Here is a 56205-nt window from a genome sequence, read left to right as displayed (position 1 = left end):
GTTGGTCGAAATACGGTTCTTGACGGCACCGAGATTGGCGGCGGACGCGGCCACCGAGTTGATGGCGGTCGTGACCTGCGCGATGTAGCCATCGAGCGTGGTCTGGTCGGCTGCCGAGTCCGTCAGCGCGGAGATGTTGATCGTGTCGACCGAGGCGCTGCCGGCCACGGTGTCCAGAATGCCGGTCTGGGTGGTCGAGTAGAGCGTGTAGTTGGCGGTCGTCACGGTGATCGAGCCGATGGTGGGCGTGCCGCCGACGCGAGAATACGACGACACCAGGCTGAAGCTCGTCGGCGTGGTGCCGGTCGTCGTGCTCAGCCAGTTGATGCCGTTGAAGGTCGCGGCATTGGCCGTGCTCTTCATCTGCTGCTGGATCTGGGTGACGTCCGCCTGGATCTTGGTGCGGTCGATACCCGCGGTCTTGGCTTGCACCAGCAGCGACTGGAGCTTGGTCAGACCGGAGTCCTTGTCACCGATGACCGTGGTCAGAGCGGTATATTCGGTGTCGACGGTCGCAGCCGACAGACCGAGCGAGTCGGAGACGGCGGAGAGCGCGGCGTTGTCGGCGCGCATCGAGGTGGCGATCGACCAATAGGCGGCGTTGTCCGAAGCGGTGGCCACGCGCTGACCGGTGGAGATCCGGTTCTGCGTGGTGGAGAGTTGCGAACCCACAGACCGCAGCGTCTGGAGTGCGGTCATGGCGGTCGAGTTCGTAAGCAGGCTTGACATTGCGAATGTCCCTTTATGTACGCGTTACATTTTCACGAGGGGACATACCGGGCTTTCACCGGTACGGAAGGGCGGCATCATGCCTTTGGACCGATCAGTATGGGTCCAACCCGCCGTGCCGCATTGCTAGCACGCCGAATCTTGCTTCCGGATTAAGATGGGCTTGAATTCAACAGTGAAATCATATGGTTAACATTACGCCCCGCTAACCATAACCAGTGCGTTTCGCTTAACCATAACGGCCGGCCGGCGATCGCGGCGCTCACGAGAACGAGCGGACCAGGCCGGAGGCCAGCAGATTCCAGCCGTCGATCAGCACGAAGAACAGCATCTTGAACGGCAGCGCGAGGATCGTCGGCGGCATCATCATCATGCCCATCGACATGGTCAGCGTCGCCACGATCATGTCGATCACCAGGAACGGCAGGATGATGAGGAATCCGATCTCGAACGAGCGCCGGAGCTCGGAGATCATGAAGGCCGGAATGATGACGCGCAGATCGATCCGCTTGTCGTCGAACTTCCTGCGGAAGCTTTCCGCGGCGAGCGCCTCGAAGGTCTGGAGATCCTTGTCGCGGACATGGGCCAGCATGAACTCGCGGAACGGATCCGTGATCTTCAGATAGGCCTCCTCCTCCGATATCTCGTTCTTCATCAGCGGCTGGACGCCGCTCTCCCAGGCCCGGTCGAAGGTCGGCGCCATCACGTAGAAGGTCATGAACAGCGCGAGACTGATCAGCACCAGGTTGGCAGGTGTGGTCTGGAGGCCGAGACCGGCGCGCAGGAACGACAACGCCACCGCAAATCGCGTGAAGCTCGTCACCATGATGAGCAGCCCTGGCGCCACCGACAGCACCGTGATCAGCGCCATCAGCTGGATGATCCGGCCGCTGGTCGAGCCGTTTCCGGGCGGCAGCAGGGAATTCAGGTCCGGAATCTGGGCCAGCGCCGCCTCGGGCAGCACGACCAGAACCAGCGCGAGCAGCAGGACTTTCACCCTCACTGGATCACCAGCGTCTCGATGATCAATTCACGGACCTTGCCCGACGAGCGGATATTGGCGCGCTCGGTCAGGTCGTCGCGCAGATGCTGGAGCCCGCGCGATCCCTCGAACTGGGTAACGGTCGCCGACCGAAGATAGGTCACGATGTCCTCGCTGATATGGGCGGCCAGAATGCCGGCATCCTCGTCGCTCATGCTGTCGGTCACCATCGAGGCTTCGATGCGCGCCCAATTGTTGGCCGGCGCGGCGAGATTGGTCACGATCGGGGACAATTTCCTGAGCCGCGCGCTGCCGGCGTAGCTCGACGCGATCGGCGGCGGGGTGGCGCTCTTCTTCGCGTCGGCAACGCGCTCGGCGGTTGCGATCAGATGCAGGCCGGCAACCGCGCCCGCGCCGATCGCGATCAGGGTCAGCACGACGATGGCGGCGATCAGGCGCATGGCGTCCCCTGCCATCGCGACGCGGTGCCGGTCTCAGAACGGTGCCACGGCATCATAGATCCGGTGTCCCCATCCAGGCTGCTGCACGTCCGACAGATTTCCGCGCCCGCCATAGGACACGCGCGCCTCGGCGATCTTGTCGTAGGAGATCGTGTTGGCCCGCGAGATATCGCGCGGACGTACGATGCCGCCGACGTTGAGCACGCGCATCTCCGTGTTGACGCGAAATTCCTGCGAACCGCTGATCATCATGTTGCCGTTCGGCAGCACGTCGGTGACGATGGCCGCGATGGACAGCTTGATGTCTTCGGTGCGGTCGATCTGGCCGTTGCCCTTGATCTGGGTGTTGGTGCTGAGATTGGCGTTGGCCGAACCCGTGTCTTTCCATCCGGCGACGTCCATCAGCCAGTCGAGCCCGAACTTCACCTGCGAATCGCGCGAACGGCCGGTCTTGTTGTCCAGCTTGGCCTTGTCCTGCATCGAGATGATCACCGTCACGACGTCGCCGGTGCGGCGGGCGCGGGGATCGCGGTAGAGATCGGTGCCGTCGTCCCAGGTGGAGCGGTAGCTGACGGGCGTGCGCATGCGCGGCGTCACCGGGATCGGATCGGCCTGCATCCGCAGGCCGCTGCCGACGGGCGACATCTGCGGACCGATCAGGACTTCGGCCGGATCATGATAGCACCCGGCCAGGAGCACGGACGCCGCGAGGAGGGAGAGGATCGGCTTGTTCATCTATTTGCTCTTTCCGTCGTCCACGCGACGCATGCCGCCGAGCAGGTCGGCGAGGTGCGCCGCGCGTGCCGTGTCCATCTCGTTGAAGATCGCGCTCGAGCTGCGCGGGCTGAGCTTGGCGAGCACGGCGGCGGCGGTCTCGTCGGCCATGCCGGCGATCTGGGTCGCCGCAGCTTCGGGCTTCATGCGCGAATAGATCTCGACGACGCTGGCTTCGGCCTTTTTCAGGAAGTCGTCGCGCAGCGCCATCCACTTCTCGTATTCGACGCGCTTGGCCTCGACTTCCGCGATGCGCTCGCGCAGCAGGCTCTCGGCCTTCTCGAGCTCCTTGAGCTGCCAAGCCAGCCTTGCGTCGACGGCGGGATCGGCGACGTTGCTGCAGAACAGGGCGATTTCGTTGTCGGGAGCCGGCGCGGCCTGCGGCAGCGCAGGCTTCGGCGGCGCCGTGACGCTGCCGGGCTTGGCCGGACGGACCGGCGCGGGCGCAGGTGTCGGCGTTTCCGGAGCCGGCACCGCGCCGGTGACGACGGGGCCAGAATCTTCAGCCGCCCATGCCGTGGCCCGGACCGACGCATTCTCGCCAGGTGTCGCGGTGGCCGGCGGCTGCGGCTTCTGCGGTCCGCCCGCACGAGCACGGGCGAAGGAGAGCAGGTTGAGCGGTTTCGAGGGCTTGGCCTCGTCCAGGGCGAGCACCGGCGAGACGCTCGCGAGCATTGTTGCCGCGGCCAGCAGGAGTAGTTTGGCTTTGTGATACAGCTTCAGCATCGGGCCGCGTGCGATTCTCGCTTCAGACCTGAGCATTGAGCGACCAAGCTTGCACGACGCTTGCGCATCATTGCACGATGACGTCGGCCTGCAGCGCGCCTGCCGTCTTGATCGCCTGGAGGATCGCGATGATCCCTGATGGCTTGAGGCCGATCTGGTTCAGCCCGCGCACCAGGCGCTGGAGATCGACCCCGCTCAGGATTGCCACCTGCGATCCGGCCTCGTTGGCTTCGACCACGGTCTGCGGGACGACCACCGTCTGTCCTCGCGAGAACGGCGCCGGCTGCGACACAACCGGCATCTCCGTGACGCGAACCGTCAGATTGCCGTGGGTCACGGCAACGGTCGATATCCGCACGTCGCGCCCGATCACGACCGTGCCGGTGCGCTCGTTGATCACGACCCGCGCCGGCGTGTCCGGCTCGACCACCAATTCGCCGATCTCGGCAAGGAAGCGGACAGGGCCGACATGACGCGGCTTCGACAGCACGATGGTGCGGTAGTCGCGCTCGAACGCGATCTGCGCGCGGTAGCGACCGCCGGCGTAGCGGTTGACGGCGTCGAGGATGCGCGTTGCGGTGACGAAGTCGGGATTCTTCAGCTGGAGCACCAGGAACTCCATCTCGTGGAGGCTTCCCTGCACCTCGCGTTCGACCAGCGCACCGTTCGGGATGCGTCCGGCCGTCGGCGTGCCCTGGCTGACGTTCTGCGCCTGGCCTCCGACGCTGTAACCGGCAACCGTGATCGCGCCCTGTGCCACTGCATAGACCGCGCCGTCCGCCGCGCGCAGCGACGTCATCACCAGCGTGCCGCCGAGCAGCGACGTCGCATCGCCGAGCGACGAGACGGTGACGTCCATGCGCTCGCCGGGCCCGATCGAAGGCGGAAGGTCCGCCGTTACCATCACCGCTGCGACGTTGCGGGTGCGCAGCGTGGTCGGCCGCGGGGGATTGTTCGTGCTCGTGGTCTCGTTCCTGACGTTGATGCCCATGTTCTCGAGCATCGACTGCAGGGACTGTTCGGTGAACGGCGCGTTACGCAGCGTGTCGCCGGTGCCATTGAGGCCGATGACGAGGCCGTAGCCGACGATCTGGTTTTCGCGCAGACCCTTGATGTCCGCGATGTCCTTGATGCGGACGGCGGCCTGGGCGCTGGCGGCAGACACCAGCAGGATGAGCGCAAGCAGGAGTCTGGTCATGACCCGTCCACGACCTTGACGGTGCCGTCCGGCTGGACGACGCCCCTGATGATCACGCCGGTGTCCGTGTTGCGCACCGGGATCAGCGCACCGGCCGCACCCGACTGCATCGCCGAGCCGTAAGTGACGATGGACAGGCCGCTGTCCTCGACCACGACCTTGACCATGGCGCCGCGCGCGACGGTCCAGGGATCCTCCACCGCATTGGTTGGAATGGGCTGGCCCGGCAACAGCGCGCGCCGCGCCATGCGGCCGACCAGGACCTGACGTCCCTCGATGAACATGGCAACGCCGAGCAGGCTCGGCGCGAAGGCGCGCTCGGTGATCATCTCTTCGCGGATCAGCTCGCCGGCGCGGATCGAGACGGCCGGCACGGGAAGCCGCTTCTCCTCGGCCGCGGCGCCCCGCGCCGCGACGAGTACCAGCAGTACGGCGGCCAACCCGCGCACGATCAGGCCCACCCTGTTCAACATCGAGACACCGGAACTAGCGCATGCCCTTCGAGACCGTCTGGGCCATTTCATCCGAGGCCTGGATGACCTTGGCATTCATTTCGTAGGCACGCTGCGCCGAGATCAGCTCGGTGATTTCCTTGACCGGGTCGACGTTCGAGGCCTCGAGATATTTCTGGTTGATCTTGCCGTAGCCGGCATCGCCCGGCAGCCCGACGACCGGCGTGCCGGACGCCGTGGTCTCCTTGTAGAGATTGCCGCCCAGCGGCTCGAGGCCTGCTTCGTTGGCGAAATTGGCGAGGTTGAGCTGGCCGATCTGCCGCGGATTCACTTCCGTATCGAGCTTGGCAAACACCTGGCCGGTGGCATTGACGGTGACCTCCACCGTTCCCTGCGGCACCGTGATCGCGGGGTCCAGCAGGTAACCGTCAATGGTGACGAGCTGGCCGTTGGCATTGGTGTTGAACGAGCCCGCACGGGTGTATTGCACCTCGTTGTTGGGGCCGAGCACCTGAAACCAGCCGCGGCCGTTGATCGCGAGATCGTAGGGGTTTCCGGTCTGCGTCAGCGCGCCCTGGATGTGCAGCTTGCGGATCGCCGCGGACTTGACGCCGAGGCCGAGATTGGCGCCTTCCGGAATCGGCGAGGAGCCGTTGGTGTTCGCGACGCCCTGCATGCGGTCCATCTGGTAGAACAGATCGGTGAACTCGGCGCGCGCCCGCTTGTACGACGTCGAGTTGATGTTGGCGATGTTGTTCGCGATGACTTCGATGTTGGTCTGCTGGGCGTTCATGCCCGTGGCCGCAATGGCGAGCGATTTCACTTGTCTCACTCCTTCAGATCAAATCGACATCCGAACGACTTCCTGGTAGGCCTGCACGACCTTGTCGCGAACCGCGACCGCCGTCTGCAGGGCCTGCTCGGCCGACATCAGCGCCTCCACGACGCGGCGCGTCGATTCCTTGCCCTGCATTGCCGAGATCGATGCGGCTTCGCCCGCCTTCAGCGTCCCGATCGCGTCGGACGTCACCTGCTTCATCACCGATTCGAAGCCGACATCGTCACCGGCCTGGACAGACGTTCTCGCGGCAGGCGAGACGGCCTGCGTCTCCGTCGCGCGGCTCGCCGCTTGCCCTGCGGAAATCGCGGTGGATGAAATCGCTTCAAGCATGGTCAGCTCCTCAGGAGGTCGATGCTCATGCCGAGCATGGACCTCACCTGCTTTACGACCTGGAGATTGGCTTCATAGGAGCGGTTGACTTCCCGCATGTCGGCCATCTCGATCATCATGTTCACGTTCGGCAGCTTGACGTAGCCGGCCTTGTCGGCGGCGGGATGCCCCGGATCGTACTCGACGCGATAGGGCGTGGTGTCGACTCCGATCTCCTTGACCTTCGCGAGCTGCGCGCCCGAGGCGCGGTCCATCGCGGCGTCGAAGGTGATGGTCTTGCGCTGATACGGATCGGCGCCGGCGGCGCGTCCCGTCGAGGTGGCGTTCGCGAGATTTTCCGAGACGATGCGCATGCGCGTCGACTGCGCTTCGAGCCCGGAGCTTGCGACCGTCAGAGAGGCGCTCAGTGAGTCCAGCATCTCAGTTCACCTCAGGCTTTTGCACTCGACAGGACCATGCGATGAAACGACCGCACGATCGCCGCGTTCATCGAATAGTCGCGATTGACGTCGTTGCCCTTGATCATTTCCTGCTCGAGGCTGACGGAGTTGCCGGAGTGAACCACTTCCCAACTGTCCTTCTTCGCGGTCGCCCGCGTATCGGTCTCGGCTGCGGACAATTGCATGTGCGAGGGCGACGTCGTCGCAAGCCTGACCGGCATGCCGTCGAGCACCTTGTTGAACGGCTCGACGTCGCGGGCCCGAAAGCCCGGCGTGTTGGCGTTGGCGACGTTGGTGGCGATGGTCGACTGACGCAGCTCGAGATAGCGCGCCTGCGACGATGCGAGTTCGAAGAGATAAAGCGGTCCCACGACGGCCCCATTCTGATCCATTCGGGACGAGCCTAGGGCGTTAAGCTTTCGTCAAGCTGTTGCGCGAAGCACCATCCGCGGAAATCTATCGGACGTTCTCGGGCCGCGGCGCCTGCTTGGATTGGAGGAAGTAGATGATCTCCGCGACGGGCCGGAAGAATTCCGCCGGAATCACCTGATCGACCTGAACCGCCTCGTAGAGCGCGCGTGCCAGCGCCCTGTTTTCGATGACGGGGATTCGGTTCTGCTCGGCGACCTCGCGGATCTTCAGCGCGATCACGTCCATGCCCTTGGCCACGACGAGCGGCGCGGCGCTTTCCTCGCGCTTGTAGCGCAGCGCGATCGCGAAGTGCGTCGGGTTGGCAATCACCAGCGTCGCGCGCGAGGCCGAGGCGATCATGCGTTGGCGCGAACGGTCGCGCGCCAGCGAGCGCAGGCGCGCCTTGATCAACGGATCGCCTTCCGCCTGCTTGTGCTCGTCCTTGATCTCCTGCTTGGTCATGCGCAGCTCGCGCCGCCAATGGAAGCGCGCCCAGGCGAGATCGATCGCCACCAGGACGATGGTGGCGATGCAGATCGCCGAGACTATGCGCATCGCGATGTTGAGGATCATCTCCGGCAGCGCGACCGGATCGGTGTACATCGCCTCGAATGCCTTCGCTTCGGACGCGCGCAGCACGAAGGCGACGACGGCGGTCACCGCACCAAGCTTGAACAGCGACTTGGCGAACTCGATCAGGCCCTGCGTTCCGAACAAACGGCTCCAGCCGCTGACGGGAGAGATTCGCGACAGGTCAGGCTTGATGCGCTCGAGCACGAAGCGCGGCGCGCTCTGCAGCAGCGAGGCGGCGAGCCCGAACACAACGAGGATGACGACCAGCGGCACCAGGAACCGCAGGGCCTGCAGGCCGACCACGGTGAGCAGGTTCTGCGCGTCCGCGCCGCTGGAGAGCGGGAAGCCCTCGGGATCGTCGAGGAGGCTCTTCAGGGTCGGCGTCAATTGCTGCACGCCCTGGCCGATCAGGAACGCCTGGATCACCATCAGCGCGGCCATCGAGGCGAAAATGGAGGCCTCCCGAGAGACCGGAATCTTGCCCTGTTCGAGCGCATCGCGGACTTTCTTCTCGGTCGGCTCTTCTGTCTTGCTCTCCTGATCGGATGTTTCTGCCATGCCCGTTCAGCGGTCAGCGGAAGACCAGCTCATCCTCCTGGTCGGGGTTGAGCTCGATTTCGCCCTTCTCCGCGAGGTCAAGTGCGAGGTCGGTGATCACACGGCGCGCCTCGAGCACGTCGCGCTGGTTCGACGGTTCGCCGATCGCGAGCTCGGCCTCGACGACGCGGCGGACGCGCGAGGCGACCGCGGACAGGATCACCTCGCGGAAATGCTTGTCGGTGCCCTTCAGCGCGACCACGATGCGGTCGGTCGGAACCTGGTCGAAGATCATGGTGCGCGCCTTCGGCGCCAGGTTGATGACGTCGTCGAAGGTGAACAGCAACTCCTTCAGCACCTCGGCCGACTTCGGACGCTTCTCCGACAGGCTCTTCAGGATGTCCTCGATGTGGCCGCGCTCCATCTTGTTGATGATGTCGGCGACGCGAGCGTAGGTGTCGGCGCCGAGGTTGCGGGCGAAATTCAACGTCAGATCTTCGTGCAGGGTCTTCTCGAGGACCTTCATCGCGTCATCAACGATCGGCTTGAGGCTGAGCACGCGCCGCATCAACTCGTTGCGCAGGCTCGACGGCAGCTGGCTCATCACTTTGGCGGCGCAGGACGGCTTGACTTTGGACAGGATGAGCGCCGCGGTCTGCGGATGCTCCTTGGACAGATAGGTGGCCAGCGAATTTTCCGACACCGACGAGACGCGGTCCCACACAGAGCGGCTCGAATTGCCGAGCAGGTCCGTCATGATCGCCGAAACCTGATCAGCCGGAAGCACGTCGCCGAGCACGGCCTCCAGACCGCCGAGGGTGCCGAGAATGTTCGCGCCCATCGAGAATTGCTGGGCGAACTCCTCGACGATTCCCTCGAGCTCCTGCGCGGTGATCGGCCGCAGCTCCGCCGCCGCCTTGGTGACGATGCGGATCTCCTGCGGCTCGAACTGCTGCAGCACGCTCGCGGCCGCCTGCCGGCCCATGGCCAGCAGGAGCGCGGCGACCTTTTCCGTGCCGCCCAGCGTGGTAACGCCTCGCTGCTTGACGGGAGCGATGCCGACCGGTGCCGCCATGGTCAGGTATCACCCTGCCCCAGCGGCCCGACGATCTCCGTGAGCGAGACGCCGAAGCGGGAATTGTCCTCTTCGACGACGACCACCTCGCCGCGGGCGACGATGCGGCCGTTGACGACGACATCGACGGGCTCCCCGACCCGGTGATCGAGCGGAACCACCGCGCCGCGTCCGAGCTTCATCAGGTTCGCCACCGGAATGGTCGCCGATCCCAGCACCACCTGCATGGTGACGGGAATGCGCAGGATAGCGTCGACATTGGCGAACTTGCCGGTCTCCTCGGCCGTGCGCTGGGCGATCTCGGCCAGGCGTTCGAGCGGTGACGTCTCGGCCTCAGTCGATGCAGATGCAGACTCATAGTCGAAGGATTGCGCCATTTGGTATCGCCTCTTGGTATTTCCGCTGCCGGAGCGCCGCGGCGTTCCGGTCGTATTCTTCTGCCGGTTCGCGCTTCAATGCTTGTTCAGATCGGCGGTCGCCGCCGTCGCGATTGGTGCGAGCCCGCTCCGCGCGTCGAGCGCCGCGATCGCCTCGTGGGCCTGATCGATCTTCGTGCTCAGCACGTTGGCAAGGCGTCCGAGATTTGCGGTGGAATCGTGCGCCGCGGTAATCACGGTGTCGAAGGCGCCCGCGGTCTCGTGCACGATGGTCGAGAATTCGCCCTGATAGCTGCGCAACCGCGCCAGCTCGCGGTGCATCCGGGTCACCCGCATGCTGGTGAAGGCGAGCGCGATCAGCAGCACGGCATCAACGAGATAGGATATCATCGACGAACTCCCGCTTCTGATCGACGGGATCGGACACCTGCATGGCGTAATAGCCATCAAGCTGGCCGATCTGACACCAGAACAGCACCTGATTGTTGCTCTCGAGGCGAGCCAGCGTGCGCGGCGTGGCCTCCAGCTCCAGCACCTGCCCCACCTTGAACTTCACGACGTCCTCGAGCGAGATCATCTTCTCGTCGAGCACCGCGCTCAGCGTCACCTCGGTACGCTGGACCTCGCTCTCCATCTGCTCGCGCCAACGCGGATCGGTCGTGCGGCCGTCGCTGGCGGTGACGGTTGCAAGCTTCTGCCTGAGCGGGTTGAGCGCGGAGTGCGGAATGATCAGGAACATCTGACCGCCGCGGTAGAGCGCCTGCACCATCATGTTCGCGCAGATCGACATGTTGCTGGCGCGTCCGATCGCCAGCGACGCCATCGCGGTCTCGACACGCTCGACGCGGAAGGTGACGTTGGACGTTCCGGCGAAGGCGCCCTGCAGCGCCTTGGCGAACCGCTCGAACAGCGCCTGGACCAGCCGGATCTCAATGTTCGAGAACGTGCGTTCGACGTCAAGCGGCGGTTCCGCTCCGTCGGAGCCGAACATCGCCTCGACCATCGTGAACACGAAGTCGCGGTCGAGCATGATGATGACGCGAGAGTCCCACTGCTCGGCATAGAGGACGGCCGCGACCGCGTTGCCCTCGTAGTCCTTGATGATGTCGCCGAGCGGATCGTTGGTGATGCCGTTGACCGAGAAATAGCAGGGCGTTCCGGCCATCGGCTGTAGGCTGTCGGTGCACGATGCCGCCATGCGATCGAAGATCACATTGAGCATCGGCATACGGTCGATCGATATGCCGGCAGCGTCCAGCAGGTAGTTCGGCAGCTGCTTGCGCTGATCGACTTCGGCGTCTTCCATCATCATGCGCGCGCCGCCTTGGGTTCAGCGTCGGCAACGACGGCCTTGGGACCTGCGATCGTCTCGTTCTCGACGACGTCGATCGAGGGACGTTCGCTGCTCGAGATCATCTTGCGGCCGTGCTCGACCGCGATCTGGGGCATGGCGCCGTTCATGAACGCCAACAGCGTCTGCTTGACGATGATGTAGGGCCGGCACTTCTTCTCGCGCATCATCTTGATCTTGATCGCGAAGGGCGAAATGATGCCGTAGGACAGGAAGATGCCGGCGAAGGTGCCGACGAGAGCGGCGCCGATGAAGCCGCCCAGCAGCTTCGGCGACTGATCGAGCGCGCCCATCGCCTTGATGACGCCGAGCACCGCAGCGACGATGCCGAGGGCCGGCATCGCCTCCGACACCGTCACCAGTGCATGGTAAGGAGCCAGCTTGCCCTTGACGATGGTGTGGATCTCCTCGTCCATCAGCGCCTCGATCTCGTGCGTGCGCGCATTGCCCATGATGATGAGACGGACGTAATCGCAGATGAACTGGAGCAGCGAGGGGTCGCCGAGCACGCTGGGGAATGCCTTGAAGATCTCGGAGTTCGAGGGGTCGTCGATATGCGCCTCCACCTCGTTGCGGCCCTTGCCCCGCAGCTCGCGCATCAAGGCGTGCAGCGCGCCGAGCAGGTCGAGGTAATAGCGCTGTCCCGGCACCGCGTTGGTGATGGCCTGCATGCAGGCGACGCCGCTGTCGACGACCGTCTTCCACGGATTGGCCACGATGAAGGTGCCGACCGCGGTGCCGATGATGATGACGAATTCCCACGGCTGCATGAGCACGGCCAAATGCCCGCCCATGGCGGCAAAACCGCCGAGCAGCGCCGCTACCGTGATGAAAATCCCCACGAAACTGCCCAACGCGCCGCTCCATCGCCGATCCCACCGGGAATACCTAGTCGGCGACGCTTGCGCGAAGCTGGCTTCGAGGTCGCCAGCCCCGCGCAAGCAATTGGCGGCAGCTTGAAGCGGCGTCGCAAACGGCGCCAGAGGGGCGCGTGTCATGCTATCCACCATCGCAGACTACACCAGGTTGACCAAGGACATGGGCAAGTCGCTGACGCAGGTCGCGCAGCAGCCGGATGTCAGCCGCGAGACCGACTACTTCCTCAGCCATATCGGCAAGGTTAAGACCATCGACGACTTCCTGAAGGACTATCGTCTCTACTCCTATGCGATGAAGGCCTATGGCCTCAGCGACATGACCTACGCCAAGGCGTTCATGCGCAAGGTGCTGACCGAGGGGGTCGCGAGCAAGGACGCCTTCGCCAACAAGCTGACCGACGTCCGCTACCGGCAATTCGCAACCGCCTTCAATTTCGCCGCGCTCGGCGACAAGGCGACTCAGACCGCCGCGGCCACGACCGGGACGGCGACCCAGTTCGTCACGCAGACGATGGAGGAGAAGGCCGGGGACCAGAACGAGGGCCTGCGGCTGGCGCTGTATTTCAACCGCAAGGCTTCCACCATCACGACGGCCTACCAGGTCCTGGCCGACAAGGCGCTGACGCAGGTGGTGCAGACCGCGCTCGGCCTGCCGGCGACGATCAGTTCGGCCGACATCGACGCCCAGGCCAAGATGATCGCGGACAAGATCAATCTCGCCGACTTCCAGGACCCGGCCAAGGTGACCAAGTTCGTGCAGCGCTTTGCGGCGATGTGGGATGCGACCCAGGCCCAGAACGACAGCTCGACCAATCCCGCGCTGGTCCTGATCGCCGGCGCCGCGACGTCGGTCAGCATGGATACCAACGTGCTGGCGACGCTTCAGAACATCAAGTTCAACAGGTAAGTCATGCAATCGGCTCTCTATGTGGGATTGTCGGCGCAGGTCGCCCTCGAAAAGCGCCTGCAGACGATCGCCAACAACGTCGCCAACGTCAACACGGCGGCGTTCCGCACCGACGTGGTGAAGTTCGAGACCGTGCTGTCCAAGGCGGGCCCGACGCCGGTGGCGTTCTCCTCGCCCGGCGACAACATCATCTCGCGTGAGATGGGCAACATCACCGAGAGCGGCAACCCGCTCGACGTCGCCGTGGTCGGCCAGGGCTGGATCGCCTTCGCCGGTCCGAACGGCACGGTCTACACGCGCGACGGAAGGCTCCAGATCGCCCCCAACGGCGATCTTCAGACCGTGAGCGGCTTTCCGGTCGTCGATTCCGGCGGCGCGCAGATCACGCTCGACCCGAACGGCGGACCGATCTCGATCGCGCGCAGCGGCGCGATCATCCAGGACAACAACGAGATCGGCACCATCGGCCTGTTCAGCATCCCGGCCGACGCCAATCTCGAACGCTACGGCAATTCCGGCGTGACGCCGGACCGGCCCGCGACCGCCATCGCGGACTTCTCCCGCGACGGCTTCAAGCAGGGCTATGTCGAGGGCTCCGGCGCCAATCCGATGATGGAATTGACCAAGCTGATCGCGGCCTCGCGCGCCTTCGACGGCACCAACTCGATGATCGAGGGCACCGAGAGCTCGCTGCAGAACGCGATCCGGACGCTCGGCGAACCCGGCAAGTAGAGTGTGCCGCGTGCGCAATAAGGTTGGACGGTTTCCTTGAACGCTCTTCGGCAACTCGAGGGGGCGCTGCTGGAGCTTCAGCAGAGCACTCCCCTGGCAAGCGTCAGCGGCGCGATCTCCGAGATCGCGCCGACGCATTTCCGCGTCTCCGGCCTGTCGCGCTTCGTCAGGCTCGGCGAGCTCATCGGCGTCGATTGCGGCGGCAAGCGCCAGATCGGCGAGGTGGTGCGGATCGACAGCGACGGCATCATTGCCAAGCCGTTCGACCGGCAGTTCGCAGGCGGGCTCGGCTCGGTCGCCTCCCGCATGCCGCCTCTGTCCTTTGCGCCCGATCCGAGCTGGAAGGGCCGCGTCATCAACGCCCTCGGCGCGCCGCTGGACGGACTGGGGCCTCTCACGCAAGGGTCGCAGGCGGTCTCGGCCGAGACCGAAGCGCCGTCGGCCATGAAGCGCGCACGCGTGCACAAGCCGCTGCGCACCGGCGTGCGCGTCATCGACCTGTTCGCGCCGATCTGCGCCGGCCAGCGCGTCGGCATCTTTGCCGGCTCGGGTGTCGGCAAATCGACGCTGCTCGCGATGCTCGCCCGCAGCCAGGGCTTCGACACCGTCGTGCTGGCCCTGGTCGGCGAGCGCGGCCGCGAAGTGCGCGAGTTCATCGAGGACGTGCTGGGCAACGACCGTCACCGCGCCGTCACAATCGTGTCGACGGGCGACGAAAGCCCGATGATGCGGCGGCTGGCGCCGAAGACGGCGATGGCGGTCGCCGAATATTTCCGCGACCGCGGCGAATCGGTCCTGCTGATGGTGGATTCGATCACCCGCTTCGCCCACGCCGCTCGCGAGGTCGCGCTCGCCGCCGGCGAGCCCGCGGTGGCGCGCGGCTACGCGCCGACGGTCTTCACCGATCTGCCGCGCCTGCTCGAGCGCGCCGGCCCGGGCGAGGAGGGATCCGGCACCATCACCGGGATCTTCTCCGTGCTGGTCGACGGCGACGATCACAACGAACCCATCGCCGACACCATCCGCAGCACGCTCGATGGGCACATCGTGCTCTCCAGGCACATCGCAGACCAGGCGCGCTATCCGGCAGTCGACGTTCTGGCCTCGGTCTCCCGCCTCGCCCACAACGTCTGGGACCCGGAGGAGCGCGAATTGGTGAGCAAGCTGCGCGCCATGATCGCGAAATACGAGGATACGCGCGACCTTCGCCTGATGGGCGGCTATCAGCCGGGACGTGATTCGAGTCTCGACCAGGCGGTCGAGATGGTCCCGCGAATCTACAGCGCGATGCGGCAAGGCGCGTCGGCCCCGCCGAGCGCCGATCCGTTCCGCGAGCTTCGGGACATGCTCAAGGGCGACTGACGGATTGAGAGGGCGAGGCGCCTGCCGCGCGCCGTGGCCGTGGTTTTCGACAGGAGATTGCGCATGTCGCTACGCTTCCAGCGCATGCGCATGCACACCGGTCGCCGATTTTTCTCTTGAGCGAATTCACCCGTTCAGGTGAGCACAAGCCCGCAAACGCGATGCAAGCAATCGAAGGGTCGATCTGCAAGCAGTGCGGGAACAACCGTCACGTGTAATTCCAACGAGTTCCCTCGACGATTCCTCGGCAGAACGCACAAGTTGTGGATGACGTGCCGCCAAACACGGTCGTGATGCACAAGCTTCGATCAATTTGCATCAACGCCAGACAACAACGTGCCGTGCAATCAAACCGTCGTATAGTTGCGTGCATGTTGCGCGCGGGGCAGCGTATTGCGTTCACTATCATGTGTCCCTGGAAGTGAAATTGTCTTGAACGTTACATTCGCCTGCAACGACATCCAGTCTGCGAGAGGGTCTCTACTTGATTTTGTTGAGAAGCTCATCCATCGTTTTGGTTGAGTAGAAGAAACGTCTGCTTGTGACTTGAACTTTTGGGGGCTTCGGTTGAGCTATTCCGGTCCACCGTTCGCCGGCGACGGCAACCCGAGCTCCCGCGCGACGACGACGCTGTCGGCATGCCATCAGCGATACGGCTTCTCGCTCCGGACGATGCGACGCTCATCCGCCCAGGTCGAGCGCGTTGCGATCCGTGCCTTTGTGCAAGAGTTCGATCCGACATGCTCGTCTGACACTCAGGGCGCAAAGCGGCTTCGGGACGCCGCAGACGAAGTTCCGGGGACGAGGTAGATTCATGCCATTGGCGCGGGAAGCCGTCGAGCTGCTGGTTCAGGCGGCGAGGGCTTGGTATTTCGAGGGCAATCAGCATGGATTGCGCGATCGGGAGTGGATGGCGCTGCGCTTTCTCGGGCGCGCCAACAGGTTTTCGCGCACGCCGTCCGCACTGGCCGGCTTCATCGGCGCCACACGAGCGACTGCATCGCAGATCGTGAAGACTCTGGAGAGCAAGTCGTTCCTGGTGCGAAAGCCGTCGCACGAGGACAAGCGTTCCGTCGTCCTGAATGTCACGTCCCAGGGCGAGAAATGCCTGAGCCAGCACGATCCGATCAATCACGTGGTGAACGCGGTGACAGCGCTCGGGACCGACGAGTGCATCAAGCTGCGCGACTCTCTCCGCGAGATCCTCAATCACCTCGATGCGGCCCATCAGCGGCTCGAAGCGAGCATCTGCCGGGACTGCATGTTTCTCGCAGAGCGCGGCCCGGGCACCGGCAAGGGACGTGGAAACGCCGAGTTCATGTGCCGGCTCTATCGTGCTCCGATCTCGCTCGAGGAGACCGAGCTGCTCTGCACCAGCTTCGAGCGCACGCGTGACCGTCCCAAGATCGAGCAGCATCTCGACCGCGACCGCGTGGCGAGCCAGGGCTGAGGCGCAGCGGATCGGCCGCCAAGGAGCGGCATGCGCTCCATCAACATCGTCATTGCGAGCGAAGCGAAGCAATCCAGAGTCTTTCGGCGGAGAGATTCTGGATTGCTTCGTCGCAAGGGCTCCTCGCAATGACGGAGTATGTGGGTGCAGCTTCGCTCTTCCACCTGGCATTTTGAACGCAGACACGCCTTCACAGCCTCGCGGCGCATTTCGCCCGAGCTTTGCTTGGTCTCGCCGCCCTCATAGGCAAGAGGGCGCAGGGAAGACCGGGTGCCGACTGGCACCCGCGGTCCGCTGCGCGAAAAGCACACGCAGAAAGAACCGCACAGCAGCATACAGGTGTAGCCAAGCACTCGGCCTTCCCTGCGCGATGGCCGGACGGCTTATGCCGCGCTCTCCCGGGAGCCGAATTCCTTCTGGCCTCCCTCACCTTCGCGAAAGTCGCTAACACGACGCCGGTTGACACCAATGTCACATTCGCCAAGGCTTGACCGTAGCAACGACGGCCAGGACCACACGGTTTTGCCGTACGCGCGGCCCGCCATTTCGCCGCAGTTTTCCCGAGCTCCGTCGACAGAGCCGGAAACTTACAGACGAGACGAAACCTAGCAGCGCCGTTCGTCCGCGCGCGGCCGCGGGCTCACCGGGGACTACCCTCCCTGCCCGCACCTCTCGCGCCCGACGCTGCCGCGTCCACCGCAAGCCCGGCTCGCGAACAAGACGACGACGCGATCGCCCCTCAAGGTGAGCCGGGATGGGTGAGACATACGATATTTCCGAATTTCGGTAAAGAGGAATATTTTTGCCTTACCAGCTTGACGGCGGGCGAAACAGGAGCGATCGCGCAGGCGCGTTGGCGCGCAGTCCGGGACAAGGGCGGGACGGCGAGCGCGGCGGGAGCCCGGCCTCGCCTTGTATGCATTATCCCAGTTGCCATCCTTCCGCAGTTCGCTTTACATGCCCCCCAAGGCGCCCCGCGGATGACGGCCGGGGCCGAAAAATCACACACATTGCCAAAGGGACGGAGCATGGCGCGCAACATATTGATTCTCGGGGCTTCTTACGGCTCCCTGCTGGGCACGAAGCTGCTGATGGCCGGGCACAACGTGACCCTGGTCTGCCGCGCCAAGACGGCGGAGCTGATCAACCGCGACGGTACCGAGGTCCGCATCAAGTTGCGTGACGAGGCGGTGCACCGGGCGATCTTCTCCCGCAACCTCCCCGGCAAGCTCGATGCGGTGACGCCGGCCAATGTCGACCTCTCCCGCTACGATCTGGTCGGCCTCGCGATGCAGGAGCCGCAATACACCAACCACACGGTGCGCGTCCTCATGATCAAGATCGCCGCGGCGAAGCTGCCGTGCCTGTCGATCATGAACATGCCGCCCTTGCCCTATCTGAAGCGGATTCCGGCACTCGCCGACATGGATCTCGAGGAGGCCTACACCAATGCGCAGGTGTGGGAGCGGTTCGAGCCGGGGCTGGTGACGCTGTGCTCGCCCGACCCGCAGGCCTTCCGTCCGCCGGAAGAAGCCGCCAACGTGCTGCATGTCGGCCTGCCCACCAATTTCAAGGCGTCGGTCTTCGCCGACGAGAAGCACAACAAGCTGCTGCGCGAGCTGGAGGCCGACATCGACGCGGTGACGCTCGACGGCCACGACGTGCCGGTGAAACTGAAAGTGTTCGATTCCCTGTTCGTGCCGCTGGCGAAATGGTCGATGCTGCTCACCGGCAATTACCGCTGCATCACGCCGAACGAGCCGCAGTCGATCCGCGATGCGGTGCACGGCGATCTCAAGCGCTCGCAGACGATCTACGACCATGTCGACGCGATCGCCCGCCGCCTCGGCGCCGATCCGCAGGACCAGGTGCCGTTCGCGAAATATGCCAAGGCCGCGGAGAGCTTGCTCAAGCCGTCATCGGCCGCGCGCGCGGTCGCGAGCGGCGCGCCCTTCATCGAGCGCGTCGACCTCCTGGTGAAGCTGATCTCGCACCAGCTCGGCGTGCCCAACGCCGAGATCGACCGCACCGTCGACACCGTGGACCAGAAGCTGAACGAGAAGATCGTGCAGGGCGGCTCCGGCGCGCAGTAGCGCCGCTTCAAGCGACGTCGGCGCTCAGGCGATCAGGAACGATTGCAGCCAGATCAGGCCGGTCACCGCGACCAGCGTGACCGCGCCGGTGCGCGTGACGAGGTCAGGGCGCCCGAGGCGACGCGCGCCGCGTCCGAGCGTTGCGCCCAGAATGATCCATGCGGCGCCGGCGGTGAGAATCTGAAGCGCGATCACGCCGAGCCACGGCACCAGTTCGAGCGGGCCGGCCCCAAGCGGCAGGAGCAGGAACGCGAAGACCAATGCTTTCGGGTTCAACAGGGTCGTCAGCAGCACCTGACCGAACGTCACCGCAGCACCGTCGCGCAGCTCGCGCGTGTTGACGCGCCAGAGCATGGCCGCGAGGCACAGGATGTAGATCGTCACGGCGACGCGGAGCACCAGCGCTGCAATCGGGATGTCGCTGATGACCGGACCGAGCGCCAGCCGCAGCACCGCGATCGCCAGCAGATAACCGCACAGCTCCGCCGCGAGCAGATGAAGGGATCGCGAGATGCCGGCTCCGGCCCCCGATGTCGCGAGCAGGGTGTTGGTCGGCCCCGGCACCGCCAGCAGGAAATAGGTCGCCGTGAAGAAGGTCAGAAACGTCATACGGCCAGATAGCAGGTCTCGGCCCCGCTGATCTTGATCTGCGTCATTTCGGGCCGAGCGATCGCCGATGCGGCCCCATCGTCGGCGAACCGACGCCGTTCGGCACCGGGTTCCTGCCGCTCACAGTGAATGCTTTCCGGTTTTGACGTGGGCAACACCGCCTGATTCGCGCTGGAGCGCTCGACGCGCCACCGCTGGATTGATAAGCCGCTGTCCGCGAATGACGGGGACTTGAGTCGGGGACATGACGGTTGCGATCGAGATGGGGCAGACCACGGCGGGCGCCGCGGCCGCCATGGACCTCGAGGAACTGCTGGCGACCCGTCTCCTGGTGCAGGGCAATTCGGGCTCCGGCAAGTCGCATCTGCTGCGGCGGCTGCTGGAACAGAGCGCGCCGTGGGTGCAGCAGGCCATCATCGATCCCGAGGGCGATTTCGTCACGCTGGCCGAGCGCTTCGGCCATCTGGTGATCGAGGCCGAGGACCACACCGAGCGCGGCCTTCAGGTCGCGGGCGAACGCGCACGGCTACATCGTGTCTCCACCGTGCTCAATCTCGAAGGCCTCGATGCCGAGAACCAGATGCGACGCGCAGCTGCCTTCCTCGGCGGAATGTTCGACGTCGACCGCGATCATTGGTACCCGATGCTGGTCGTTGTCGACGAGGCCCAGCTGTTTGCGCCGGCGGTGGCGAGCGAAGTCTCGGACGAAGCCCGAAAACTCTCGCTCGGCGCCATGACCAATCTGATGTGCCGCGGCCGCAAGCGCGGGCTTGCCGGCATCATCGCGACCCAGCGCCTCGCCAAGCTCGCCAAGAACGTCGCGGCGGAAGCCTCGAACTTCCTGATGGGCCGCACCTTCCTCGACATCGACATGGCGCGCGCCGCCGACCTGCTCGGCATGGAGCGGCGGCAGGCCGAAGCCTTCCGCGATCTCGAGCGCGGCCAGTTCATGGCGCTCGGACCTGCGCTGTCGCGCCGGCCGCTGCGTCTCAACATCGGCCCGACCGAGACGAGCCCGCGCAATTCGACGCCACGGCTGATGCCGCTGCCGGAGGCCACGCTTGAAGACGCCCGCGCGGTGATCCTCGCCGCACCACCGCCCGATGCCAGCCGGCCGCAGCGACGGCCGGCGCCGGATCTGCTCGAGCAGCTTCGCGCGGCGAAGGCCGCCGCCGTGCCGGAGATTCGGCCAGAGGCGGTCGAGGCTCCCATCAGCGCCGAAGAGCTCGCCGAGCGGCGCGAGCGCGTGGATCGTACGCTGCGTGCCGTGCTGGCCGAGCCCGATGCCGGCTTCCGCGCGATCGGCGTGCTCTATCAGGAGTTCGTGGTCCGCTGCCGCATCGAGGGCTTAGGGGCGGCAGTCCCTGATCTCAACGAATTCCGGCGCATGCTGACGCATGCGCGCGCCGGGCTGGGGGCGGATCTCACCGAAGACGACGCCTGGCAGGAGGTGTCGCTGCGCGCCTCGATCCTGCCTGACGACATGCAGGGTGTGTTCATGATGATCGCGCGCGCGGCGAAGGAAGGCTGGCCCTGCCCCGGCGATGCCGCGATCGCCCGCGCCTACGGCTCGCACTCGCTGCGCCGCGCGCAACGCCTGCTCGGTTACATGGAGGAGCAGGGCCTGATCGTCGTCCAGCTCGACGGCGGCGGACGCCGGATCGTGACGCTGGTGGAGCTCGCCTGGGCAACCGCGCCGGGCGATCCCAACGGAGATGATCAGCCGGTGGAGCAGGTCGCGAGCGCGGCGTCGGCTTGATGTTACCACGACTGAGATGCGCTCCCGCCTTGCGCAGGGCTATAGCATTTTAGAATTCTTCCCTGCGGCCATCCTTCGAGACGCCCGCTTGAGGCGGGCTCCTCAGGATGAGGGCGGAGTGCGCGGCAACACACGCACTGATGCTGATGAGCCTCATCCTGAGGAGGCGCGTAAGCGCCGTCTCGAAGGACGAGGCGTGCGCGCGGGCCGCTGCGTCATTTGCGATGGCCGTGCCTGCGTAGGGGAGAGGTTGAGACGCCTACGCCGCCTCGGAGCCGCCGAGATAGGCGTCGCGGATGCGGGGATCGTCCTTCAGCGCGCGCGCGGGGCCTGACAGCACGATCTTGCCGGTCTGCAGCACATAGGCCTCGTGCGCGATCTCGAGCGCGAGGCTGGCGTTCTGCTCGACCATGAAGACAGAGACGCCCTCCTGGTTGATGGTGCGGATCAGCTCCAGCACGCGGTCGACGTAGAGCGGCGACAGGCCCATGGTCGGCTCGTCCATCACGATCATGCGGGGACGGCTCATCAGCGCGCGCGCCATCGCCACCATCTGCTGCTCGCCGCCGGAGAGCGAGCCGGCGCGCTGCGACAGCCGCTGGCCGAGCTTCGGGAACAGCGTCAGCATCCTGTCGAGATCCTGCGCAATGGCGTCGCGATCGTTGCGCACGAAGGCGCCCATCAGGATGTTCTCGCGCACGCTCATGTCGGCGAACAGCCGCCGCGCCTCCGGCACCGAGGCAATGCCGCGGCGGACGATCTGCGGCGTGGAAAGCCCGATCAGCGAGGCGCCATCGAACGTCACCTCGCCCGAGCGCGGCTTTACCAGGCCCAGGATGATCTTCATCGTGGTCGACTTGCCGCTCGCGTTGCCGCCGAGCAGGCAGACGATGTGGCCGCGCGCGACCGTGATCGACAGGTCGAAATGCACCTGGGCCTGGCCGTAGAAGGTGTTGACGTTCGACAAAGCCAGCAGTGCTTCGGGAGCAGAGTTCGTCATGCCGCGCTCTCCTGCTCGGTCGTCCCAGATAGCCCGTGGCCGAGATAGGCCTCGATCACCTTGGGATCGGTTCGCACCTGTTCGCCCGGTCCTTCCGCGATCTTCTTGCCCTCGTCCATGACGATGACGCGGTCGGACAGGCGCATCACCATCTCCAGCTTGTGCTCGATCAGGAGGATGGTCAGCCCTTCGGCTTTCAATTCGGCGACGAGCGACTGCATCTCCGCGGTCTCGGTCGGGTTCATGCCGGCAGTGGGCTCGTCGAGCAGAAGGAGCCGCGGCTTCAGCGCGAGTGCGCGGGCGATCTCGATCCGGCGGCGGTTGGCGTAGGAGAGGCTATAGGCGGGCTGGTCGATGCGCGGCAGCAGCCGCTCGCCGAAACGGGCGAGAATGGCTTTCACCTCTTCGCGCAGCCGCTCTTCCTCCGCCTTGACGCTGGAAGGACGCAGCAAGGCCAGACCCAACTCCAGCAGCGGACCGATCACCGGCACGGCAGGCTTGACCGCGCGCAGCCGCGTGTGTGCGCCGATCAGGACGTTGTCCATGACGCTGAGATTGCCGAACACGCGGCCGAGCTGGAAGGTGCGCGCGATGCCCTCGGCCGCGAGCCGCTCCGGCGACAGGCCGGTGATGTCCTGGCCTTCGAAGCTCACGGTGCCGTCGTCGGGCCGGTCCAGCCCGGTCACGAGATTGAACAGCGTCGTCTTCCCGGCGCCGTTCGGGCCGATGATGCTGATCAGCTCGCCCTTGGCGAGATCGAGGTCGATGGCGTCGACCGCTGTGAGGCCGCCGAAACGGCGCGTCAGGCCGCGCAGGGACAGCATGGGGTGAAGCTGCTGCGCCATCAGATCGTCCCCAGCAGGCCCTGCGGCCTGAACCGCACGAGCAGCAGCAGCACGATGCCGTAGATCAGGATGCGATACTCCGCCGCGATCCGGAACACCTCGGGCAAGCCGACCAGCGCGACCGACCCGACGATGGCGCCGACGACGTTGCCGAGGCCGCCGAGGATGACGACCGTCAGCGCCAGGATCGATTGCTGCGTGTTGAAGGTCTCGTGGTTGATGTAGGAATAAAGATGCGCGGCGATGCCGCCGCTGACGCCGGCGGCGAAGCCGCCGAAGATGAAGGCGAGCGACTTGTAGCGGTTCAGGCTGAGGCCGTAGGCGCGCGCGGCGATATCGTCGTCGCGGATGGCGCGAAAGCTGCGGCCGAGATGCGAGGTGAGCAGGCGTCCTTGCAGCAGCGCCAGCACGACCATCACGGCAAAACTGAACCAGTAGATGGACGATGGGCTGATCAGGTCATAGCCGAACAGCGTCAGCGGCGGGATGCCGGAGATGCCGATCGGGCCGCGCGTGACGCTCTCCCAGTTCAGGATCACCAGCGACACGATCTCGCCGATCGCGAGCGTCGCGATCGACACATAATGCCCGCGCAGGCGAAAGGACGGCGAGATCAAGAGCGTGCCGAGCGCAGCGCTCATCAGGCCGCCGCCGATGATGGCGAGGCCGGCCGGGACGTTGAGGGTCAGCGACAGCAACGCCGACGTGTAGGCGCCGATCGCGAGCAGCGCGGCATGCCCGAGCGAGACCTGGCCCATGGTGCCCGCAACCAGCGTGAGGCTGAGCGCGAGCATGCCGAGCAGCCAGGCATTGATCAGGGTCTGGAGCACGTAGAAGGACACCGGGAACAGCGGCAGCACCGCGAAGATCGCCGCTGCAACGGCCAACGCCCAGCGCGGAATACGCAACGGGCGGCTCGGCGCGATGAAGGTGCCGGTGAGCGGCTCGGGCGGTGCCTGCCGGGGGCTGACGAACAGGCCGTTCGGCCGCAGCACCAGGACGACGACCAGCAGCAGGAAGGCGAACAGGTTGCGATAGCTGGTGCCGAACACGGCAACGCCGTAGCTCTCGACGAGGCCCAGCAGCAAGCTGCCGATCACCGCGCCGGGCACGTTACCGGCGCCGCCGACCACTTCGGCAACGACGCCCTTCAGCGTCGCCTGCAGGCTCATCGCGGTGTCGATCTGGTTATAGTACATCCCGACCAGCATGCCGGAGACGCCGCCCAGCGCCGCCGCGATGCCGAAGACGGCCTGATTGACGCGGTTGACGTCGACGCCCATCTGCATCGCGGCGTCGCGGTCCTGCGACGCCGCGCGCACGGCCCAGCCGAGCTTGCTGTAGCGCAGGAACACGAACAGCAAGAGCGCGCTGGTGATGCCGACGCCGGCGATGAGCAGATCGAGCGGCCCGATCGTGCCGCCGCCGAGCTGGAAGCGCACGTCGGGCAGCTGGCTCGGCAGCGCGCGCGGATTGGGCGAGAAGGTCAGCATCACCAATTGATCGAGCACGAAGCTGATGCCGATGGTCGCGAGCAGCGGCGCGATGCGCACCGAGTTCTGCAGCGGCCGCAGGCCGAACCGCTCGATGATCAGCCCGACCAGCGCGGCGGCCGCCGCCACCACGATGATGGTGAGCGGCAGCGGCGTATGCAGCTGCACCACCGCGACCCAGCCGATATAGGCGCCGACCAGATAGATCGAGCCTTGCGCGAAGTTGATGAGACGGCTGACGCCGAAGATGAGCGCCAGCCCGACCGCGACCAGGGCGTAGACATTGCCGATGATCAGCCCGTTGATCGTGTAGTCAAACCAGGAGGACACGCAGCGTTCCTAATGAGGGATGAAGCGGCCGGAGCGGTGCGCTCCGGCCATCAGGTCAGGTCGGCTTGCCGTCCCACAGCAAGAACTGGCCCTTGCGCACGACGAGCTCGGCGTTCATGGCGCCTTTGACGCGGCGGCTCTCGACGTCGAACGTCGCCTTTCCGAAGATGACGCTGGAGACGTCCTTCACCTTGGCGAAGGCATCGCGGATGGCGCGGCGGTCGGTGCCGCCGATCTTCACCACGGCAGCGGCCATGTTCATCGCGTCGTAGGAATAGGCGTTGAAGGCGTCGGGCTCCTGCCCGTTGTACTTGGCCTTGAAGCCGTCGATGAACTTCCTCACCTCGGGCCGCGGATCTTGCGGGAAATAGCGCGTGCCGAGATGGACGTCCTCGACGGCCTCGCCGCCGAGCTCCAGGAATTTCGGCGAGTACACCGAGCTTGCGGCGCAGATCGTCTGCTTCAGGCCGACCTGGCGGGCCTGGCGCGCGATCAGCGCACCGTCGGAATAATAGGAGATCAGGATCAGCCCGTCCGGGCTGGCGTCGCGCACGCGCACCAGGGTGGAGCGGAAGTCGCGCTCCTCGGCGATGTAGCCCTCGGTGACCGCGATCTCGGCGCCGTATTCCTTGGCCGCCTTGACGAAATGGTCGCGGCTGGTACGGCCCCAATCGGTGTTGAGGTGCAGCACCGCAAGCTTCTTCAGGCCGAGCCGCCTGACGGCGTAGGACGCCAGCAGCGGCTGCTCGTCGGCCTGGCTCACCGACGTGCTCCACATGAAGTCGCCGCCCTTGGTGAAGTCGGGGTGCGAATTGGTGAAGCCGAACTGCACGAGGCCGCCGCGCTGATAGATCGGCGAGGCCGCCATCGAGGCGGGGCTGGAGAAATCGCCGAGCTCCATGACGATGCGGGGATCGGAGACGAACTTCTGGGCGATCGCCACCGACTGGCGCGGATCGCTCTGGCTGTCCTCGAACTGGTAGGCGAGCTTGCGGCCGTTGATGCCGCCGGCGGCGTGAATCTCGTCGAGCGCGAGATCAAAACCCTGCTTCCACTGCGCACCATATTGCGCGTTCGGTCCCGTGAGGGGGCCGCTGACGCCGAGCAGGATCGGCTCGGCGGATTGCGCAAAGGTGCTGCGCGAGAAGGCCGCGCCCGCCATCATGGCGGCGAGCGAGCCTTTGACCAGGGTACGACGATCGATGTTGCTCATGCACGGCTCCATCCATTTCAGTTGATAGTTTTTAGTTGATACGGCAGCAATTCTCGTGCCGGTGAGATTGCCTATTTCGAGGGCCCGCCGAGCGACAGCATCAGCCGGTTTGCCCAGTTGAAGAACGAGGCGCCGTTGATGACATCGACGATCTCGGCGTCGTCGAGACCGGCGCGGCGCAGCTCCGCGATATTATCGGGCCCGAAGGCGATCGGCGTGGCCGCCAGCGCCACCGAGGCCTTGACCACCGCATTCCAGCGCTCGCCGAGATCGGCGTTGACGCCTTCGTCGAGCAGGCTCTGCACGTCGTCGCGGCGCTTGGAATAGGTGCTGGCGAAGCGCGCATGCACCGAGGCGCAATAGATGCAGCCGTTGTAGCGCGAGGTGGCGGCCGCCGCGAGCTCGCGCTCGGCGCGCGGCAGGCCGTCGGCGACGTTGTAGAAGATGTCCTTGTCGGTCTTGGTGCGGGCCTCCAGCACTTCGGGATCGCGCACCAAGAGACGAAAGTATTCCGACTTGGCGCGGGCGCGGTCGACGAGGCCGGCATAGTGCCGCTCGGTCAGCTCGGCCTCGGGCAGCGGGTCGATCCACGAGACCCAGCCGAGCTCGTCCTGGGTGAAGACGACGGGCGGATTGACTGTGCTCATGATTGGGCCTCCTAGGCGCTTGCCGCGGCGAGCGTGCGCAAGCCGCTGACGACGCGCACCTGGAACGACAGGAACGCAACGAGCTGCGAGAACGTGACGATGCCGGTGTTCGACCAGCCGGCGGCCAGCAGCGCCTTCATGTCGGCGGATGCGGAATCGCGCGGGTGGAACACCAGGAGATGCGCGTGCTCAAGCGCCGCGATCAGCCGGGCGCCGAGAACAGGCTTGCGCTCCGCGCCGACGCGATAGACCAAGCCGGCCTTGTTCTCGATCGACAGCGGGCCGGCCGGATAGGCGCCGTATGGGCCCGAGGTCTTGCCGCGCTCGATCTCGGCCTTGATCGCGTCAGACAGCGGCGCGCCATCCGCAGTCGCGGCAAGCTTGTCGCGATAGAAGGCGGCGACGGGGGATTCGCCATGCAGCCCGGTCACGAAGGCTGCGACCGCGGCGCGTTCGGCCAGCGAGAAATCGCCGGCGTCGATCGGCTCGAACAGCGAGAGATAGCTCTTCTGCGCATTCTCGCGCGCCTGCAGGCGGCGCGCGCGGATGGCATCCAGGGTGGAGCCGGGCTCGATCCCGGCGAGCGTGTCGATGATATCCTTCGGTGCCATCATTCAGCCTCGTGCAACGCGATTCCATTCATTCCGGCTAGCCTGCGAGGGCAACGTCCTTGGCGGCCGTCCGGGTCCAGCCCAGCGCCGGCGCGACCTTGTCGGCGACGAGCTCGATCGAGCGCAGGACGTAAGGATGCGGCGCATCGACCGAATGCACCTGGAAGACGAGATCGGTCACCCGCTCCAGCGTGGCGTCGGTACGGAGCGAGGCGATGACGTGATCGGCGTCTCCGACATGGGTGTCGAACGCGGTGATCATCTCCTCCAGCGTCTCGCCCGGGGGAAGGTGTCCGCCTTTCATGAATTGCGGCAGTGCGCGGCGCAGCCCGATGTCGGCGAGGCGCAGCGCCTCGCGATGGTCGTCGGCGACGAAGACGCTGCGCGAGGCCATGATGCGCGGCTCGCAGCCCGGCGGCAGCGCGGCGAGATAGGCGTCGATGATCGGGTTCTGGATCTCGGCGAGCGTCGCGTTCGGCGCGTCCTTGGCGCGTGGCTGGGTGCGCGACAGCAGGAGGCCGTCACCCGCCTTGCCGGCCCGGGCGCCGCCGGCGACGGAGAACGTCGCCTGCCAGATGCGCTTGTCCAGTTGCGGCCGTTGCGGATAGAGCGTGTCGCCGCCGTCGAGCGGCTTGCCGGTCAGGGCCTTGCGGACGATCTCCAGATTGCGGGCAAAGATCTCGTTGCGCTGGGCGCTGTCGAGGCCGAAGGCGGCGAAGGCCGACGGGTTGCCGCCGGTGCCGACGCCGAGCTCGAAGCGGCCGTTGCAGAGGAGATCGAGCACCGCGGCATCCTCCGCCACCCGCACCGCGTTCTCCAGCGGCAGGGTGACGATGCCGGTGCCGAGGCGGATCCGCGAGGTCTGGGCGGCGACGTAACCGAGGAACGTGAACGGCGACGGCAGGCCACCCTCGCGCTCATGGAAATGATGCTGCGCGATCCATGCGGAATCGAGCCCGGCCTGCTCGGCGCGGACGATCTGCTCGGCGGCGAAGCGATAGCGGTCCGCCGCCGGCGCCTCGTCGAGCAGCCGCGTGAAGAAGCCCAGGCGTTTCAGGTTGGCAAAGCGTTTCATACGATCCCTGTCGGGCGAGGATGGGCCCCGATGATGTCGGTTGCCGCAGCTCCAGACAAGCGGGCATTGCGCAGGGCACATACGCAAGATTTCTGCGCAAGGCTCATACGCAAGGCTCCTGCGCAAGGCTGCCCGCCGGATCGCCCTTGCCTGGACTCTGGGCGGGCAGTCTGCCTACCAGCTCGGCAGCACCGCGCCCTTGAACTTGGTCAGGACGAACTCCTTGACCTCAGGCGTGTGGTAGCTGTCCACGAGGATCTTGACCCAGGGCTTGTCCTTGTCGGCGCTGCGCACCGCGATCAGGTTGACATAGGGTCCCTTCGGGTCCTCGCGCAGGATCGGATCCTTGACCGGATCGAGGCCCGCCTGGGTTGCATAATTGGTGTTGATCGCGGCGGCGTCGACGTCGTCGAGCGCGCGCGGGGCCTGCGCCGCATCGACCTCGATGAACTTCAGCTTCTTGGGATTCTCGGTGATGTCGAGCACCGTCGGCTTGAAGCCCGTGCCGTCCTTCAGCTTGATCACGCCCTTGTCGCGCAGCAGCAGCAGCACGCGGCCGCCATTGGTCGGATCGTTCGGGATCGAGACCTTGCCGCCCTCGGGGATATCGGCGAAAGCCTTGTGCTTCTTCGAATAGACGCCGATCGGGAAGTTCACGGTCAGGCCGACGGCTTCGATCTTGTAGCCGCGATCGGCCTTCTGGTTGTCCAGGTAAGGCTGGTTCTGAAACGAATTGGCCTGGATCTCGCCGGCATCGAGCGCGGCGTTCGGCACCACGTAATCGGAGAACTCGAGCAGCTGGATGTCGAGGCCCTGCTTGGCGGCGATCGGCTTCACGGCTTCGAGGATCTGCGCATGCGGCCCCGGCGTCACGCCGATCTTGACGGTCTCGGCCGCGGCTGCGGCGGACCATGCGGCCAGCACGGCGGAGAGAATCAGGGGAAGGCGAAACGACATCGTGGTCTCCATGGGTCTTGCGGCAACGGAACCGTATTCCCTTTTCTGCGGTGCGAAATCAATGAAATGGAAATCCATATTGGCCGCGGGTCGAGGCCAGCCTTTCTCCATTCGGCCGCAAACGGGAAACGAATGCAGAGTGCGACAAAGTGCGCGCACGTCGTCCAGCGCGATCCGGGGCCACTGCCGCTTGTGGCAGATTCCCGGATTACACTTTCGTTCCATGCGCACCTGGGCCTGCGCCCTTCTCTTTGACTCCACCACGCCCGACGTGCTGAGTTAGCGCGCACTGAGCCGGTGGCGACGAGGTGGGGATCCCGATGAACGAGAACGAAATTCGCAATCTGGTCGCGGAGGTGAAACAAGGCACGCTGTCGCGGCGCTCGTTCATCAGGACAATGGCCGCGGTCGGAATGGCAGCGCCAATCGCGAGCCAGATCCTGGTCTGGCACGACGTGGCGATGGCCGACGCCACGCTGCCGTACAAGCCAGCCAAGGCCGGCGGCGGCGGCACGCTCAAGATGCTGCTGTGGCAGGCGCCCACTTTGCTCAATCCGCATTTCGCGCTCGGCACCAAGGACCAGATCGCCTCGCGCATCTTCTTCGAGCCGCTCGCCGGCTGGGACAAGGAGGGCAACCTCATCCCCTGCCTCGCCGCCGAGGCTCCGACCAAGGCGAACGGCGGCCTTGCAGCCGACGGCATGAGCGTGATCTGGAAGCTGAAGCGGGGCGTGACCTGGCATGACGGCAAGCCCTTCACCGCCGACGACGTCGTCTTCACCTGGCAATACGCCGCGGATCTCGCCACCGCGGCCTACACCACGGGCTCCTACAAGGACATCAAGGTCGAGAAGATCGACGACCACTCCGTCAAGGTGATCTTCCGGGCGCCGACGCCGTTCTGGGCCGATCCGTTCGTCGGCTCGGTCGGGATGATCCTGCCAAAGCATCATTTCGGCGACTATGTCGGCGCCAAGTCGCGCGAAGCGCCGGGCAATCTGAAGCCGGTCGGCACCGGCCCGTACAAATTCGTCGAGTTCAAGCCGGGCGACATGATCCGCGCCGAACGCAATCCCGACTACCACATCAAGAACCAGCCGCATTTCGACACGGTCGAGATCAAGGGCGGCGGCGACGCGGTGTCTGCGGCGCGCGCCGTGCTGCAGACCGGCGAATACGACTTTGCCTGGAACATGCAGGTGGAGGAGGAGGTCCTCAAGCGCATGGAGGCGGGCGGCAAGGGCAAGCTCGACATCGTGCCGTCCGGCAATGTCGAGTTCATCATCCTCAACACGACGGACCCCTGGACCGAGCTCGACGGCGAGCGTTCGAACGTCAAGACCAAGCACCCGACGCTGTCCGATCCCGCCGTTCGCCGCGCGATCAATCTTCTGATCGACCGCGATTCGATCCAGAAGTTCATCTATGGACGCGCCGCGATCGCGACCGCGAGCTTCGTCAACGCGCCCAAGCAGTTCAAGTCGGCGAAGCTGAAATATGAGTTCGACATCGACAAGGCCAACAAGATCCTCGACGAGGCCGGCTGGACCAGGGGCGCGGACGGCATCCGCGAGAAGGAGGGCAAGAAGCTCAAATACGTGTTCCAGACCTCGACCAATGCCCCGCGCCAGAAGACGCAGGCCATCATCAAGCAGGCGTGCCAGAAGGCCGGCATCGACATCGAGATCAAGGCGGTCACCGCCTCCGTGTTCTTCTCCTCCGATGTCGGCAATCCCGACACGTACTCGAAATTCTATGCCGACATGGAGATGTACAACACGACGCAGCCGCAGCCCGATCCGGAGCGCTTGCTGAACCAGTGCGTGTCCTGGGAGATCGCCACCAAGGACAACAAATGGCTCGGCCGCAACAATTCGCGCTATTCCGATCCCGAAGCCGACAAGGCCTACAAGGCCGCGCAGAACGAGCTCGATCCGGTCAAGCGCGCCGCGCTGCTGATGAAGGTCGACGAGATCTTCTGCGAGGCCCACGTGTTCCTGCCCCTGCTCTCGCGCCACGTCGTCAACGCCGGCGCCAACAATTTGATGATCGATATCTCCGGCTGGGACACCATTACGTGGAACCTGGCGGCGTGGTATCGGACCTGACGGGGCACCACGCATTTAAGGCTCTTTTGTCCCGGACAAGCTGCAACGCGCCAGCGTTGCAGCGCAGAGCCGGGACCCAGGAGCGACGTGGCCCGCTACGACATGGCCTCGGCTCCACAGCGCACCGTACACATCCGAGCAGCGGTGCCGTAGGGTGGGCAAAGGCGCACTTGCGCCGTGCCCACCACCTGTCCGAAACAGCCACAGGAGCGTGGGCACGCTGCGCTTTGCCCACCCTGTACCCTTGTGGGGTTCGTGGCGGCCTTCGGATGTAGACTGGCCGTCCGGGCCGATCCGCCGGGAGCAGCCTTGTCCACCTGTGCCTCGAGCACCGACGTAGGAACCGCGCCCCGGCGGAGGCGGGGCCTGCGCGATCGCGCTGCCGGAGGCGGCGATCAGGAGGCCCGCAAGGATGAGGTTTGTCGTGCGCATGGGACGGAAACGCGCAGGCAGGGCGGGCTGTTCCCGGCGCGGAGTGCGATGTGATCGGGCCCCCTCTCCGGTTTCCTGCCCTGTCATTGCGAGCGCAGCGAAGCAATCCAGAATCCCTCCGCAGAGACAGTCTGGATTGCTTCGCTGCGCTCGCAATGACGGGATGACTGGCGAGATATCGCGCTCGGAGAGAGCCCTCTCCCCAACCCTCCCCCGCTCGCGGGGGAGGGAGCGCACTGCCGTCTTGGCGGCGTGCCGGGCTCTCGCAGTTAGGTCTTGCGGTAGCGGATCAGCGAGAAATGGCCCATCGGCGGCATGGGCCGGCGCTCGGTGAGCGCGACGCCGCCGTGCCTTGTGGCCCAGCCCTCGAGGCGGGCCCACGGGAATTCCGGGCGCCAGCCGAGGCGGCGGGCGATGGGCGCGAAGGCGAGCTCGAACAGCTTGCGAGGGCCGCTCTCCGCACCGATGTGGTTGACCAGGATCAGCTCGCCGCCCGACTTGAGCACGCGCACGAACTCGTCGAGCGTGCCTTCGGGATCGGGCACGGCGGTGATGACATATTGCGCCACCACCGCGTCGAAGAAATTGTCGGGGAAGGCGAGGTTCTTCGCATCCATCACCGAGAGCACCTCGACGTTGGACAGACGAAGCGCGCGGACGCGCGCCTGCGCCTTGCGCAGCATCGGCTCGGAGATGTCGACGCCGCAGACCTTCGTGGTGCGCGCGTAGTCGGACAGCGAAAGACCCGTGCCGACGCCGACGTCGAGGACGCGGCCGCCGATGCGATCGGCTTCCGCGATGGTCGATTGCCGGCCGGCGTCGAACACCTTGCCGAACACGAGATCATAGACCGGCGCCCAGCGGCCATAGGCCTTCTCGACCCCGGCCCGCGAGATGTCTGCTGCCATGCCCCCTGCCCTTGCTTACTTCACCTCTCCCATAGGGAGAGGTCGGATCGCATCGCAAGATGCGATCCGGGTGAGGGGTTGCAGTCTCAACGGGAGTTGCGGCCCCTCACCCGGATTGCTTCGCAATCCGACCTCTCCCCGCTGGGGAGAGGTGAACCCGGCCCTACCAATTGCGCTTAAAATCGTCATTCCGTCAGCCGCGCACGGCTTCCGCGAGCGGGCGCGATGTGCCCGCACCGAGCTTGGCCGCGGCGCTCTGGATGAAGCCGCCGCCGAGCACGCGGGCCTGGCCTGAAGGTGCGTCGTAGAACACGCAGGCCTGTCCCGGCGAGACGCCCTCTTCGCCGGCGACGAGCTCGACCTCGTAGCGGCCATTGCTGCCGCGCAGCCAGGCTGCTTGCGGACTGCGGGTCGAGCGTACGCGCACGAACATCTCGAGGCCGGCACCGATGGCGCAATCGATGTCGCCATCGCCGATCCAGTTGACGTCGCGCAGGGAGATGCGATGCATCTTCAGCGCATCGCGCGGGCCGACCACGACGCGGCGGGTCGCCGCGTCCAGCCGCACCACGAACAGCGGCGAGCCGGAGGCGATGCCGAGGCCGCGGCGCTGGCCGACGGTGAAATTGGCGATGCCGTGGTGCCGGCCGAGCACGCGGCCCTCGAGATCGACGATGTCGCCGGGGTCCATCGCATTGGGGCGCAGGCGCGTGATGATGTCGGTGTAGCGGCCGGTCGGCACGAAGCAGATGTCCTGGCTGTCGTGCTTGTCCGCGACCGCAAGCCCGAAGCGGCGCGCGAGCTCGCGCGTCTCGGGCTTGGTCATGTCGCCGAGCGGAAAGCGCAGGAAGTCGAGCTGCTCCTGCGTCGTCGCGAACAGGAAATAGCTCTGGTCGCGGTCGGCATCTGCCGCGCAGACCAGCGCGCGCGAGCCGTCGGCCCGACGGCGCGAGGCGACGTAATGACCGGTGGCGAGCGCCTGGGCGCCGAGCTCGCGGGCGGTTTTCAGCAGGTCACGGAATTTGACGCTGCGGTTGCACTCGATGCAGGGCACCGGCGTCTCGCCGAGCGCGTAGGAATCGGCGAAGTTGTCGATGACGGACTCGCGAAAGCGATCCTCGTAATCGAGCACGTAATGGGGAATGCCGAGCTTGGCCGCGACGTCGCGGGCGTCGTGGATGTCCTGACCGGCGCAGCAGGCGCCCTTGCGATGGGTGGCCGCGCCATGGTCGTAGAGCTGCAGCGTGATGCCGACGACGTCGTAGCCCTCAGCCTTCAGCAGCGCAGCCGTCGTCGAGGAATCGACGCCGCCCGACATGGCAACGACGACCCTGGTGTCCTCGGGACGGCCTTCGAGATCCAGACTGTTGAGCATCGGCCCTGAAGCGTTGTGACGGCGGCGAAGCGCGATCCGCGATTGCTGTGCTTTCTCGGGGGACAGCGGCGATCCCCCGGAACCTTGGTTCCCGAAGAGCACGACTGCCCAAGTCGAAAGCGGCTGAGAGTAACCTCTTTAATATAGGCGGCATTCCGGTGAAGCAATCACGCGGGCCCCCCCGCTTAGGGCAATTCTTGCCGGGGCGGCAGAAATGGCGGGGTCGCGGCCAGCCGCCCGGCATTGCCCCTGCATCATCAAAACCTTGATTATATTGATGAAATACCCGATTTCGGAGGCTGGCCCACTCCTTGCTCCCTCTGGTCCGAAGTTGCTTGCAAGGGGTTGCCTGTGGTCGGTCGGATGTCAGATGTCGTGGCAAGCGTGCAAATCCAGAGCGCGCAGCAGAAGCCTGCCCGGTCGCAAGCCCCGAAGGACGCGCCGGCAAGCGATGATTTCGGCTCGCTGGTCGACAGCAACACGCAGGCCATCAGCAACAACGCGCCGGCGCAGGACACCCCACGCCGGAGCGAGCAGACCTCGTCCGCCCCGGCGCCCGAGCGGCCTTCGCGCGACAGCTCGTCCACGGACCAGTCGTCGCAGAGCAAGGCGAGCGACGACACCGACCCGTCTGCACCGGTCGAGAATGACAGGGCCGAGGCGTCCAGCGATCCGGCCAAGGACGCCGGCAAGGTCAAGGAAAAATCCGAGACGGCAGACGCCAAATCGGCGGACAAATCCGACGAGACCGAGGGCGAAACGTCCGACGGCACCGAGGTCGTCATAGCCGCGGTCGACGCGGCTGCCGCCGCGCCGCCCGATGTGACGCAGACCGCCCTGCCCGATCCCGGAATCATCGTTGCCGCGCCGGTCGTCCCGCTCGATCCGAACACAGCTGCGAACCAGGCTGTCGATGCCGCCGCCGCGCCGCTGGCGATCGCCGCGGCTGCTCTTGCCGCCAGCGCCTCCACGGCGGCGCAAATCGCCGGCACCAAGACCGACACCGCCACGACGAGCGACAAGAGCGCCAAGGCCGCGGGCGCCGAGGTCGATGCCGACACCACGACGACGCTCGGCGAGGCCGCAGCCGGCACGACCGAGACCACCTCGACCGATGCAAAAGCTGGTGGCGGACTGATCGCCGCCGTCAGCCAGGGCACGCCCAAGACCGCGTTCAAGGACGCCGCCACGGCGCAGGCCCAGACCGACGTCTCGAATATCGGCCAGGATACCGGCAAGGCGAACCTCGCCACGGCGCAGGCACCGGCCGCCAATGCCGCACATGCGCAAGGCCTGAAGCCGCAGGCCGATAACGTCGCGACCGAGGCGAAGGCGGGCCCCGCCGATCGCGCTGCCGATCCGGCCCAGGGCACGCCGCCCGCGCATGCGGGCCCGCAAGCCACGATCGCTCCGATGGATACCAGCGCGCAGGCCGCCTCCGCCGTGCAGGCGCCGCTGACCAATACGACCTCGGCCGCGACAGCATCGACCGCGACGCTCACCGCGACTGCGGCGACCCACAATGCGGCGGTGCCGGTCAGCGGCATCCCGATCGAGATCGCGGCCGCCATTCGCGCCGGCAAGTCGCGGTTCGACATCAGCCTCGACCCGGCCGAGCTCGGCCGCATCGACGTGCGCATCAACGTCGACCGCGCCGGCAACGTCACCTCGCATCTCACCGTGGAGAAGCCGGAGACGCTGCAGATGCTGCGCCAGGACGCGCCGCAATTGCAGCGCGCGCTCGACGATGCCGGCTTCAAGACCGGCAGCAACGGACTGTCCTTCAGCCTGCGCGACCAGAATTCATCGGGCCAGAACTCCGGCCAGAACAACGACAATGGCGGCAATGCCCGCCGCCTGATCGTCAGCGAGGACGACAGCGTTCCCGCAGCGCCCATCGGGCGCGGCTATGGCCGCATGCTCGGATCGAGCAGCGGCGTCGATATCAGAGTGTGAGGAGTATCAGGCAATGACCACCACGAATGCCGCCACTGCGCCCGCGGTCGTCTCCGGAACGACCGACATTCCGAAATCCTCGTCGAATTCGTCGATGAGCTCGACCACGGGGTCGACGCTCGCCGGCAATTTCCAGACCTTCCTGACCCTGCTGACGACGCAGCTGCAGAACCAGAACCCGCTCGATCCGCTCGACACCAACCAGTTCACCCAGCAGCTGGTGCAGTTCGCCGGCGTCGAGCAGCAGCTCAAGACCAACGATGCGCTGGCCCAGCTCGTCACCCTGCAGCAGACCACGCAGGCGACCCAGGCGCTGGGCTTCGTCGGCAAGACCGCGCTGGTCGACGGTTCGACGGCGACCATGAAGAACTCGTCGGCGACCTGGCATCTCAACGTGCCGACCGATTCCACCGTCGACATCACCATCGCCAATTCCAGCGGCCAGACCGTGTTCACCGGCAAATATAGCGCCGCCGCCGGCACCGACATCCCCTTCACCTGGAACGGCATGGGCAATGACGGCACGCAATGGCCGGACGGCAAGTACACGATCTCGGCCACGGGCAAGGACGTCGCGAACAACAATGTCGGCATCGCCGCGCAGGTGCAGGGCGTGGTGTCGTCGGTCGACCTGACGCAGTCGCCGCCGCTGCTCACCATCGACGGCGCCAGCTACACGCTGAGCCAGGTGAAGAGCATTATTGCGACGAGCAGCAATTGAGGCGAACGGGCGAGCCACATCCGAGAAGTCATCCCCGCCTAGTGCGCAATTGCGCACGGGGGCGGGGATCCATAACCCCAGGACGTTGTTTTCGCATGAGGTCGTAACCCCGAGTCTTCGTCAAACTACTCCCTGGGGTTATGGGTCCTCAGATGCGCAATTGCGCATCATAGCTCGCGCTTCGCGCGCCCCGGGATGACAGTTGAGGGCTTTGCAGCGTCCCGCGCAGGCCCCGTTCGTTAGTAAAGTATTTACTTTTTGCCCCGCTCAGCCGGCCGAGATTGCGTCTGCCGGCCGCCGCGCCGGCCGCGTTCCCGCAAGTTTCAACGAGAATTGTATTGAACCCTTAGGCTTAGCGGATTTTTAAGCCGCGGGGGTTACGGTTACGGCGTGAGTTCAGTGGTTGAGAGTTTGTGAGTACGCCATGACAGAACCCCATCGCCCGAGGGTGAAATACGTCATCGGGCCGGACGGCAGTCCGTTGACGATCGCGGACCTGCCTGCACCCGGCACCAAACGCTGGGTCATCCGCCGCAAGGCCGAAGTCGTCGCCGCCGTCCGTGGCGGACTTCTCTCCCTCGAGGAGGCCTGCAGCCGTTATACCCTGACGGTCGACGAATTCCTCTCCTGGCAGTTTTCCATCGACCAGCACGGTCTGGCGGGTCTTCGCACCACCCGCATCCAGCAATATCGCCAGTAGGCGATCCGGAAATCTGCGGCTTTTGACGAAAATCGGCCTCGCCCTGCGAGGCCGATTTTTTTCATGATGCACTTTTGTCCGACCTCTTAACCTTCGTTAACCATATCGAAACCATCACCTAGGCAATAATTGCCCAGTCGGCCGCTCGGTTGCGGGTCGGATTGGTCGGGGCGGTTGCTTGCAAGGTCTTGGGGACTTCTTAAAAAGTATCGGTGCCGCCCGGTTCGGGGCGATGATCGCGGTCACCGCTGCGCTCATCGGCTTCTTCGCCTTCGTCATCATGCGCGTCACCACGCCGCAGATGACGACGCTGTTCACGGACCTGTCCGTCGAAGATTCCTCCAGCATCATCAAGGACCTGGAACGCCAGGGGATCCAGTTCGAGATCCGCAATGAGGGCTCCATCATCATGGTGCCCAAGGACAAGGTCACGCGGCTGCGGATGAAGCTCGCCGAGGGCGGCCTGCCCAAGGGCGGCGGGGTCGGCTACGAGGTGTTCGACAAGTCGGACGCGCTCGGCACCACCTCCTTCGTCCAGAACATCAATCACCTGCGCGCGCTCGAGGGCGAGCTCGCTCGCACCATCCGCGCCATCGACCGCATCCAGGCCGCCCGCGTCCACCTCGTGCTGCCCGAGCGGCCGCTGTTCGCCCGCGAGGCGCCGGAGCCGTCGGCCTCGATCGTGGTGCGCGTCCGCGGCGCGCTGGAAGCCCAGCAGATTCGCGCCATCCGCCACCTCGTCGCCTCCGCCGTCAACGGCCTGAAGCCGCAGCGGGTCTCGATCGTGGACGAGGCCGGCCAGCTGCTCGCCGACGGCGCCCAGACCGATCCGGAGCAGGCGCTCGGCGACGAACGCCGCATCTCCTTCGAGAAGCGGATGCGCAAGCAGGTCGAGGACATCGTCTCCTCGGTGGTCGGTTCGGGCCGCGCCCGCGTGCAGCTCTCCGCCGATTTCGACTTCAACAAGGTCACCCAGACCTCGGACAAGTTCGACCCCGAAGGCCGCGTGTTGCGCTCGAGCCAAACCCGCGAAGAGCAGAGCATGACCGCCGACAACAACGGCCAGGTCACCGTCAACAACGAGCTGCCCGGCAACCAGCAGAACAACGGCGTCGCGGCCAAGGACCAGAGCAAGAAGACCGAAGAGACCAACAATTACGAGATCTCCCGCACCACCAAGACCGAGGTGACCGAGGCCGGCCGCGTCAACCGCATCTCGGTCGCGGTGCTGGTCGACGGCATCTACACCAAGAACGACAAGGGCGAGCTCGTCTACCAGGACCGCACCAAGGAGCAGCTCGACCGCATCGCCACCCTGGTACGCTCGGCGATCGGCTTCGACCAGAAGCGCGGCGACCAGGTCGAGGTCGTCAACCTGCGCTTCGCCGACGCGCCCTCCACCGCCCCGATCGGCGAGCCCTCAGGCTTCCTCGGCATGCTGCAGTTCACCAAGGACGACGTCATGTACTTCGTCGAGCTCGGCGTGATGATGCTGCTCGGCCTCGTCGTGCTGTTCCTGGTGATCCGCCCGCTGGTCAAGCGCATTCTCGCCTCGGACGAAGTCGCCGCCGCCATCTCCGGCGTGCTGAGTGGCCCCGCCGCTTCGGAAGAGGCTGCGCCGGCCAGCCAGCCGCTGCTGCCGAGCGGCGCCGCCAGCGCCATCGACGTCGCCACCATCCAGGGCCAGGTCCACGCCCAGTCAGTTCACCGCGTCGGCGAGCTCGCCGAACGCAATCCCAACGAAACCGTCGCCATCATTCGCCAATGGCTCACCGAGCCAACCAAGTAACCGCCAAGTAAATCAAGAAGTGATCTGACATGGCCGCCTCCTTGCAAAACGCCAACTCCAACGACATCACCAGCGTGATCTCCACGCTCGGTCAGCGCGCCGGCAGCCGTGCCGCCGACGGCAAGGGCGCCGCGCAGCTGTCCGGTCCGCGCCGCGCCGCGATCCTGATGCTGGCGCTGGGCGAGCAATATGGCGGCAAGATCTGGGGCCTGCTCGACGACGACGAGGTGCGCCAGCTCTCGCTGGAGATGTCGACGCTCGGCACCGTCGAGGTCGACACGGTCGAGGACATGCTGCTCGAATTCGTCTCGCGCATGTCGGCCTCGGGCGCACTGATGGGCAATTTCGACGCCACCGAGCGGCTGCTGCAGCAATACCTGCCGCCGGAACGCGTCAACGGCATCATGGACGAGATCCGCGGCCCCGCCGGCCGCAACATGTGGGAGAAACTCTCCAACGTGCAGGAAGAGGTTCTCGCCAACTACCTCAAGAACGAATATCCGCAGACCATCGCGGTGGTGCTGTCGAAGCTGAAACCGGAGCATGCCGCGCGCGTGCTCGGCATCTTCCCCGAGGATCTCGCGCTCGACGTCGTCAACCGCATGCTGAAGATGGAGGCGGTGCAGAAGGAGGTGATCGAGAGCGTGGAGAAGACGCTGCGCACCGAATTCATGTCCAACCTATCGCAGACCCGCCGCCGCGACGCCCACGAGGTGATGGCGGAAATCTTCAACAATTTCGACCGCCAGACCGAAACCCGGTTCATCACCTCGCTGGAAGAGGACAACCGGGAATCGGCCGAACGCATCAAGGCGCTGATGTTCACCTTCGACGACCTGGTGAAGCTGGATTCCGGCTCGGCCCAGACCTTGATGCGCAACGTCGACAAGGACAAGCTCGGCGTCGCGCTCAAGAGCGCCAACGAGGACGTCCGCAACTTCTTCTTCGGCAACATGTCTTCGCGCGCGGCCAAGATGCTCCAAGACGACATGGCCGCGATGGGGCCCGTGCGCCTACGCGATGTCGACGAGGCCCAGGCGCTGCTGGTCAATCTCGCCAAGGACCTCGCCGCCAAGGGTGAGATCATGCTGACCAAGAACCGCGCCGACGACGAGCTGGTGTACTGATGGCCGCTCCGGCAAAATTCCTGTTCGATACCGACTTCGCGGCGCCCGAGCGCTCGCCGCGCGAGAAGGCCGCGACCGCGGCCGAAATCGCGCAGAAGGTCGCGGAAGCCGAGGCGCGCGCCTATCAGGACGGCTTTGCCGCCGGCCAGCGCGAGGCCAAGGCCGAGAGCGACCGCCGCGTCGCGCTCGCGATGGAAGAGATCAACATCGCCATCCGCGGCGTCGCCGCCGGAATCGGCAACATCGAGACCAGGATGGAGACGGAGGCCGTCGAGGTCGCGGTCGCGGTGGCGCGCAAGCTGTGCGCCGACCTCGTCGCCGCCGAGCCGCTCGGCGAGATCATCGCGCTGGTCAAGGACTGCTTCTCGCATCTGGTCGCGACGCCGCATCTCGTCGTCCGCATCAACGATGCGCTCTACGACAGCGCGCGCGAGAGGATCGAGCGGCTCGCCAAGCAGAGCGGCTTCGAGGGCCGGCTGGTGATCCTGGCCGAGCCGGACATTGCCACCGGCGACTGCCGGATCGAATGGGCCGATGGCGGCGTCGTGCTGGAGCGCGGCGCCATCGCGGCCAAGATCGACGAAATGGTTGGACGCTACATCGCGTCCCGCAGGGGGAGCTAAGCCATGAGCGACACTGACGGACAGGTCCCGCTGCCCGATCTCAACGGCCCGATGCCGCCTGCCGGCACCGACGTCGGCTACAACGAGGACGAATATGCGGCGCGCGCCGCCGCCGACCTCGAAGCGGTGTTCGACGTGCCGGTGCAGGTCTCGGCCGTGCTCGGCCGCTCCAAAATGGACGTCGGCGAGCTCCTGAAGCTCGGACCCGGCACCGTGCTCGAGCTCGACCGGCGCGTCGGCGAGGCCATCGACATCTACGTCAACAACAAGCTGGTCGCCCGCGGCGAGGTCGTCCTGGTCGAGGACAAGCTCGGCGTGACCATGACGGAAATCATCAAGGCCGACCGCGGCTGACACGCAAGGACATGACGCGCGCCGGCGCGAACAGACGGACAGGAGACTGACATGCGGCTTCTCATCGTTGGCACATTGAAGGGCCAGCTCACCACCGCCACCAAGATCGCGATGGAGAACGGCGCCACCGTGACCCATGCCGAGGATCACGAGCAGGCGATGCGCGTGCTGCGCGGGGGCAAGGGCGCCGACCTCCTGTTGGTCGACGTCGCGCTCGACATCCGCGACCTCGTGCTGCGGCTGGAAGCCGAGCACATCCACGCCCCGATCGTCGCCTGCGGCATCACCAACGACGCCCGCGCCGCCGTCGCCGCGATCCATGCGGGGGCCAAGGAATACATCCCGCTGCCGCCGGATCCGGAGCTGATCGCCGCGGTGCTGGCCGCCGTCGCCAATGATTCCCGCGAACTGGTCTATCGTGACGATGCGATGGCGAAGGTGATCAAGCTCGCCCAGCAGATCGCCGGCTCGGACGCCTCGGTGATGATCACCGGCGAATCCGGCACGGGCAAGGAAGTGCTGGCCCGCTACGTCCACACCCGCTCGGCCCGCGCCAAGCGTCCGTTCATCTCGATCAACTGCGCCGCGATCCCCGAGCATCTCTTGGAATCCGAGCTGTTCGGCCACGAGAAGGGCGCCTTCACCGGCGCGGTCGCCCGCCGCATCGGCAAGTTCGAGGAGGCGACCGGCGGCACGCTGCTGCTCGACGAAATCTCCGAGATGGACGTCCGACTGCAATCCAAGCTGCTGCGCGCCATTCAGGAGCGCGTGATCGATCGCGTCGGCGGCACCAAGCCGGTACCGGTGGACATCCGCATCATCGCGACCTCGAACCGCAACCTGGCGGAAGCCGTGCGCGAAGGCACGTTCCGCGAGGACCTGTTGTTCCGCCTCAACGTCGTGAACTTGAAGATTCCGCCGCTGCGCGAGCGTCCCGCCGACATCCTCGAGCTCGCTCAGCATTTCGTGAAGAAATACGCCGAGGCCAACGGCGTGCCGATGCGCCCGCTCTCGGCCCAGGCGCGCCGCGTGCTCTCCGCCAACCGCTGGCAGGGCAACGTCCGCGAGCTCGAAAACACCATGCACCGCGCGGTGCTGATGGCGCAGGGCGACGAGATCGGACCCGACGCCATCATCACGCCGGACGGCGACCGCCTCGACCTCGCCAAGACCGCTCCGGCGGTAGCGCATGCCACCATGGCCGCCGAGCAGGTGACGCGCGCGCTGGTGGGGCGCACCGTCGCCGACGTCGAGCGCGACCTGATTCTGGAGACGCTGAAGCACTGCCTCGGCAACCGCACCCATGCCGCCAACATCCTCGGCATCTCGATCCGCACGCTGCGCAACAAGCTCAACGAATATGCCGACGGCGGCATCCCGATCCCGCCCGCGGGCACGCCCGGTGAATATCCGCGGATGCCGATGATAGGGGCGTGATCCCTCGAAGCACACGAGCTGACGACGAATGCCCGGGCTAGACCCGGGCATTTTTGCTTGATGCAGGCCGCGAGCACGTCATTGCGAGCGCAGCGAAGCAATCCAGAATCCCTCCGCGGAAAGACTCTGGATTGCTTCGCTGCGCTCGCAATGACGCGTTGAGAGCGCTCGTCGCATAACGGGAGCGCGCCACGCGACTAGGTCACGCCTGCGTCAGGCCCTATAACCCCGCCCGAAAACCACGCGAGGGACCACATGTCTGAAGCTCAAATCACGGATTGGCTGGCGTCGCAGAAACAGGCGATGATCGACCTGCTCCGCGACGTCGTGAACATCGATTCCGGCTCCTACGACAAGGAAGGCGTCGATACGGTCGGTGCGCGGTTCGAGCGGCATTTTGCCGAGCACGGCATTCCGTTCCGACGCGAGGCCAACGCCACCTTCGGCGACGCGATCCATGCCGAGGTGGCAAAGCCCGGCAGCAACGAAAAGCCGGTGCTGTTGATGGGGCATCGCGACACCGTGTTCGGCAAGGGCGAGGCCGGGCGGCGGCCGTTCACGATCCGGGATGGCCGCGCCTATGGACCGGGTGTCGCCGACATGAAGTCCGGCCTCGTCATGAACGTGTTCGTGGCCACCGCCTTCCACAAATTCGGCAGCTCACCGCATCCGATCAAGGTGCTGATCACCTCGGACGAGGAGATCGGCTCGCCCTCCTCGCGCCCGGTGATCGAGCGCGAGGGGCGCGCGGCCCGCGCGGTGTTCAATTCCGAGCCGGGCCGACCCACGGGCAACGTCGTCACCGGGCGCAAGGGCGGCATCTTCATGCACATGGCCATCACCGGCAAGGCCGCGCATTCCGGCGCCAATTTCGCCGCCGGCGTCAGCGCCATTGGCGAGCTCGCGCACAAGATCGTGCAGATCCACGCGCTCACCGATCTCGACAAGGGCATCACGCTCAATGTCGGCCTCGTCTCGGGCGGGCAGTCCGTCAACACGACGGCGCCTTACGCGGAAGGGCAGATCGATCTGCGCTATGTCGATCCGGCCGATCGCGCGCGCATCATGGCTGCGATCGAAAAGATCGTCGCGACCTCCTCCGTGCCGGGCACCAGCGCGACGCTGTCGATCAAGGGCGAGTTCGTGCCGGTGGTGCAGAGCGCGGAGTCGAAGGCCCTGTTCGAAGGCTATCAGGCGGCCGCAAGGCAGGTGGGCCTCACCACGCTGCAGGGCGAGTTCTCCGGCGGCTGCGCCGATTCCGGCTTCACCGCCGCGGTCGGCACGCCGACCATCTGCGGCCTCGGCCCGGTCGGCGGGCTCGCGCACACGCCGGAGGAATATCTGGAGATCGACAGCATCGTGCCGCGCGCGCAGGCGCTGGCGCTGGCGATCTTAAGGGGGTGAGAGAGGTGCCGTAGGGTGGGCAAAGGCGCACTTGCGCCGTGCCCACCATCTGGCTTCGCTGGGTAGAATGGTGGGCACGCTTCGCTTTGCCCACCCTACGAGACTACGAGACCGTTACGAATAACTCGGCGCGTCGGGCTTGCGGAAGATATGGATGGGATCGCCCGGCACGATCGGAGAGCCGGAGAACATCGCGTAGGCGTAGAGCGCGAGATAGGCGATCGCGAGCGCGCCGATGGCGTAGAAGGCCCAGGTCGCGATGCGCTTCATCGTTCCGCTCCAATGCCGACCCGGCGGGACGGCTCCAGGCGCTTCTAGAGCGATGAGGCGGAAAAGACCAGCCTTGCGCGAGGCGCGCCGTCGGCGATCAAATGCCGCGCCGGCCGCGCGCGGGAAGACTGACATCGGCGAGCCTGGCCGCGTCTTCGTCCTGATCGACCGCCACGTACTGGCCGTGCCAATAGGCCAGCGCGGCGGTGCGGGTCGAGCTCCTGATGTCCCTGACACGGCCGATGACGATGCCGTGCGAGTGGCGCTCGACGATCTCCTCGACTTCGCAATCGAAGGCCGAGAGCGCGCCGACCAGCAGCGGAACACCCGAGACTGCCGTCACCCATTGGCTGCCTGCAAAGCGATCCGCGCCCTTCAGCCCGCCCTTGCCGGCAAAGCGTTCGGCGACGTCAAGCTGGTCGGCATTGAGGATGTTCACGCCGAAAGCGCCGTGGCGGCGGATCAGCGGAAACGACGAGGCGTCGCGGTTGATGCTGACCAGCAGCGTCGGCGGCTCGACCGACAGCGAGGCCACCGAGGTCACCGTCATGCCGGTGATGTCCTTGCCCCGCCCGGCGGTGATGACGCTGACGCCGCCGGTGAGGTGGCGCATGGCGCCGCGGAAATCGGCGGACGAGACGGGAATTTCGGTCATGAGATCGCGGGGCACTACATTCATGGCGTTGCTCCCCGAAAGCGGGGTTCCCTTTATCTAGGTACGATCGTCCGCCGACAACAGGTGGCTCAGGATCGAGCCTTCGAGGCCTGCCAGCTCGGCCGAGCCGCGCTGGCGCGGCCGGGCGGCGTTAACCGTGACGTCGTGGGCGATGCGGCCCTCCTCGATGACCAGCACGCGGTCGGCCAGCGCGACCGCCTCGGCAACGTCGTGGGTCACCAGGATCGCGGTGAAGCCCTGGTCGCGCCAGACCCGTTCCAACAGGCGCTGCATCGAGATGCGGGTCAGCGCATCCAGCGCGCCGAGCGGCTCGTCGAACGCGAGCACGCGCGGCCGGGAGACCAGCGCGCGGCCGAGCGCGACGCGCTGCTTCTGGCCGCCTGAGAGCACCGAGGGCCATTGGTCGCGCTTGTCGGCGAGGCCGACCTCGATCAACGCCTTCTCGGCGCGCGCATGCGCATCGGTTGAGGCGCGATCGCGGCCGAGGCCGACCTCGACATTGGCGAGCACACGGGCCCAGGGCAGCAGCCGCGGCTCCTGGAACATCACGCGGATGTCCTCGGGCTGAATATCCTGACCGAAGCTGATGCTGCCGGCGTCGATCTTCTCCAGCCCGGCGATCAGGCGCAGCAGCGTGCTCTTGCCGCAGCCGCTCTTGCCGACGATGGCGACGAACTGGCCGGCGGGAATGTGAAGGTCGATGCCGCGCAGCACCTCGTTGTCACCGAACGATTTGCGCAGGCCGCGGATGCTGAGCGGCAGGCCGCTGGCCTGAACTCGGCGTTCTTCTTGCCGCTCCTCGCGCGCCACGCGGGCGTGAGGCGCGAAATTGGCGCGGCTGGCGAGCTCGGTCTCGGGAAGAGAGGTACGAAGCGCTGTCTGCATGTGATTCCCAGTATTTTCGCTCAACGTTTCTGGAAGGCGGGGTGCCAGGAGAGCGTCAGGCGCTCCAGCACGCGGGAGGCGCTGTCGGCGAGCTTGCCGAGCAGGGCATAGATCAGGATCGAGAGCACGACGACATCGATCAGCATGAACTCGCGTGCCTGCATCGCCATGTAGCCGAGGCCCGAGGAGGCCGCGATGGTCTCGGCGACGATCAGGGTCAGCCACATGATGCCGAGCGCGAAGCGGATGCCGACGAAGATCGAGGGCAGCGCGCCCGGGAAGATGACGCGGCGGAACAGTTCGCCGTCGGTCATGCCATAGATGCGGCCCATCTCGATCAGCTGCGGATCGACGGTGCGGATGCCGTGCAGCGTGTTGAGGTAGATCGGGAAGAACACGCCCAGCGCCACCAGGAAGAGCTTTGCGCTCTCGTCAATGCCGAACCAGAGGATGACCAGCGGGATCAGCGCCAGATGCGGCACGTTGCGCACCATCTGCAGCGTGGTGTCGGTGAGCTTGGCCGAGAGCTGCGACAGGCCGTTGGCGAGGCCGAAGGCGAAGCCGATGCTGCCGCCGATCAAGAAGCCGATCGAGGCGCGCCAGAACGACACCCAGATGTTGCGGACGAGCTCGCCGGAGAGCAGCAGCTTCCAGCCGGAGAGCACGACGTCGCTGGGCGCCGGCAGCACCCGCGTCGGCACGAAGCCGGTCACGCTCGCGACCTGCCAGATCGCGATGATGGCGAGCGGCACGATCCACTGGATCAGGCCGTCGGCCCGCGGCAGGCGGATGCTGCGCGGAAGCGAAATGCTGTCGATCAGGCTCATGATTGCGACACCCGGTGCTGCGGACGGAAATCGCTGCCGACCGTCTCGCCGAACGGACCGCCGTTGAAGTGCAGCTTCGTCACGTTGGAAGATTGCTCCAGCGCGAGCAGCGGGAACACCAGCTCGGCGAAGCGGTAGGCTTCCTCCAGATGCGGGTAGCCCGACATGATGAAGGTATCGATGCCGATGTCCTGATACTCCTTGATGCGGGCCGCCACCGTCTGCGCGTCGCCGACCAGCGCGGTGCCGGCGCCGCCGCGGACGAGGCCCACGCCGGCCCACAGGTTCGGGGCGATCTCGAGCTTGTCGCGCTTGCCGCCATGGAGTTGCGCCATGCGTTGCTGGCCGACCGAGTCCATGCGGGCAAAGTTCTTCTGCGCCAGCGCGATGGTGTCGTCGCTTACATGCTTGATCAGCTCGTTCGCGGCGCGCCAGGCTTCTTCATTGGTCTCGCGGACGATGACATGAAGACGGATGCCGAAGGAGAGTTTTCGGCCGCGCGCGCTCGCGACCTCGCTCACCTTGGCGATCTTCTCGGCAACGAGCGCCGGCGGCTCGCCCCAGGTGAGATATTTGTCGACGGTATCGACGGCGACGTCGATGCCGGCATCGGAGGAGCCGCCGAAATAGAGCGGCGGGCGCGGCGACTGCACGGGCGGGAACAGCAGCTTGCCGCCCTCGATATGGATGTGCTTGCCCTCGACGTCCACCGTCTTGCCGGCGAGCAGGTCGCTGTAGACGTTGAGGAACTCGCGGGTGACCTCGTAGCGCTCGTCGTGAGCGAGGAAGATGCCGTCGCCCTTGTTCTCGACGGGATCGCCGCCGGTGACGACGTTGACGAGCAGCCGGCCGTTCGAGATGCGATCGAGTGTCGCGGTCATGCGCGCGGCAACGCTCGGCGATTGCAGGCCGGGACGAACGGCGACGAGATAGCGCAGCCGCTCGGTGAACGGCGCGACTGAGGAAGCGACGATCCAGGAATCCTCGCAGGACCGCCCGGTCGGCAACAGCACGCCGAAATAGCCGAGCTGATCGGCGGCCTGCGCGATCTGGCGCAGATAGTTGAAGTTGACCTCGCGGCCGCCGATGCCGGTGCCGAGATAGCGGCCGTCACCATGGGTCGGCAGGAACCAGAGGATGTTGGCGTTGGATTGGCTCATCGATGTGCCCCTAGCCGTAAGTCGTGCCGACAGCGGCGGCGACGATGCCGACCGAGAGCACGATGGCTGCGATCATGCGTTGAACGATACGCCTCATGTTCAGACCCTTGGAAATGGGAAGAGTTGTCGGCACGGTCAGGCTGCCGGGTTGCGCCAGACGATGTCGCGGATATGAATCGGCTTCGGGATCAGGCCGAGCTTGTAGAAGCGGTCGGCGACGCCCTGCTGGGTCGCGACGATCTCGTCGGTGACCGGACCGATCACGAAGTTTGCGCGGTTGGCGGCGACGGTCTGGATATCCAAGGGAACGCCGGTGATCGCGGCGAGCGATCTGGCGACCTCGTCGCGATGCTGCTCGGCCCATTTTCCGGCCGCAGCTGTGACCTCGACGATCTGCTGCAAGATGGCACCGTGGTTCTTCGCGAACTCGCGGTTGGCGATGAAGAAGGAATTGGTCTTGGTGACCTCGCGCGCATTGATCAGGATGCGGCCGTTCTGCCTGGTCTCGCCGATCGCGAAATACGGATCCCAGATCGCCCAGGCCTCGATGCTGCCATTGGCGAAGGCGGGCCCGGCGTCGGGCGGCGTCAGGTAGACCGGCGTGATGTCGGCGTAGGTGAGGCCCGCCTTCTCCAGCGTCTGCACCACGACGTTGTGAGCGCTGGAGCCCTTGGTGAAGCCGATGCGCTTGCCCTTGAGGTCGGCGATGTCGCGGATCGGCGAATCCTTGGGCACCAGGATGCCCTGGCCGTTGGTGATGGGCTGGCCGGCGGCGTAGACGATCGCCGCGCCCGCGGCCTGGGCAAACACCGGCGGGGAATCCCCGACCGCGCCGAAATCGACGCTGCCGACGTTCATCGCCTCCATCATCGGCGGCCCCGAGGAGAACTCGATCCATTTCACCTCGATGCCTTGCGACGTGAAATGTTTTTCCAGGGCGGCCTGCTGGCGCGTGATGACCAGCACGCCGGTCTTCTGATAGCCGATACGAATTTCCTTCACCGCGCCTTGCGCGATCGCGGGTGATGCGAACGCAGCGGCGGCCGCCGTTCCAGCCGATAGCTTCAGAAAGTCTCGACGCTGCATTCCACACTCCGGGCCGCGGGCGGCCGTCATCATTCACGTTTACGGAATGATGGTGCGGGCCGTCAGAAGTGTCGAGACGTCCGGGAAAATAGCGATGCGAGCACTGCGGTTCATGCTGCGCGCGTGATCAATCTTTCAAGCGGCGAGGCGAATGAGGATGGAATTTTTCTGCACGCGAATGTGAGAGCTGCACGGATTTTGTCCAGGCCAGACGAACGGAACACAAAAAGTCGCAAAACAACCCCATGCACAGTAGCCGGGGCGCGCGAAAACAATGACTTACGTATTATCCGAAGCACGTTTGACTCGTCGGGCAAAACAGGAGCAGAATGGCATGATCGCGGATCAAGGGCTGAGGTGTGAAGCCCCCTCTCCCACTGTCATTCCCCGCGAAGGCGGGGAATCCAGTACGCCGTGGCCCATCGATTCAACCACAACTGTCTCGGAGTACTGGATCGCCCGGTCAAGCCGGGCGATGACACCGAACGTGTGACGCGCCACGTGCCCCAAGCACGACCGGCCTAATGCCGCCACCTCACCGGCAGATTCTGCAGCCCGCGGAAGGCCCAGCCGCCGATCCGCACCTCCTCGTCCTCGGCGAGCTCGATGCGCCCCGCGCGCGCGAACAATGTCGGCAGCGCGACGTCGGCGATCATGGCGCGCGAGGCGAAGGCGCCGGCGCAGAAATGCGGGCCGGCGCCGAAGGCGACGCTCTTGGAGGTGTCGCGTCGCACGTCGAACTGATCGGCGCGGTCAAAATGCTTCTCGTCGCGGTTGGCTGATCCGAACATCAGGAACACGCGCTCGTCGCGCTCGAACGAGACGTCGCGAATGGTCCAGGGCTTGGCGATGCGGCGCGGCGACATGCCGATCGGCGAGATCCAGCGGGCATATTCCTCGAAGGCCTGCAGCCAGGTCACCTCGCCGCGCAGGACCAGATCGAGCTGGTCGGGATGGGTCAGCAGCGCCCAGACCGTGCCGGCGATCGCCTTGCGCGGCTCGTTCTGGCCGCCTGATATCGCGAGTTTTACATTCGCGCGCACGCTCTCCATCGGCATGCCCGAGCTAAGGAGCACGCCGAGAATGCTCTGGTCCGGGTTCTTGCGCATCACCGGCAGGATATCGTCGATCGCGGCGTCGATGCCCGCGGTCGCCGCATGGCAGCGCGCCTCGACCTCAGGGTCGCCGGCATAATTGGCGATGCCCTCGATCATGCCTTGCGACCACGCGTCCATGTCCTGAAAGCCGATATTGGTGAGGCCGGTGATCGACTTCAGGCATTCGCCGGAGAACGGCAGCGCGAAGTCGCGCATGAGATCGATCCGTCCCGGTTCGAGCGAAGCGATGATGCGATCCGCATGGTCCTGGAACTGGGCGGCCCAATGTGCCTTCACCGTCTTCGGCGAGACTGTCGGAAACATCGCGCGACGCTCGACGAGATGCGCCTCGCCGTCCTTGCGCATCATGTTGTGGCCCATCAGCCGGTTCATCAGGCCGGCGGGCTGGTGGGAGGAGAACACGTCGATCTGCTTCTCGGAGATCGAGATGTCGTCGCGGCTCGCCAGCAGCGTCGAGCCGAGCTGCGGCACGAATGCGATCGGCGCCTCCTTCCGCATCCGGGCGAGCATCGGATAGGGATCGGCCCAGAAGGCGGCCGGGTCGATGTCGATGCGCGGCGCGGTGCTCAAGCTTCGCTCCCTTGTCGTCTCCTTGATGCCAAGGCTAGCGCCTTCGCGAGCCGCCGTCTGTCCCCAGCGATTGGGACGGGCGGCCTCGGGGGGCGTACCTTCACGACCAAAGCACGCGCGGGCGAGACAGCGAGGTCCGCATTGCCCACAACGGCGGATGCTGAAGATGCATAGGCGGACTTTCGTTAAGGGCCGTTTTCAACCCCTTGCACCGCAGCAAATGGCTTCCTCATTCGATGACCTCGTCGGCACGCGCAAGCAGCGTCGGAGGCATTTCGAGGCTCAGGGCGCTGGCGGCCTTCAGGTTGATCACCAGGTGGAATTTGCTGGGCCGGTAGATTGGGATATCGCCCGGCCTGGTCCCGTTGAGAACCTGGTGGACATCAACGGCAAGTCGTTCGGCAAGCTCACCGAGATCCGGCGCATAGCTGATCAGCCCACCCGAATCCGCATAGTCGCGGAAGGGATAGATGATCGGAAGATGAAGTTTCCCGGCTAGCTCGGTGATCGAGGCGCGTCGTGCCAAAAAGCTGCCGCTCGCGTCAACCATGGCAGCGTCGAACCGCTGTGACGTCAACTCGGCAAAGGTCCGTCGGAGTTGCTCATCGTTCACCTCTGGAAGGAAATTCCAGCTCAGCACGATGCCCAGGGCCTGCCCTGCCTTCTGAAGCGACAATCCCAGGGGAGTATCCATCAAGGTACGCGACGATGTCAGGTAAGCGACCTTAGCGGCCGAGGGCATCGCCTCCTTCAGGATTTGCAGGCGCTTCGCGACGATTTCGTAACCTGCATCGATGCTGACACCCGTCAGGTTGCCTCCGGGATGCGCGAGGTTTGCAACCAATCCTGTCGCGATCGGGTCTCCCATGATCGCGACAATCGGTATCGTTGTCGTGGCCGCGGCGAACGCTTCGATCAGCTCGTTAAGATTTACAACGATCACTCGCGGATCGCTGCCAACGACGGCAGCGGCGAGAGACGTAAAGTGCTGGGAGCGCCCCTCGGCTGAATAACGCTGGACGACGATATTGCTGCCTTCGGCATAACCGAGCTTACGCAACGTTTGATAAAACCGCCGCACCCAGAAGGGGCCAGCAGTCTCGGTAAGCTGATCAGCAGGGATACCCGAATGAACCAACGCAATGCGGTGTTGCCGCCGCGCCTGCTGTGCTCGCCCCGCGAGCGGCCAGGCGGCTGCCGCACCGCTCACAAGCGTGATGAACTGCCGTCGCTGCATCGCCAATCCCCGATGCTCCCAACCGAGCGTAAGCAATATTTGGCGCAGGTCCAAGCGGCGGATATACGCACCCTTGCATCAACGCAAATCGGTGTCCACGAACGTCGGTACGCTCCCGTCAGGGCCTGGCCCAGCTCGACGGGTTCGGCCATCGTGTATCCTTGTCTGCTTTCAACTCAGATGGCAGCTCCGGCCAGCAAGAAAACGCCGCCAAGCGCGACCATCACAAGTCCAGGCCAGTTCGATTTGACGCCGAAGCCGCTACCGGGCCTTTCAGGCTCCAGCGTATCACTCCCGGAGCGAAGCCACTTCCCACCGCTGAACCGGCCTCGCCAAATGGGCTGATACGCCATTTGGAACACGCCTCCGAAAACAAGGAGCACTCCAAGCAATATGAGAGTCATGCTCACCTCCTCTACCCGCGAACGCCGATAGGTTGCGGCGCCGAGAACCGTGGCCCATTCAACGTCTGCCCGCGGAATCAGACCGACCTTGAAAGCCGCCGGGCGGACCAGCGCGCTGCACGCAGGCTGGAGATCGCGCTCACCGAAGCTCAGACTATGTCCAAGCGTCCTGCCTAGTCCTCGTCCGGCTCGCGCACGACCGCCGGTTCGCCGGTTTGGCTTTCTTCATCGTCTTGCTCGTCCTCATCCTCTTCGTCGTCATCAGGATCTCGGGGCGGCATCGTGTTGGTCATGACCGCGAAGACATGCCGGTCGGTCCCGGCGGTAACCAGCTCAGCAAGTAGGGTCATGTTGTTGCTCCTCGGATGTGACCCTGGGACACTCTGTCCCAATTCGGCGGAGCAGACACGAAACGCCCCGCCAACGGCCCGCTGGAGCCCGGATCACCCGGGCCTCCAGGTCCTGAGATCGCGCGACGCTGGGATAACGCAATATCTCTCAAATAGTTGAAATATGAACATGATTTCTGCTAGGCGTCTATTGGTGCCCACCCGGGAAATAGTAGCAATTGAGTTCCGCTGAAGCGGGTTGGTATCAAGGGCCTTGGACGAGCGAAGCACGAACGCTCCTGCAAAGATGCACGCCGTGCGTCTGAAAGATCGGTCGAATCTGATGGGTCCAGCGCAGCAATGACGGGCATCGATTTCGAGCAGATCGTGGACCGCATCCACGAGGCAGCGACCGTTCCGGAGCTCTGGCCTGATGTCCTGGAGCAAATCGCACATGCCGCGGGCGCGCATGGCATGGTCATGATCACCACGGACTCCGATCAGTGGTCCGGTGTTTGGAATGGTGTCGTGACGTCGCCGTCGATCCGCGAGGCCTTCTCGGCGTTCCTGCGTAGCGACCTCTCCAGCCGGACGGAGACGACGCCGAGACTCCTGGCGCTTGATCATCCCGGCTTCGTCGGCGAGCAGGAGGTGTTTTCGCCGGAAGAATGGGACCGCGATCCATATCGGGTGGAATGGAACAAGAAGTGGGGCTTCGAGCATGCTTGCGCGACGGCGGTCCGCAGCCCGTCCGGTGAGATCATCGTCTTCCACATGGAAAGACTGGCCGGCCGGCCCGCCTTTTCGCGGCAGGACCTCGATTTTCTCGACCGCTTTCGCCCCCATCTCGCGCGGGCGGCTTTGCTGTCGACGCGCTGGCGCCTCACCCGGATGCGGGCGGCAACCGAGGCGTTGTCGCTGGTCGGCCTACCGGCCCTCGCGATCACGCGCTCCGGGCGGGTTCTGGCCGCCAACGCCTTGATCGAAGCCATGACGGATGTTCTGCAATGGCTGCCGAAGGACCGGATCGCCATCAGGGACCGCGCGGCCGACACCCTGCTGCGCTCCGGCCTTGCTCAACTCGATGCGCCGGACAAGGCCGTATGCTCCTTCGCCGCGCGTCGCACCAGCGATCTCGATCGGGTGGTCCTTCATCTCGTTGCGATGCCGGGCGAAGCCCGCGATCTCTTCGATGGGGCGGTTGGCCTTCTCATCGCGACACCGGTCGCCGCCTCGCAAGCACCGAGCCTCGCCCTCATTCGTGGCCTGTTCGATCTCACCCCGAGCGAAGCGCGCGTTGCGCGCGGAATTGCGCAAGGACAGACGATCGGCGACATCGCCGCGCATCACGGACTCAGCCGCGAAACCATCCGCACGCAGGTCAAGGCCGTCCTCGCCAAGACGGGAACGCGGAACCAGAAGAGCGCAGCTGCACTCTTCGGCGCGATCCCCAAATTGCCGCTGAGGGACTGACGCCAGACTTGTCGCCCGTGACTCGCAGCAGCGGCCTGCGCGCACGCCTCGTCCTTCGAGACGGCGCTGACGCGCCTCCTCAGGATGAGGCTCATCGGCTTCAGTTCTCGTTGAAACTGCTGCCGCGAACTCTATCCTCATCCTGAGGAGCCCGCCTTAAGCGGGCGTCTCGAAGGATGGCCGCAGGGAAAAGCTCTGCAACAGCCTGCCCCGGCAGGAGCAAGCTCCGCTTCACCCAAATGGGTGAAGACACAGGCCGACGCTCCGGGTTCAACTCCGCCCAAATTGGATCTCTGGCGAGAAGCGGCGGCGATGGCGGGACCGGAATTTCCGATTTTCGAGATGACCCTGGCGCAGCGCAGGCGCAGGAAATGGAACTGGAGCGTCTGCACCGTTCAAGGCGCGGTCGTGATGCAGGGCCGGGAATCCAGCCGAGCGGCCGCAAAGTACCGGGCCGAACGAGCGCTTTTCATGCTGCTGCTCACCGCGCCCTATCGTTCCCGACTTTCCGCATAGCAAGGCGCTCGTCGAGCGCTGCAGGGTTGCCGACGCCTTAGTTCATGCTGCGCGTCAGCAGGCGCAGCACGATCGCAAACAATTCGCTCTGCGAGGAGATGCCGAGCCGTTCATAGGCGCGCTTGCGGTAGGTCAGGGTCGAATGCAGGCTGATGCCGAGCGCTTGCGAGATCGCCTCCGAGCTGAAGCCTGCGAGGATGCGGCGGCAGACCTCCTGCTCGCGCGGCGTCAGCGCGGAGAGCGGCGCGCGCGTGGCGAACAACGCGGCGATGTTCTGGTCGGGTGTCGCGGTCTCCGCCTGCTGGAAATGGCGCGCGACGCTGGCTGCGATCGCCGGCGCGATCGTCCCGAGCCGGTGGCGCTGGGCGGCGCTGAAGCGGCCCTGCGCGGCGATGCGGTAGAAATTGACGTAGAAGCAGGTATCGCCGGCCCAGATTGCGGTCGCGCATTTGTCGACGATGCCGGAATCCTGGAAGAAGATTTTTCGGTAACGCGCCCCGTACATGCGCGGCGCGAAGTGGGGCAGCACGATCGGCGCGCCGCCCTCGCCTTCGAACAGCGCGTCGCGGTTGGGATCCGTTTCGTGAAACTGGCCGGCATAGGCGGCGCCGAGATCGCCGCCGATCGGGATGTTGCCGGCATCGAGCAGGCAGCTTGCCGCGCCGGCCCGGCTCAGCGCGAACACCATGCAATGGCCGACGTCCGCCTGCCGGCGCAGCGTGTCGATGAGAACGTTTGGAAAATTCGAGCGGCCGATGGCGAGCACCGCGGGCGTGACATCGCCGGCAGCAAAGCCTGAACCTGTCCCGTTGGGCGGCATCGCTCTCTCCCGGTCGCCTTCCTTATGGCTTGTGCCGATTTGTAGCAGCAGCTCTCGATGACGTGAATGACTCATCTGCCTCAGGTCTTGCGGCATAGAGCCAGCCTGGTTCGTGGGGCTAACCGGTTCCGCCTGAAGGAACAAGTGCGGTGGCCCCGCCTTGTCCGTCCGATGAGATCAGCCGTTTGTCGGCATTCGGTTGCCGATCGAAGGAGGAGTCATGCGAATTCTCCTCGTTGGCGGTACAGGGTTTCTCGGCTCGGCGATCCACGCCAGGCTGTCGGCCGAAGGCTACGAATGTATGTCGGTGTCGCGCCACCCGGCAGCAGAGCGCGATCGGCGCCATACCAGCCTCGACGTCGCCCGCACAACCGATTCCTCGCAATGGAAGGACGTCCTTGCGGGCGTCGATGCGGTGATCAACCTGGCCGGAGCGCTCCAGGGACGGGATCTACACGGGGTTCATGTCGCCGGAAGCGCGGCACTCTACAGCGCCTGCGAAAGCGCAGGCGTCCGCCGCGTCGTCCTGTTCTCGGCCATCGGCAGCAATGTCGATGCCCCCAGCGATTTTTCTCGTACCAAGCGGGAGGGCGAAGCCGCCTTGATGGCGCGCGACCTCGATTGGGTCATCCTGCGACCCTCCGTCGTGATCGGCCGCGCCGCCTATGGCGGCAGCGCGCTG

The 56205-nt window shown here is 65.4% G+C and carries 58 protein-coding genes (2 of these 58 cut by a window edge); 19 read left to right on the top strand and 39 right to left on the bottom strand.

Annotated features, from left to right (window positions below; translation table 11 throughout):
• From DCG74_RS12950 to motA, 17 genes are all read right to left on the bottom strand, one after another.
• Positions 1-729 carry the 5' portion of a flagellin gene (locus DCG74_RS12950; protein WP_172786955.1) on the bottom strand. The gene continues 180 nt to the left of window position 1, outside the view, so 729 of the gene's 909 nt are visible here — the first part of the coding sequence; its start codon is at positions 727-729; its stop codon lies off the left edge, out of view.
• A gap of 262 nt (positions 730-991) precedes the next feature.
• Positions 992-1732 (bottom strand): flagellar type III secretion system pore protein FliP, encoded by a 741-nt coding sequence (gene fliP / locus DCG74_RS12945; protein WP_128263897.1) that lies wholly within the window; start codon positions 1730-1732, stop codon positions 992-994.
• Positions 1729-2172: a flagellar basal body-associated FliL family protein gene (locus DCG74_RS12940; RefSeq protein ID WP_172786956.1), complete on the bottom strand. Its 444-nt coding sequence runs from the start codon at positions 2170-2172 to the stop codon at positions 1729-1731. Before DCG74_RS12940 ends, fliP begins: the two co-directional genes overlap by 4 nt.
• Before the next feature lie 33 nt (positions 2173-2205).
• Positions 2206-2907, bottom strand: coding sequence for a flagellar basal body L-ring protein FlgH (flgH, locus tag DCG74_RS12935; RefSeq protein WP_172786957.1), 702 nt, complete (start codon positions 2905-2907; stop codon positions 2206-2208).
• Complete coding sequence (locus DCG74_RS12930; RefSeq protein WP_172786958.1) at positions 2908-3672, bottom strand: MotE family protein; 765 nt, start codon at positions 3670-3672, stop codon at positions 2908-2910. It lies immediately after the preceding gene.
• Positions 3673-3739: 67 nt separating this feature from the next.
• On the bottom strand, positions 3740-4870 hold the full coding sequence (gene flgI / locus DCG74_RS12925) for a flagellar basal body P-ring protein FlgI (RefSeq protein WP_128263899.1): 1131 nt from the start codon (positions 4868-4870) through the stop codon (positions 3740-3742).
• Positions 4867-5343, bottom strand: coding sequence for a flagellar basal body P-ring formation chaperone FlgA (gene flgA, locus DCG74_RS12920; RefSeq protein WP_172786959.1), 477 nt, complete (start codon positions 5341-5343; stop codon positions 4867-4869). Before flgA ends, flgI begins: the two co-directional genes overlap by 4 nt.
• A 13-nt stretch (positions 5344-5356) precedes the next feature.
• On the bottom strand, positions 5357-6145 hold the full coding sequence (flgG, locus tag DCG74_RS12915) for a flagellar basal-body rod protein FlgG (protein WP_172786960.1): 789 nt from the start codon (positions 6143-6145) through the stop codon (positions 5357-5359).
• An 18-nt stretch (positions 6146-6163) separates the two neighbouring features.
• Entirely contained in the window at positions 6164-6493 is a 330-nt protein-coding gene (locus DCG74_RS12910) for a flagellar hook-basal body complex protein FliE (RefSeq protein ID WP_172786961.1), read from the bottom strand.
• Between the two features lie 2 nt (positions 6494-6495).
• On the bottom strand, positions 6496-6912 hold the full coding sequence (gene flgC / locus DCG74_RS12905) for a flagellar basal body rod protein FlgC (protein WP_172786962.1): 417 nt from the start codon (positions 6910-6912) through the stop codon (positions 6496-6498).
• Positions 6913-6923: 11 nt separating this feature from the next.
• Positions 6924-7325 carry a flagellar basal body rod protein FlgB gene (gene flgB, locus DCG74_RS12900; RefSeq protein ID WP_172786963.1) on the bottom strand — a complete coding sequence of 134 codons (402 nt, stop codon included), beginning with the start codon at positions 7323-7325 and terminating at the stop codon, positions 6924-6926.
• 64 nt (positions 7326-7389) lie between these two features.
• Positions 7390-8475 carry a flagellar biosynthesis protein FlhB gene (gene flhB / locus DCG74_RS12895; RefSeq protein WP_172786964.1) on the bottom strand — a complete coding sequence of 362 codons (1086 nt, stop codon included), beginning with the start codon at positions 8473-8475 and terminating at the stop codon, positions 7390-7392.
• A 13-nt stretch (positions 8476-8488) separates the two neighbouring features.
• Entirely contained in the window at positions 8489-9529 is a 1041-nt protein-coding gene (locus DCG74_RS12890) for a flagellar motor switch protein FliG (protein ID WP_172786965.1), read from the bottom strand.
• 2 nt (positions 9530-9531) lie between these two features.
• Entirely contained in the window at positions 9532-9906 is a 375-nt protein-coding gene (fliN, locus tag DCG74_RS12885; RefSeq protein WP_172786966.1) for a flagellar motor switch protein FliN, read from the bottom strand.
• A gap of 75 nt (positions 9907-9981) precedes the next feature.
• Positions 9982-10296 carry a hypothetical protein gene (locus DCG74_RS12880; protein WP_172786967.1) on the bottom strand — a complete coding sequence of 105 codons (315 nt, stop codon included), beginning with the start codon at positions 10294-10296 and terminating at the stop codon, positions 9982-9984.
• The gene (locus DCG74_RS12875) at positions 10277-11218 is read right to left on the bottom strand and encodes a flagellar motor switch protein FliM (RefSeq protein WP_172786968.1); all 942 of its coding nucleotides are present in this window, start codon (positions 11216-11218) and stop codon (positions 10277-10279) included. Before DCG74_RS12875 ends, DCG74_RS12880 begins: the two co-directional genes overlap by 20 nt.
• The gene (gene motA, locus DCG74_RS12870) at positions 11215-12111 is read right to left on the bottom strand and encodes a flagellar motor stator protein MotA (protein ID WP_172786969.1); all 897 of its coding nucleotides are present in this window, start codon (positions 12109-12111) and stop codon (positions 11215-11217) included. Before motA ends, DCG74_RS12875 begins: the two co-directional genes overlap by 4 nt.
• Before the next feature lie 142 nt (positions 12112-12253).
• Between motA and DCG74_RS12865 the strand changes: the two genes are divergently transcribed.
• From DCG74_RS12865 to DCG74_RS12845, 5 genes are all read left to right on the top strand, one after another.
• Positions 12254-13042 carry a DUF1217 domain-containing protein gene (locus DCG74_RS12865; RefSeq protein ID WP_172786970.1) on the top strand — a complete coding sequence of 263 codons (789 nt, stop codon included), beginning with the start codon at positions 12254-12256 and terminating at the stop codon, positions 13040-13042.
• Between the two features lie 3 nt (positions 13043-13045).
• Positions 13046-13774: a flagellar basal-body rod protein FlgF gene (gene flgF, locus DCG74_RS12860; RefSeq protein ID WP_172786971.1), complete on the top strand. Its 729-nt coding sequence runs from the start codon at positions 13046-13048 to the stop codon at positions 13772-13774.
• Positions 13775-13810: 36 nt separating this feature from the next.
• Positions 13811-15136 carry a flagellar protein export ATPase FliI gene (gene fliI / locus DCG74_RS12855; RefSeq protein ID WP_172786972.1) on the top strand — a complete coding sequence of 442 codons (1326 nt, stop codon included), beginning with the start codon at positions 13811-13813 and terminating at the stop codon, positions 15134-15136.
• An 814-nt stretch (positions 15137-15950) separates the two neighbouring features.
• Entirely contained in the window at positions 15951-16586 is a 636-nt protein-coding gene (locus tag DCG74_RS12850; RefSeq protein WP_172786973.1) for a MarR family winged helix-turn-helix transcriptional regulator, read from the top strand.
• Between the two features lie 1028 nt (positions 16587-17614).
• A complete protein-coding gene (locus DCG74_RS12845) occupies positions 17615-18679 on the top strand; it encodes a ketopantoate reductase family protein (protein WP_172786974.1) in 1065 nt (354 codons plus the stop codon).
• A 24-nt stretch (positions 18680-18703) separates the two neighbouring features.
• Here DCG74_RS12845 and DCG74_RS12840 read toward each other — a convergent pair whose 3' ends face one another.
• Entirely contained in the window at positions 18704-19288 is a 585-nt protein-coding gene (locus DCG74_RS12840) for a LysE family translocator (protein WP_172786975.1), read from the bottom strand.
• Positions 19289-19532: 244 nt separating this feature from the next.
• On the opposite strand from DCG74_RS12840, the gene DCG74_RS12835 reads away from it, so the two are divergent.
• Positions 19533-21047 (top strand): ATP-binding protein, encoded by a 1515-nt coding sequence (locus DCG74_RS12835; protein ID WP_172786976.1) that lies wholly within the window; start codon positions 19533-19535, stop codon positions 21045-21047.
• Between the two features lie 259 nt (positions 21048-21306).
• On the opposite strand, the gene DCG74_RS12830 is transcribed toward DCG74_RS12835, so the two are convergent.
• The 8 genes from DCG74_RS12830 to DCG74_RS12795 form a co-directional block, all read right to left on the bottom strand.
• A complete protein-coding gene (locus DCG74_RS12830; RefSeq protein ID WP_172786977.1) occupies positions 21307-22047 on the bottom strand; it encodes an ABC transporter ATP-binding protein in 741 nt (246 codons plus the stop codon).
• Positions 22044-22892 carry an ABC transporter ATP-binding protein gene (locus DCG74_RS12825; protein WP_172786978.1) on the bottom strand — a complete coding sequence of 283 codons (849 nt, stop codon included), beginning with the start codon at positions 22890-22892 and terminating at the stop codon, positions 22044-22046. Before DCG74_RS12825 ends, DCG74_RS12830 begins: the two co-directional genes overlap by 4 nt.
• On the bottom strand, positions 22892-24715 hold the full coding sequence (locus DCG74_RS12820; protein ID WP_172786979.1) for an ABC transporter permease: 1824 nt from the start codon (positions 24713-24715) through the stop codon (positions 22892-22894). Before DCG74_RS12820 ends, DCG74_RS12825 begins: the two co-directional genes overlap by 1 nt.
• Before the next feature lie 55 nt (positions 24716-24770).
• Positions 24771-25928: an ABC transporter substrate-binding protein gene (locus DCG74_RS12815; RefSeq protein WP_172786980.1), complete on the bottom strand. Its 1158-nt coding sequence runs from the start codon at positions 25926-25928 to the stop codon at positions 24771-24773.
• A gap of 71 nt (positions 25929-25999) precedes the next feature.
• Positions 26000-26575, bottom strand: coding sequence for an alkylhydroperoxidase domain protein (locus tag DCG74_RS12810; RefSeq protein ID WP_172786981.1), 576 nt, complete (start codon positions 26573-26575; stop codon positions 26000-26002).
• Between the two features lie 11 nt (positions 26576-26586).
• Positions 26587-27186 carry a CMD domain protein gene (locus tag DCG74_RS12805; RefSeq protein ID WP_172786998.1) on the bottom strand — a complete coding sequence of 200 codons (600 nt, stop codon included), beginning with the start codon at positions 27184-27186 and terminating at the stop codon, positions 26587-26589.
• 37 nt (positions 27187-27223) lie between these two features.
• Positions 27224-28261, bottom strand: coding sequence for a putative FMN-dependent luciferase-like monooxygenase (locus DCG74_RS12800; RefSeq protein WP_172786982.1), 1038 nt, complete (start codon positions 28259-28261; stop codon positions 27224-27226).
• A gap of 174 nt (positions 28262-28435) precedes the next feature.
• On the bottom strand, positions 28436-29230 hold the full coding sequence (locus DCG74_RS12795) for a MetQ/NlpA family ABC transporter substrate-binding protein (RefSeq protein WP_172786983.1): 795 nt from the start codon (positions 29228-29230) through the stop codon (positions 28436-28438).
• A 308-nt stretch (positions 29231-29538) separates the two neighbouring features.
• Between DCG74_RS12795 and DCG74_RS12790 the strand changes: the two genes are divergently transcribed.
• Positions 29539-31326, top strand: a complete 1788-nt coding sequence (locus tag DCG74_RS12790; RefSeq protein WP_172786984.1) for a peptide ABC transporter substrate-binding protein — start codon at positions 29539-29541, stop codon at positions 31324-31326.
• 701 nt (positions 31327-32027) lie between these two features.
• Here DCG74_RS12790 and DCG74_RS12785 read toward each other — a convergent pair.
• Both DCG74_RS12785 and mnmA read right to left on the bottom strand, forming a co-directional pair.
• Positions 32028-32666 (bottom strand): class I SAM-dependent methyltransferase, encoded by a 639-nt coding sequence (locus DCG74_RS12785; protein ID WP_172784657.1) that lies wholly within the window; start codon positions 32664-32666, stop codon positions 32028-32030.
• A 193-nt stretch (positions 32667-32859) separates the two neighbouring features.
• Positions 32860-34041 (bottom strand): tRNA 2-thiouridine(34) synthase MnmA, encoded by a 1182-nt coding sequence (gene mnmA, locus DCG74_RS12780; protein ID WP_172784658.1) that lies wholly within the window; start codon positions 34039-34041, stop codon positions 32860-32862.
• Positions 34042-34416: 375 nt separating this feature from the next.
• Between mnmA and DCG74_RS12775 the strand changes: the two genes are divergently transcribed.
• The 9 genes from DCG74_RS12775 to DCG74_RS12735 all read left to right on the top strand — a co-directional run bounded on the left by DCG74_RS12775 (position 34417) and on the right by DCG74_RS12735 (position 44152).
• Positions 34417-35997, top strand: a complete 1581-nt coding sequence (locus tag DCG74_RS12775; protein WP_306558275.1) for a flagellar hook-length control protein FliK — start codon at positions 34417-34419, stop codon at positions 35995-35997.
• 13 nt (positions 35998-36010) lie between these two features.
• Positions 36011-36718, top strand: a complete 708-nt coding sequence (locus DCG74_RS12770; RefSeq protein ID WP_172784660.1) for a flagellar hook assembly protein FlgD — start codon at positions 36011-36013, stop codon at positions 36716-36718.
• A 424-nt stretch (positions 36719-37142) separates the two neighbouring features.
• Positions 37143-37418 (top strand): DUF1153 domain-containing protein, encoded by a 276-nt coding sequence (locus DCG74_RS12765; protein ID WP_002714638.1) that lies wholly within the window; start codon positions 37143-37145, stop codon positions 37416-37418.
• Positions 37419-37596: 178 nt separating this feature from the next.
• Positions 37597-39207, top strand: coding sequence for a flagellar basal-body MS-ring/collar protein FliF (gene fliF, locus DCG74_RS12760; protein WP_172784661.1), 1611 nt, complete (start codon positions 37597-37599; stop codon positions 39205-39207).
• 29 nt (positions 39208-39236) lie between these two features.
• Positions 39237-40334 (top strand): flagellar motor switch protein FliG, encoded by a 1098-nt coding sequence (fliG, locus tag DCG74_RS12755; RefSeq protein WP_172784662.1) that lies wholly within the window; start codon positions 39237-39239, stop codon positions 40332-40334.
• Positions 40334-40957, top strand: coding sequence for a FliH/SctL family protein (locus tag DCG74_RS12750; protein ID WP_172784663.1), 624 nt, complete (start codon positions 40334-40336; stop codon positions 40955-40957). The genes fliG and DCG74_RS12750 overlap by 1 nt, the downstream gene beginning before the upstream one ends.
• Before the next feature lie 3 nt (positions 40958-40960).
• A complete protein-coding gene (gene fliN / locus DCG74_RS12745; RefSeq protein ID WP_172784664.1) occupies positions 40961-41311 on the top strand; it encodes a flagellar motor switch protein FliN in 351 nt (116 codons plus the stop codon).
• Between the two features lie 51 nt (positions 41312-41362).
• The gene (locus DCG74_RS12740; protein WP_172784665.1) at positions 41363-42748 is read left to right on the top strand and encodes a sigma-54-dependent Fis family transcriptional regulator; all 1386 of its coding nucleotides are present in this window, start codon (positions 41363-41365) and stop codon (positions 42746-42748) included.
• A 255-nt stretch (positions 42749-43003) separates the two neighbouring features.
• Positions 43004-44152 carry a M20 family metallopeptidase gene (locus tag DCG74_RS12735; RefSeq protein ID WP_172784666.1) on the top strand — a complete coding sequence of 383 codons (1149 nt, stop codon included), beginning with the start codon at positions 43004-43006 and terminating at the stop codon, positions 44150-44152.
• A 114-nt stretch (positions 44153-44266) separates the two neighbouring features.
• Here DCG74_RS12735 and DCG74_RS12730 read toward each other — a convergent pair whose 3' ends face one another.
• From DCG74_RS12730 to DCG74_RS12685, 10 genes are all read right to left on the bottom strand, one after another.
• Positions 44267-44422, bottom strand: coding sequence for a hypothetical protein (locus tag DCG74_RS12730; protein ID WP_172784667.1), 156 nt, complete (start codon positions 44420-44422; stop codon positions 44267-44269).
• Between the two features lie 97 nt (positions 44423-44519).
• Positions 44520-45101 carry a flavin reductase family protein gene (locus tag DCG74_RS12725; protein ID WP_172784668.1) on the bottom strand — a complete coding sequence of 194 codons (582 nt, stop codon included), beginning with the start codon at positions 45099-45101 and terminating at the stop codon, positions 44520-44522.
• A 33-nt stretch (positions 45102-45134) separates the two neighbouring features.
• Complete coding sequence (locus DCG74_RS12720; protein ID WP_172784669.1) at positions 45135-45983, bottom strand: ATP-binding cassette domain-containing protein; 849 nt, start codon at positions 45981-45983, stop codon at positions 45135-45137.
• Between the two features lie 20 nt (positions 45984-46003).
• A complete protein-coding gene (gene ssuC, locus DCG74_RS12715) occupies positions 46004-46810 on the bottom strand; it encodes an aliphatic sulfonate ABC transporter permease SsuC (protein ID WP_172784670.1) in 807 nt (268 codons plus the stop codon).
• Positions 46807-47970 carry an FMNH2-dependent alkanesulfonate monooxygenase gene (gene ssuD, locus DCG74_RS12710; protein WP_172784671.1) on the bottom strand — a complete coding sequence of 388 codons (1164 nt, stop codon included), beginning with the start codon at positions 47968-47970 and terminating at the stop codon, positions 46807-46809. Before ssuD ends, ssuC begins: the two co-directional genes overlap by 4 nt.
• A gap of 10 nt (positions 47971-47980) precedes the next feature.
• Positions 47981-48103, bottom strand: a complete 123-nt coding sequence (locus DCG74_RS12705) for a hypothetical protein (RefSeq protein WP_257187565.1) — start codon at positions 48101-48103, stop codon at positions 47981-47983.
• A 2-nt stretch (positions 48104-48105) separates the two neighbouring features.
• Entirely contained in the window at positions 48106-49056 is a 951-nt protein-coding gene (locus DCG74_RS12700; protein WP_172784672.1) for a sulfonate ABC transporter substrate-binding protein, read from the bottom strand.
• A 521-nt stretch (positions 49057-49577) separates the two neighbouring features.
• The gene (locus tag DCG74_RS12695) at positions 49578-50744 is read right to left on the bottom strand and encodes a cytochrome P450 (protein WP_172784673.1); all 1167 of its coding nucleotides are present in this window, start codon (positions 50742-50744) and stop codon (positions 49578-49580) included.
• Positions 50745-50973: 229 nt separating this feature from the next.
• A complete protein-coding gene (locus tag DCG74_RS12690; protein WP_172784674.1) occupies positions 50974-51981 on the bottom strand; it encodes an ABC transporter substrate-binding protein in 1008 nt (335 codons plus the stop codon).
• A 577-nt stretch (positions 51982-52558) separates the two neighbouring features.
• Positions 52559-52735: a hypothetical protein gene (locus DCG74_RS12685; RefSeq protein ID WP_172784675.1), complete on the bottom strand. Its 177-nt coding sequence runs from the start codon at positions 52733-52735 to the stop codon at positions 52559-52561.
• Positions 52736-53074: 339 nt separating this feature from the next.
• Here DCG74_RS12685 and DCG74_RS12680 point away from each other — a divergent pair, with 339 nt between their 5' ends.
• Together DCG74_RS12680 and DCG74_RS12675 are read left to right on the top strand one after the other, a co-directional pair.
• A complete protein-coding gene (locus DCG74_RS12680; protein ID WP_172784676.1) occupies positions 53075-54187 on the top strand; it encodes a helix-turn-helix transcriptional regulator in 1113 nt (370 codons plus the stop codon).
• A gap of 312 nt (positions 54188-54499) precedes the next feature.
• Positions 54500-54703, top strand: coding sequence for a hypothetical protein (locus DCG74_RS12675; RefSeq protein WP_172784677.1), 204 nt, complete (start codon positions 54500-54502; stop codon positions 54701-54703).
• 37 nt (positions 54704-54740) lie between these two features.
• Here DCG74_RS12675 and DCG74_RS12670 read toward each other — a convergent pair whose 3' ends face one another.
• Positions 54741-55523: a helix-turn-helix transcriptional regulator gene (locus tag DCG74_RS12670; protein WP_172784678.1), complete on the bottom strand. Its 783-nt coding sequence runs from the start codon at positions 55521-55523 to the stop codon at positions 54741-54743.
• Between the two features lie 220 nt (positions 55524-55743).
• Here DCG74_RS12670 and DCG74_RS12665 point away from each other — a divergent pair, with 220 nt between their 5' ends.
• Positions 55744-56205: the 5' end (the start) of an SDR family oxidoreductase gene (locus tag DCG74_RS12665; protein ID WP_172784679.1), read on the top strand. Its footprint extends 813 nt past the window's final position; the window shows 462 of its 1275 coding nt (coding positions 1-462); its start codon is at positions 55744-55746; its stop codon lies beyond the right edge, outside the window.

Source organism: Bradyrhizobium sp. WBAH42 (genome assembly GCF_024585265.1).
Classification (GTDB): Bacteria; Pseudomonadota; Alphaproteobacteria; order Rhizobiales; family Xanthobacteraceae; genus Bradyrhizobium.
The sequence above is the reverse complement of the archived record's forward strand: the minus strand, read 5'-3'. Positions and strand labels throughout refer to the sequence as shown.

Coding starts and splice junctions, on each gene's coding strand:
- DCG74_RS12735 (WP_172784666.1), top strand. CDS start 43,004: ATGTCTGAAGCTCAAATCACGGATTGGCTGGCGTCGCAGAAACAGGCG.
- DCG74_RS12685 (WP_172784675.1), bottom strand. CDS start 52,735: ATGACCCTACTTGCTGAGCTGGTTACCGCCGGGACCGACCGGCATGTC.
- DCG74_RS12680 (WP_172784676.1), top strand. CDS start 53,075: ATGACGGGCATCGATTTCGAGCAGATCGTGGACCGCATCCACGAGGCA.
- DCG74_RS12840 (WP_172786975.1), bottom strand. CDS start 19,288: ATGACGTTTCTGACCTTCTTCACGGCGACCTATTTCCTGCTGGCGGTG.
- DCG74_RS12670 (WP_172784678.1), bottom strand. CDS start 55,523: ATGCCGCCCAACGGGACAGGTTCAGGCTTTGCTGCCGGCGATGTCACG.
- flgB (WP_172786963.1), bottom strand. CDS start 7,325: ATGGATCAGAATGGGGCCGTCGTGGGACCGCTTTATCTCTTCGAACTC.
- DCG74_RS12810 (WP_172786981.1), bottom strand. CDS start 26,575: ATGAGCACAGTCAATCCGCCCGTCGTCTTCACCCAGGACGAGCTCGGC.
- DCG74_RS12720 (WP_172784669.1), bottom strand. CDS start 45,983: ATGCAGACAGCGCTTCGTACCTCTCTTCCCGAGACCGAGCTCGCCAGC.
- DCG74_RS12690 (WP_172784674.1), bottom strand. CDS start 51,981: ATGCAGCGACGGCAGTTCATCACGCTTGTGAGCGGTGCGGCAGCCGCC.
- DCG74_RS12750 (WP_172784663.1), top strand. CDS start 40,334: ATGGCCGCTCCGGCAAAATTCCTGTTCGATACCGACTTCGCGGCGCCC.
- flgF (WP_172786971.1), top strand. CDS start 13,046: ATGCAATCGGCTCTCTATGTGGGATTGTCGGCGCAGGTCGCCCTCGAA.
- DCG74_RS12675 (WP_172784677.1), top strand. CDS start 54,500: ATGGCGGGACCGGAATTTCCGATTTTCGAGATGACCCTGGCGCAGCGC.
- DCG74_RS12730 (WP_172784667.1), bottom strand. CDS start 44,422: ATGAAGCGCATCGCGACCTGGGCCTTCTACGCCATCGGCGCGCTCGCG.
- DCG74_RS12725 (WP_172784668.1), bottom strand. CDS start 45,101: ATGAATGTAGTGCCCCGCGATCTCATGACCGAAATTCCCGTCTCGTCC.
- DCG74_RS12805 (WP_172786998.1), bottom strand. CDS start 27,186: ATGGCACCGAAGGATATCATCGACACGCTCGCCGGGATCGAGCCCGGC.
- DCG74_RS12795 (WP_172786983.1), bottom strand. CDS start 29,230: ATGGAGACCACGATGTCGTTTCGCCTTCCCCTGATTCTCTCCGCCGTG.
- DCG74_RS12835 (WP_172786976.1), top strand. CDS start 19,533: ATGACGGTTGCGATCGAGATGGGGCAGACCACGGCGGGCGCCGCGGCC.
- DCG74_RS12770 (WP_172784660.1), top strand. CDS start 36,011: ATGACCACCACGAATGCCGCCACTGCGCCCGCGGTCGTCTCCGGAACG.
- DCG74_RS12700 (WP_172784672.1), bottom strand. CDS start 49,056: ATGCAGCGTCGAGACTTTCTGAAGCTATCGGCTGGAACGGCGGCCGCC.
- DCG74_RS12790 (WP_172786984.1), top strand. CDS start 29,539: ATGAACGAGAACGAAATTCGCAATCTGGTCGCGGAGGTGAAACAAGGC.
- flgH (WP_172786957.1), bottom strand. CDS start 2,907: ATGAACAAGCCGATCCTCTCCCTCCTCGCGGCGTCCGTGCTCCTGGCC.
- flgC (WP_172786962.1), bottom strand. CDS start 6,912: ATGCTGGACTCACTGAGCGCCTCTCTGACGGTCGCAAGCTCCGGGCTC.
- DCG74_RS12830 (WP_172786977.1), bottom strand. CDS start 22,047: ATGACGAACTCTGCTCCCGAAGCACTGCTGGCTTTGTCGAACGTCAAC.
- fliN (WP_172784664.1), top strand. CDS start 40,961: ATGAGCGACACTGACGGACAGGTCCCGCTGCCCGATCTCAACGGCCCG.
- fliN (WP_172786966.1), bottom strand. CDS start 9,906: ATGGCGCAATCCTTCGACTATGAGTCTGCATCTGCATCGACTGAGGCC.
- DCG74_RS12765 (WP_002714638.1), top strand. CDS start 37,143: ATGACAGAACCCCATCGCCCGAGGGTGAAATACGTCATCGGGCCGGAC.
- DCG74_RS12825 (WP_172786978.1), bottom strand. CDS start 22,892: ATGGCGCAGCAGCTTCACCCCATGCTGTCCCTGCGCGGCCTGACGCGC.
- DCG74_RS12785 (WP_172784657.1), bottom strand. CDS start 32,666: ATGGCAGCAGACATCTCGCGGGCCGGGGTCGAGAAGGCCTATGGCCGC.
- ssuC (WP_172784670.1), bottom strand. CDS start 46,810: ATGAGCCTGATCGACAGCATTTCGCTTCCGCGCAGCATCCGCCTGCCG.
- DCG74_RS12865 (WP_172786970.1), top strand. CDS start 12,254: ATGCTATCCACCATCGCAGACTACACCAGGTTGACCAAGGACATGGGC.
- mnmA (WP_172784658.1), bottom strand. CDS start 34,041: ATGCTCAACAGTCTGGATCTCGAAGGCCGTCCCGAGGACACCAGGGTC.
- fliG (WP_172784662.1), top strand. CDS start 39,237: ATGGCCGCCTCCTTGCAAAACGCCAACTCCAACGACATCACCAGCGTG.
- DCG74_RS12850 (WP_172786973.1), top strand. CDS start 15,951: ATGCCATTGGCGCGGGAAGCCGTCGAGCTGCTGGTTCAGGCGGCGAGG.
- DCG74_RS12940 (WP_172786956.1), bottom strand. CDS start 2,172: ATGCGCCTGATCGCCGCCATCGTCGTGCTGACCCTGATCGCGATCGGC.
- DCG74_RS12910 (WP_172786961.1), bottom strand. CDS start 6,493: ATGCTTGAAGCGATTTCATCCACCGCGATTTCCGCAGGGCAAGCGGCG.
- DCG74_RS12800 (WP_172786982.1), bottom strand. CDS start 28,261: ATGAAACGCTTTGCCAACCTGAAACGCCTGGGCTTCTTCACGCGGCTG.
- DCG74_RS12890 (WP_172786965.1), bottom strand. CDS start 9,529: ATGGCGGCACCGGTCGGCATCGCTCCCGTCAAGCAGCGAGGCGTTACC.
- flgA (WP_172786959.1), bottom strand. CDS start 5,343: ATGTTGAACAGGGTGGGCCTGATCGTGCGCGGGTTGGCCGCCGTACTG.
- DCG74_RS12875 (WP_172786968.1), bottom strand. CDS start 11,218: ATGATGATGGAAGACGCCGAAGTCGATCAGCGCAAGCAGCTGCCGAAC.
- DCG74_RS12815 (WP_172786980.1), bottom strand. CDS start 25,928: ATGAGCAACATCGATCGTCGTACCCTGGTCAAAGGCTCGCTCGCCGCC.
- DCG74_RS12880 (WP_172786967.1), bottom strand. CDS start 10,296: ATGATATCCTATCTCGTTGATGCCGTGCTGCTGATCGCGCTCGCCTTC.
- flhB (WP_172786964.1), bottom strand. CDS start 8,475: ATGGCAGAAACATCCGATCAGGAGAGCAAGACAGAAGAGCCGACCGAG.
- DCG74_RS12845 (WP_172786974.1), top strand. CDS start 17,615: ATGGCGCGCAACATATTGATTCTCGGGGCTTCTTACGGCTCCCTGCTG.
- ssuD (WP_172784671.1), bottom strand. CDS start 47,970: ATGAGCCAATCCAACGCCAACATCCTCTGGTTCCTGCCGACCCATGGT.
- flgI (WP_128263899.1), bottom strand. CDS start 4,870: ATGACCAGACTCCTGCTTGCGCTCATCCTGCTGGTGTCTGCCGCCAGC.
- DCG74_RS12740 (WP_172784665.1), top strand. CDS start 41,363: ATGCGGCTTCTCATCGTTGGCACATTGAAGGGCCAGCTCACCACCGCC.
- DCG74_RS12930 (WP_172786958.1), bottom strand. CDS start 3,672: ATGCTGAAGCTGTATCACAAAGCCAAACTACTCCTGCTGGCCGCGGCA.